44 protein-coding genes and 3 pseudogenes are annotated in these 56,049 nt (G+C 42.6%); 25 read left to right on the forward strand and 22 right to left on the reverse strand.

What is annotated here, in order from left to right; all coding sequences use genetic code 11:
- The first annotated feature begins 144 nt into the window (after window positions 1-144).
- From QZ076_RS12590 to QZ076_RS12600, 3 genes are read left to right on the forward strand one after another with little or no spacing between them, the layout of a single operon-like run.
- Complete coding sequence (locus tag QZ076_RS12590; RefSeq protein ID WP_293713704.1) at window positions 145-723, forward strand: DUF3575 domain-containing protein; 579 nt, start codon at window positions 145-147, stop codon at window positions 721-723.
- 13 nt (window positions 724-736) lie between these two features.
- On the forward strand, window positions 737-1,747 hold the full coding sequence (locus QZ076_RS12595) for a DUF3868 domain-containing protein (RefSeq protein WP_293713661.1): 1,011 nt from the start codon (window positions 737-739) through the stop codon (window positions 1,745-1,747).
- Between the two features lie 32 nt (window positions 1,748-1,779).
- Window positions 1,780-3,348 (forward strand): Mfa1 family fimbria major subunit, encoded by a 1,569-nt coding sequence (locus QZ076_RS12600; protein ID WP_293713662.1) that lies wholly within the window; start codon window positions 1,780-1,782, stop codon window positions 3,346-3,348.
- A gap of 93 nt (window positions 3,349-3,441) precedes the next feature.
- Here the strand turns inward: QZ076_RS12600 and QZ076_RS12605 are convergent, their stop codons facing one another.
- Window positions 3,442-4,368: a magnesium transporter CorA family protein gene (locus QZ076_RS12605; RefSeq protein ID WP_293713663.1), complete on the reverse strand. Its 927-nt coding sequence runs from the start codon at window positions 4,366-4,368 to the stop codon at window positions 3,442-3,444.
- A gap of 195 nt (window positions 4,369-4,563) precedes the next feature.
- On the opposite strand from QZ076_RS12605, the gene dnaB reads away from it, so the two are divergent.
- Entirely contained in the window at window positions 4,564-6,093 is a 1,530-nt protein-coding gene (gene dnaB, locus QZ076_RS12610) for a replicative DNA helicase (protein WP_293713664.1), read from the forward strand.
- Here dnaB and QZ076_RS12615 read toward each other — a convergent pair whose 3' ends face one another.
- From QZ076_RS12615 to QZ076_RS12630, 4 genes are all read right to left on the reverse strand, one after another.
- Entirely contained in the window at window positions 6,094-6,957 is an 864-nt protein-coding gene (locus QZ076_RS12615; RefSeq protein WP_293713665.1) for a helix-turn-helix transcriptional regulator, read from the reverse strand.
- A gap of 214 nt (window positions 6,958-7,171) precedes the next feature.
- The gene (locus QZ076_RS12620; protein ID WP_293713666.1) at window positions 7,172-9,550 is read right to left on the reverse strand and encodes a hypothetical protein; all 2,379 of its coding nucleotides are present in this window, start codon (window positions 9,548-9,550) and stop codon (window positions 7,172-7,174) included.
- A 6-nt stretch (window positions 9,551-9,556) separates the two neighbouring features.
- Window positions 9,557-10,477, reverse strand: a complete 921-nt coding sequence (locus QZ076_RS12625; protein ID WP_293713667.1) for a FimB/Mfa2 family fimbrial subunit — start codon at window positions 10,475-10,477, stop codon at window positions 9,557-9,559.
- Window positions 10,471-11,529 carry a fimbrial protein gene (locus QZ076_RS12630; protein ID WP_293713668.1) on the reverse strand — a complete coding sequence of 353 codons (1,059 nt, stop codon included), beginning with the start codon at window positions 11,527-11,529 and terminating at the stop codon, window positions 10,471-10,473. The genes QZ076_RS12625 and QZ076_RS12630 overlap by 7 nt, the downstream gene beginning before the upstream one ends.
- Before the next feature lie 253 nt (window positions 11,530-11,782).
- On the opposite strand from QZ076_RS12630, the gene QZ076_RS12635 reads away from it, so the two are divergent.
- The 13 genes from QZ076_RS12635 to QZ076_RS12695 all read left to right on the forward strand — a co-directional run bounded on the left by QZ076_RS12635 (window position 11,783) and on the right by QZ076_RS12695 (window position 27,525).
- A complete protein-coding gene (locus QZ076_RS12635) occupies window positions 11,783-12,070 on the forward strand; it encodes an HU family DNA-binding protein (RefSeq protein ID WP_293713669.1) in 288 nt (95 codons plus the stop codon).
- A 536-nt stretch (window positions 12,071-12,606) separates the two neighbouring features.
- Window positions 12,607-14,592: a response regulator gene (locus QZ076_RS12640; protein WP_293713670.1), complete on the forward strand. Its 1,986-nt coding sequence runs from the start codon at window positions 12,607-12,609 to the stop codon at window positions 14,590-14,592.
- A 220-nt stretch (window positions 14,593-14,812) separates the two neighbouring features.
- A complete protein-coding gene (locus tag QZ076_RS12645) occupies window positions 14,813-16,036 on the forward strand; it encodes a hypothetical protein (RefSeq protein ID WP_293713671.1) in 1,224 nt (407 codons plus the stop codon).
- A gap of 118 nt (window positions 16,037-16,154) precedes the next feature.
- Window positions 16,155-17,279 (forward strand): fimbrial protein, encoded by a 1,125-nt coding sequence (locus tag QZ076_RS12650; protein ID WP_293713672.1) that lies wholly within the window; start codon window positions 16,155-16,157, stop codon window positions 17,277-17,279.
- 21 nt (window positions 17,280-17,300) lie between these two features.
- Window positions 17,301-18,431, forward strand: coding sequence for a fimbrial protein (locus QZ076_RS12655; protein WP_293713673.1), 1,131 nt, complete (start codon window positions 17,301-17,303; stop codon window positions 18,429-18,431).
- A complete protein-coding gene (locus tag QZ076_RS12660; RefSeq protein ID WP_293713674.1) occupies window positions 18,412-19,338 on the forward strand; it encodes a FimB/Mfa2 family fimbrial subunit in 927 nt (308 codons plus the stop codon). The genes QZ076_RS12655 and QZ076_RS12660 overlap by 20 nt, the downstream gene beginning before the upstream one ends.
- A gap of 30 nt (window positions 19,339-19,368) precedes the next feature.
- Window positions 19,369-20,490 (forward strand): fimbrial protein, encoded by a 1,122-nt coding sequence (locus tag QZ076_RS12665; protein WP_293713675.1) that lies wholly within the window; start codon window positions 19,369-19,371, stop codon window positions 20,488-20,490.
- 12 nt (window positions 20,491-20,502) lie between these two features.
- Complete coding sequence (locus tag QZ076_RS12670; protein ID WP_293713676.1) at window positions 20,503-21,750, forward strand: fimbrial protein; 1,248 nt, start codon at window positions 20,503-20,505, stop codon at window positions 21,748-21,750.
- Between the two features lie 220 nt (window positions 21,751-21,970).
- Window positions 21,971-22,747: a DUF6261 family protein gene (locus tag QZ076_RS12675; protein ID WP_293713677.1), complete on the forward strand. Its 777-nt coding sequence runs from the start codon at window positions 21,971-21,973 to the stop codon at window positions 22,745-22,747.
- A gap of 366 nt (window positions 22,748-23,113) precedes the next feature.
- Entirely contained in the window at window positions 23,114-24,049 is a 936-nt protein-coding gene (locus QZ076_RS12680; RefSeq protein ID WP_293713678.1) for a hypothetical protein, read from the forward strand.
- 56 nt (window positions 24,050-24,105) lie between these two features.
- Window positions 24,106-26,871 (forward strand): fimbrial protein, encoded by a 2,766-nt coding sequence (locus QZ076_RS12685; protein WP_293713679.1) that lies wholly within the window; start codon window positions 24,106-24,108, stop codon window positions 26,869-26,871.
- 4 nt (window positions 26,872-26,875) lie between these two features.
- Complete coding sequence (locus QZ076_RS12690) at window positions 26,876-27,232, forward strand: HU family DNA-binding protein (RefSeq protein WP_293713680.1); 357 nt, start codon at window positions 26,876-26,878, stop codon at window positions 27,230-27,232.
- Window positions 27,233-27,246: 14 nt separating this feature from the next.
- Window positions 27,247-27,525 (forward strand): hypothetical protein, encoded by a 279-nt coding sequence (locus QZ076_RS12695; protein ID WP_293713681.1) that lies wholly within the window; start codon window positions 27,247-27,249, stop codon window positions 27,523-27,525.
- A 62-nt stretch (window positions 27,526-27,587) separates the two neighbouring features.
- Here QZ076_RS12695 and QZ076_RS12700 read toward each other — a convergent pair whose 3' ends face one another.
- The 5 genes from QZ076_RS12700 to QZ076_RS12720 form a co-directional block, all read right to left on the reverse strand.
- Window positions 27,588-29,096, reverse strand: a complete 1,509-nt coding sequence (locus tag QZ076_RS12700; RefSeq protein WP_293713682.1) for a mechanosensitive ion channel family protein — start codon at window positions 29,094-29,096, stop codon at window positions 27,588-27,590.
- 296 nt (window positions 29,097-29,392) lie between these two features.
- Window positions 29,393-29,911: an N-acetyltransferase gene (locus QZ076_RS12705; RefSeq protein WP_293713683.1), complete on the reverse strand. Its 519-nt coding sequence runs from the start codon at window positions 29,909-29,911 to the stop codon at window positions 29,393-29,395.
- Window positions 29,912-29,914: 3 nt separating this feature from the next.
- Window positions 29,915-30,568 carry a DUF1080 domain-containing protein gene (locus QZ076_RS12710; protein WP_293713684.1) on the reverse strand — a complete coding sequence of 218 codons (654 nt, stop codon included), beginning with the start codon at window positions 30,566-30,568 and terminating at the stop codon, window positions 29,915-29,917.
- 24 nt (window positions 30,569-30,592) lie between these two features.
- Window positions 30,593-32,281 carry an energy-dependent translational throttle protein EttA gene (gene ettA, locus QZ076_RS12715; RefSeq protein ID WP_293713685.1) on the reverse strand — a complete coding sequence of 563 codons (1,689 nt, stop codon included), beginning with the start codon at window positions 32,279-32,281 and terminating at the stop codon, window positions 30,593-30,595.
- Between the two features lie 260 nt (window positions 32,282-32,541).
- Entirely contained in the window at window positions 32,542-33,453 is a 912-nt protein-coding gene (locus QZ076_RS12720; protein WP_293713686.1) for a helix-turn-helix domain-containing protein, read from the reverse strand.
- Window positions 33,454-33,552: 99 nt separating this feature from the next.
- Between QZ076_RS12720 and QZ076_RS12725 the strand changes: the two genes are divergently transcribed.
- Together QZ076_RS12725 and QZ076_RS12730 are read left to right on the forward strand one after the other, a co-directional pair.
- Entirely contained in the window at window positions 33,553-33,702 is a 150-nt protein-coding gene (locus QZ076_RS12725; protein WP_293713687.1) for a hypothetical protein, read from the forward strand.
- Window positions 33,703-33,819: 117 nt separating this feature from the next.
- Window positions 33,820-34,032: pseudogene (locus tag QZ076_RS12730) on the forward strand (antibiotic biosynthesis monooxygenase); the annotation flags it as partial.
- 285 nt (window positions 34,033-34,317) lie between these two features.
- Here the strand turns inward: QZ076_RS12730 and QZ076_RS12740 are convergent.
- The 5 genes from QZ076_RS12740 to QZ076_RS12760 form a co-directional block, all read right to left on the reverse strand.
- Window positions 34,318-36,936, reverse strand: a complete 2,619-nt coding sequence (locus tag QZ076_RS12740; RefSeq protein WP_293713688.1) for a carboxypeptidase-like regulatory domain-containing protein — start codon at window positions 36,934-36,936, stop codon at window positions 34,318-34,320.
- A gap of 15 nt (window positions 36,937-36,951) precedes the next feature.
- Entirely contained in the window at window positions 36,952-37,917 is a 966-nt protein-coding gene (locus QZ076_RS12745) for a FecR domain-containing protein (protein ID WP_293713689.1), read from the reverse strand.
- A 74-nt stretch (window positions 37,918-37,991) separates the two neighbouring features.
- Entirely contained in the window at window positions 37,992-38,546 is a 555-nt protein-coding gene (locus QZ076_RS12750) for an RNA polymerase sigma-70 factor (protein ID WP_293713690.1), read from the reverse strand.
- A 130-nt stretch (window positions 38,547-38,676) separates the two neighbouring features.
- Window positions 38,677-39,240, reverse strand: coding sequence for a sugar O-acetyltransferase (locus QZ076_RS12755; protein WP_293713691.1), 564 nt, complete (start codon window positions 39,238-39,240; stop codon window positions 38,677-38,679).
- A 136-nt stretch (window positions 39,241-39,376) separates the two neighbouring features.
- Entirely contained in the window at window positions 39,377-41,791 is a 2,415-nt protein-coding gene (locus tag QZ076_RS12760; protein ID WP_293713692.1) for a TonB-dependent receptor, read from the reverse strand.
- 150 nt (window positions 41,792-41,941) lie between these two features.
- Between QZ076_RS12760 and QZ076_RS12765 the strand changes: the two genes are divergently transcribed.
- Complete coding sequence (locus tag QZ076_RS12765; RefSeq protein WP_293713693.1) at window positions 41,942-45,991, forward strand: hybrid sensor histidine kinase/response regulator transcription factor; 4,050 nt, start codon at window positions 41,942-41,944, stop codon at window positions 45,989-45,991.
- Window positions 45,992-46,009: 18 nt separating this feature from the next.
- On the opposite strand, the pseudogene QZ076_RS12770 reads toward QZ076_RS12765, so the two are convergent.
- Both QZ076_RS12770 and QZ076_RS12775 read right to left on the reverse strand, forming a co-directional pair.
- Window positions 46,010-46,186: pseudogene (locus QZ076_RS12770) on the reverse strand (flavodoxin family protein); the annotation flags it as partial.
- A gap of 77 nt (window positions 46,187-46,263) precedes the next feature.
- Window positions 46,264-46,770, reverse strand: a complete 507-nt coding sequence (locus QZ076_RS12775; RefSeq protein ID WP_293713694.1) for a hypothetical protein — start codon at window positions 46,768-46,770, stop codon at window positions 46,264-46,266.
- Between the two features lie 155 nt (window positions 46,771-46,925).
- Here QZ076_RS12775 and QZ076_RS12780 point away from each other — a divergent pair.
- Window positions 46,926-47,658: pseudogene (locus QZ076_RS12780) on the forward strand (MBL fold metallo-hydrolase).
- Window positions 47,659-47,668: 10 nt separating this feature from the next.
- Here the strand turns inward: QZ076_RS12780 and QZ076_RS12785 are convergent.
- From QZ076_RS12785 to QZ076_RS12800, 4 genes are all read right to left on the reverse strand, one after another.
- Window positions 47,669-48,619, reverse strand: coding sequence for a 2-dehydropantoate 2-reductase N-terminal domain-containing protein (locus tag QZ076_RS12785; RefSeq protein ID WP_293713695.1), 951 nt, complete (start codon window positions 48,617-48,619; stop codon window positions 47,669-47,671).
- 23 nt (window positions 48,620-48,642) lie between these two features.
- A complete protein-coding gene (locus QZ076_RS12790) occupies window positions 48,643-49,437 on the reverse strand; it encodes a helix-turn-helix domain-containing protein (protein WP_293713696.1) in 795 nt (264 codons plus the stop codon).
- 353 nt (window positions 49,438-49,790) lie between these two features.
- Complete coding sequence (locus QZ076_RS12795; protein ID WP_293713697.1) at window positions 49,791-50,231, reverse strand: DUF6078 family protein; 441 nt, start codon at window positions 50,229-50,231, stop codon at window positions 49,791-49,793.
- 91 nt (window positions 50,232-50,322) lie between these two features.
- Window positions 50,323-50,883, reverse strand: a complete 561-nt coding sequence (locus tag QZ076_RS12800) for a YdeI/OmpD-associated family protein (RefSeq protein ID WP_293713698.1) — start codon at window positions 50,881-50,883, stop codon at window positions 50,323-50,325.
- A gap of 199 nt (window positions 50,884-51,082) precedes the next feature.
- On the opposite strand from QZ076_RS12800, the gene QZ076_RS12805 reads away from it, so the two are divergent.
- From QZ076_RS12805 to QZ076_RS12820, 4 genes are read left to right on the forward strand one after another with little or no spacing between them, the layout of a single operon-like run.
- On the forward strand, window positions 51,083-52,438 hold the full coding sequence (locus QZ076_RS12805; protein WP_293713699.1) for a dipeptidase: 1,356 nt from the start codon (window positions 51,083-51,085) through the stop codon (window positions 52,436-52,438).
- Window positions 52,435-53,745, forward strand: coding sequence for a DEAD/DEAH box helicase (locus QZ076_RS12810; protein WP_293713700.1), 1,311 nt, complete (start codon window positions 52,435-52,437; stop codon window positions 53,743-53,745). The genes QZ076_RS12805 and QZ076_RS12810 overlap by 4 nt, the downstream gene beginning before the upstream one ends.
- Window positions 53,742-54,998: an amidohydrolase gene (locus QZ076_RS12815; protein ID WP_293713701.1), complete on the forward strand. Its 1,257-nt coding sequence runs from the start codon at window positions 53,742-53,744 to the stop codon at window positions 54,996-54,998. Before QZ076_RS12810 ends, QZ076_RS12815 begins: the two co-directional genes overlap by 4 nt.
- A 39-nt stretch (window positions 54,999-55,037) precedes the next feature.
- The gene (locus QZ076_RS12820; RefSeq protein ID WP_293713702.1) at window positions 55,038-55,859 is read left to right on the forward strand and encodes a purine nucleoside phosphorylase I, inosine and guanosine-specific; all 822 of its coding nucleotides are present in this window, start codon (window positions 55,038-55,040) and stop codon (window positions 55,857-55,859) included.
- 7 nt (window positions 55,860-55,866) lie between these two features.
- On the opposite strand, the gene QZ076_RS12825 is transcribed toward QZ076_RS12820, so the two are convergent.
- The coding region (locus QZ076_RS12825) for a hypothetical protein (protein ID WP_293713703.1) at window positions 55,867-56,049 on the reverse strand (183 nt) is incomplete at its 5' end.

A 56,049-nucleotide genomic window follows, 5' to 3' on the forward strand; every position in this document is an offset into this window, starting at 1 on the left:
AATGACTAGAAAAAACGATCGTTTATTTTAGTCAATATTTTATTGTTAAAATGCAAATGAAATAATCTAATATAGTGTTAATATTTTATTATAACATCTGGTATGCGATATAAAAGTAATTATACGGTTGTTTTTCATGTTATTATGCTAATCTGTCATGAGGTGTTTATTTGGCTTTGTAGTCTTAAAAGTATCATTATTGCGATATTGATTATCAGTTCATTATGTAAATTGAATTGTCAAAATATAGCTGTGAAAACAAATGTACTTTATGATTTGACATCTTCTTTGAACATTGGTGGAGAAATAAAATGCAAAGGTGCCTATTCTATCAGTTCGATTATCAGTTATAACCCGTGGACTTTTGCTGATAATAAAAAGATGAAACATCTGCTTATACAGCCGGAATTCAGAAAATGGTTTGATGAAGTTTTTCAGGGTAATTTTGTGGGTATACAGGCTCATTATGCGCGTTTTAATTGGGGAGGAATATTGTCCGATTATCGTTTTCAGGGAAGTCTGGTCGGTGCCGGAATTTCTTACGGATATCAATGGATGATTAGTCCACTATGGAACCTGGAAGCTAGTATTGCTTTGGGTTATGCTTATCTGAGTTATGATAAATATGGGCAGGAAAAAGGAACACCCCGTATAGAAAAGGCACATACCAATTATGTAGGACCGACACAAATAGGTATATCTCTAATTTATTTTATACAATAAAAAAACAATAAATATGAAAAACAATCCGCTCGTGTTGTTGGGCTTATTTTTTATTTGCAACTCCTTATATGCAAAGGATATTGATGTGGAGATAAAATCGCAGTCATGTTTTGTGAAAGGTGATTCGTTGATGGTATCGGTAAAATGTATTATCAATACTCATGATTTCACATCAGACGAATCGTTTACCATTATTCCTGTGATAAAAGAGAACAGGCAAGAAAAAGAACTTGCTCCTGTCTTGCTGAACGGTAAAAAAAGACATCGCATCTATGAACGGAACCGTGTATTGAATAAACGAAAAGGTATTGAAGGGGAGAAATATTTTCTTGTCAGGGAGCTGTCGGGGGAATACCCTTGTGAAGTGATTTATAACACTTCTATTGTTTCCGAAAATTGGATGCGTATGCCGGAACTGTTTTTGAAAGTAAACAAGCTGGCTTCTTCCGGGGAAATTGTTCAGGAAACGGTCGGTCTGAAAGAATCGGGAAGGTCACCGGAGGTAAAGAAAGTTACTGCCACCAATGATGTTACACTTTCGCCGAAGGTTTCGGATGTATCCGGTTTAAAAGCTTCATACATTTCTCCGGAAAGTGATGCGACCGATGTCCGGAATCAGAAAGAATTGAATTTTAACGTGGAAGAGGCCAGGGTGGTAGCTGAAATGAATCCCCAGATGCTTTCTTTACGCGAATTGTATATGGTGGCATTGAGCTATAAAAATGAACCGGGGAAATTTTATCGGATAATAGAAACGAGTGTAAATATTTACCCGGCTCATCCGGTAGCCAATCTGAATGCGGCTGCAGCTGCTATCGAGCAGGGCAACTGGCAGGTAGCTGGGGAGTATCTGCGGATGGCACCCCATGAAACCCTGGCTTATAAAAATTGTAAAGGGGTGTATGAGTTGATGACCGGGAATCTGTATGAAGGTATTCGTCTGCTGAAAGCGGCAAAAGCGGAAGGATCGGAAGAGGCCAGTATGAATTTAGCCGCATTTTTTGAGAATAATAAACGTCATTGAATGTATAATTATTTACTAAGTGCTTTTATCATATGAAAAACAACTTTTTTGTAAAATCAGCATGGCTGTTATGCCTGGTATTGGGCTTGTCGGGATGTATTAACGATGCAGATGTATTGCCGGAAGATAATTCCGGCTTTGTAGACGAGGGAGAAGGAAATGTCCGGTTTACTTTTGTCGTTCCTAACAGTTCTTCATCCAAAGCCGGCGGGGCGGAAACTTCGGGTATTTATGAAACCGGTAACGCCAATGAGTATAATGTAAAATCGCTTGCCGTCTATCTGTTTAATTCGGATACGAAGGCATTATATAGAAAGATCTCGCTGGAGAATATAACCCGTACGGCGGGACCACAGGTTTCGGAAAATGCTTCTTCCGGAAACCAGAGCGAGCATATCGTAAAGTATACAGCCAACAGGGTACTGATAGACCCGGGGACATATGATATTTTAACTATAGCCAACGGGGATGTGACAGGCTCTTTCAATACCGAGAATGAGTTTATCAATCTGGTGGACAAATCCACTTATAAAGATGGTTTTGGGGTTTTAACTGAGGATGGTACCTTATTGATGACAGGGCGTGCCGACAATAGTGGCTTGTATGAAGGGACTACGGATTCGAATTTAAAAGTAACCGTTCGTGAAATCTTACCGAACGAAGATCCTGTAATTGTAACGATTAACCTGGAGCGGGCTATGGCTAAGGTATTGGTCGGACAGTCGAAAGAGAAATACGATCTGACGACCGGCGATGGTGGTAAATATGTTTCCATCAGCCTGTCCGGATTCCAGTATATCAACTTAAGCCGTTGGTTTTACACCTTCCGTCATACAGCAGTCCTGACCGCAAACCGAGCTCCTTCTTCCTATACCATTACAAACGGAAATTTCGGAGAGATAAATCCCACTAACGGCTATGTGATCGATCCCTATTTCTTCTCGAAAACGATAGACGGAGCTAATGGTTTCGATAATGCGGATGGATATTATGCTTACCCATTGAAGACGGTTGCTGAAAACTGGCAGTCTGTACCGGTTAATTCGTATCACGGTTTTTACTGTCTAGAAAACTGTATGTTTAAAACGAACCAGTTGAATGCTTATTCTACCGGAGTGAGGTTTAAAGCTAGTTTTACACCTACCACTCTTTGGGGAGAGAATAAGGTAGAGACTGATGCGAGACCTGATGTGATTTATTATGCGAACTATAAATTTTATACCAGTATCCAGGCTATGAAAGATGCAGGATTCAAATTGAATGGTATTACGGATAATTCGACCGACGAAGAATTAGCAAAAGTTTTTGTAAAACGTTACCGGAAAGATCAGGAACTGTCTACCTATTATTGCTATTATAATTACTGGATCAGACATCTGGATAATAATAAAGAAAATGAGATGGGAGTTATGGAGTTCGCGATCGTACGCAACAATATTTATCGTTTACTGGTGACCAATATCTCAGGACTCGGCACGGGAACTCCGGAGATCGATCCGGAAAAACCGGATGAGTATGAAGCTTATCTGAAAATGGATTTTAATGTGTTACCCTGGATTGTCCGGAATCAGGGAGGAGACGGAGGCGCAACCCTTAAATAAGTATATTGTTGTTTAGGAGACAGTGATTGTTTCTATAAAGACAGACCAAATAGCCACGGTTTACCCCGTGGCTATTTTTATAATGAAGATATATCAAAACCACTTGATTCTCCTGAAAATAAAGAAAGCCAGTGCCGACAAGATGATGGAAAAGAGTACGATGACGACAAATCCGTGTGGTAGCTCTTCTACATAATTGATCACATTCATACCGTAGAAACTGGCGATCAGGGTCGGAACCATCAGAATGATCGATATGGATGTCATCCGCTTCATGATGGTATTCACATTATTGGAGATGATGGAAGCAAAGGCATCCATCGTACCGGTGAGGATATCGCTATAAATGTTTACAGTGAGATGTGCCTGTTTCAACTCGGTTTCCACATCTTCCACCAGTTCGGCATCCATGTACATCGGTTCCTGGAAGATACTTTGCAACTTTGAAAGCATCACTTCGTTTCCACGGATGGACGTATTAAAATAAACCATACTTTTCTCCAGCTTCATCAATCGCAGCAAGTCTTCGTTACGGATACTTTTCTCCAACGCTTTTTCAGCACGCGCCACTTCGTTGTTGATTTGTTTCAGATATTTCAGGAACCAGACAGCAGACGAATGGATCAATCGCAGGATCAGGTCGTATTTATGACGTACGACGAGCTCTTTACGTCGGCTGTAACGAATGAAATCAGGCAATAACTCCGTCTTGTGATAACAGACGGAAATAATGATCTCGTTATTCGTGATGATGCCGATCGGGACAGTTGTAAAAGGAATACCGCTTTCGGTACTCTGTACCGGGATACGCAGAATCGTCAGCAACCAGTTCCCTTCATACTCGATACGCGGACGTTCGTCGGTATCCTCGATATCGCTCAGGAATGATTGGGGTACGTGAAATTGGTTTAAAAGGTATTGGATATCTTCGGGGGTAGGGCATTCTACATTTACCCAGCAGTCGGGAAGCCATTTGTCTTTTTCCACAAAGCCGGCTTCACAATAAAGAAACGATCTCATTATTGCCTCCTTTCGTTGTTGATACGAACAGAGGTAATAAGAAACCTCCGTCCGCTAATTTTTACTTGTTAATGTTTCTCGCGGAATACTGTCGTCCATAATTAGTTAATTACTTTTTACGGCTGCAAAGGTAGAAAAAAGGAATGAATACCAAATAAAAATCGTATTTTTGGCATTCGAAAATTACTAAAGAGAATGGCAGAAGGAACTAAAAATACCGGAAGAGGAAACTCCGGAAGGGGGAAACAAAAACCTGTTGTAGTGTCTGATATGGGACGTCTGCAGCCACAGGCTCGTGAGTTGGAAGAGGCCGTTTTAGGTGCCTTGATGCTTGAAAAAGATGCTTATTCGATCATCAGTGAGATCTTGAAGCCGGAATGTTTTTACGAAAAGTCGCACGAGATGATCTATGCGTCTATTGTAGATCTGGCAGCCAGCCAACGTCCGGTCGATATGCTGACCGTGACGGAGCAGTTGAGGAAACGCGGCGAACTGGATCAGGTGGGCGGACCGTTTTATATCTCGCAGCTCACCAGTAAGGTCGCCAGTAGTGCGCATATCGAATATCATGCCCGTATCATTGCCCAGAAATACCTGGCGAGAGAGTTGATCTCTTTCACTGCGATGATCCAGGGAAAGGCTTTTGACGAAACGATCGATGTGGAAGACCTGATGCAGGAAGCGGAAGGTAAACTGTTTGAGATATCCCAGAGAAACGTAAAGAAAGACGTGACCCAGATCAATCCGGTTATCAAGGATGCGATGGATTTGTTGCAGAAAGCAGCGAACCAGAAGGAAGGTCTGAGCGGTACGCGTACCGGTTTCGATGCGCTGGATAAGATCACTTCGGGATGGCAGAATTCCGACTTGATCATTATTGCTGCCCGTCCTGCGATGGGTAAGACGGCGTTCGTACTTTCCATGGCGAAAAATATGGCGGTGAACCATAATGTGCCGGTTGCTTTGTTCTCGCTTGAAATGAGTAACGTCCAGTTGGTAAACCGTCTGATCGTAAACGTATGTGAGATCCCGGGCGAGAAGATCAAGAGCGGACGTTTGGAAAGTTATGAGTGGGAACAGTTGGACTTCAAGATCAAGGAGTTGTATGATGCACCTATCTATGTGGATGATACGCCGAGTCTTTCGGTGTTTGAGTTGCGTACCAAGGCACGCCGTCTGGTGCGTGAGCATGGGGTACGATGTATTATCATCGACTACCTTCAGTTGATGAATGCGAGCGGTATGAGTTTCGGTAGCCGTGAACAGGAGGTAAGTACCATCTCCCGTTCGTTGAAGGGGTTGGCGAAGGAGTTGAACATACCGATCATCGCACTATCTCAGTTGAACCGTGGTGTGGAAAGCCGTCAGGGAGCCGAAGGAAAGCGTCCGCAGTTGGCCGACCTTCGTGAATCGGGAGCTATCGAGCAGGATGCGGATATGGTTTGCTTTATCCACCGTCCGGAATATTACAAGATCACCGAAGATGAACGTGGTAACTCGCTGGTCGGTCTGGCAGAGATCATCATTGCCAAGCATCGTAACGGTGCGACAGGTGATGTGCGTCTGCGGTTTAAAGGTGATTATGCGAAGTTTATGAATATAGATGAGGATGTTGCCGTGCGCGAATTCTCATCGAATATGAATAGTGAGGATCCGTTACCTCCGATACCACCTGCCGTTGCAGATTTCCTGAACCAGGGCAGCAGCAGCGAAGTTCCCTTCTGATCAGTCGAGGATAAGATCATGTGCGGCCTGTTCCCGGATTTGCGAAGGGGATAGGCCGCATTGTTGTTTGGTGAATTTGGTTAAATGGGCTTGCGAAGAAAAATTCCAGTCGAGTGAGATCGTTAGGAAAGATTTGCTCGTGCTCCGGATATCTTCGAGGACACCTTCTGTCTTGCGTCGCAACATCCATTGGTAAGCTGGTTCATTGAAATATTTTTTAAATTTCCGGTTGAATGCCGAGAGGCTGATATGTGCCAGGTCGGCAAATTCTTTAACGCTCGTAATCGATCGGTAGTTGGATAGGACGAAGTGGTTGAAATCTGTATCCCGGCTTAGGATAGGATGAAAAAAGGCGGCCAGCTGCTCTTTGGTATAATAGGCCCTGAATAGTATGAAAAGTTCCTGTAGTTTAAGTTCCTGCAGATGTTTACAACCGATACCGGCTTCTATGTAACTGTTAAGCAAATCCAGAAAAAGCTGTATCTCTTTTCGGGATTTCAATGTGTTATAACTGTAAGCCATTTCTTTTTTATATTCAGACAGAGATTCGAGATGAACACGGTTGCATAATTTGATATCGTTGCTGAACCAGCAGGTGAGTATATGGCTGACTTTTTTTATCTCGATAGAATAGTGGCTGCCTGCAGGTATCAATGCGATGTCATGCTTTTGCAGGAGCCGGTTGTGTACGGTTTCATTACTAAAGATCATCTCTCCCTCCAGTATGAAGAGGAGGATGGATCGTGTATTGTCTAGTTCGGAACATTTTTCTCCAGGCTGCGGACGGAAAACCTGGAAAGAACGTTGTGTCGGCAACCGGAAATTGTTGCAGGAAACGTGTTCATGCTTATAAAGAAGCTCCATAATCGATTTTTTGTTTTGTGTAATTATCAGAATAGGACAAAAATATGTATTGTCTTCTGGATTTCAGGTCCTATAATCGTCTATTAATGTGATTTTTAGACGTATTATTCGCCAACAAAACGAGGTTTTTATTTATTTTGTGTCCTTATTCGTATATTGCGATATCGTTGTTTCGGAATAGGATACATGTATTCGTTCGGTTGGCGATAAAAGATTATTCGTTGTTTCCTAAGACGACTTCTTCGATCATCCAGGCCCACAGGTTGGCCATGATTCGGGAATAGTCGTTCGTAAGGTTACCGGCATTGTTGTCGATTCGTGAATTTGTTCTCACTGCGTTTCCCGAACCTATTTCAAATATTTGTGAGTCTCCCATATAAACGATCCGCTTTTTCTTATCTACTCCCAGTATCATCCGTCCGTCTCCTTCCGGATAGGGGGTATAGGAAGGGAGCGAGCCGGAGCCGTCGTCTTTGACCACATTCTTGAAACGGATAAGTGGGGTGATAGTGGGAGAATGGACTTCCATACGTCCCCAGATAACATCATTTATCCAGTAGCCGCAGTTTGTGATTCCTGTAGCCAATGATTCCGTGAAAGGGCCTGTCCGGAAAAAATAATCATTGTCGGCAGTAGGATCGAATGAAGTAATCAAGGCGGAACGTGAAGGACCGGTATCGCCGATCGATTCATTGTTTGCTCCGTTGTACCAATAAGGGGTTATATCTTCCCGCAATAGTTTTAGCAATTGGTAATTAGTCGTTGGAGCCAATTCGGGTTTTCCGTTGCCGTAACTGTCGTTGATGCCAGGAGCTTTCCAGTCGGTACCTATGACAAGAACTCTGTTTTTCCGTGCTCCGAGCCAGTCCAGAATGCGGCGGGCGGAAGCTGAGTCCGGACGACTGTCGTAACCCAGAATCAAAATATCTTGTTGTGCCAACTTGCTGTATGGCAGATTGGTCTCGTTGATGGAGATAGGGATCTGGGAATAGACTATACCTCCGAGTTGGACTGTTTTTCCGATGCCGAAATGATTGTCGAGTATTGCCTTCATCGGTCTGGACGAGGCATAATCGATACCTCCAATACCGTTGGTACTCAATATATGGATGATTTCGTCTTTACTGTTGTTAGCCGACTGGGTGATCGTGATCATTATTTTCCAACGGTTTATATGTATCATAACATATTCTGAATAGTCGGAGTAAGTATCGTTCGGCTGTTTGGCACGGCATTGAATCACTCTCCGGATATTGTTATCGCTATCTGTTTCCTGGGCCAGGGAGACTTCGAAACGGGTACTCGACAGGGATTCGGACAATCCGTTACCGTCTATAGGGGTACCTTCAGCATCCACCCATTGCAGGAGATCACCTGTCAGGTCAGTGTCTATATAAATGATCCCTTTGGAGTTCATCCGGTATTGTAATTTAAGATGACGGGTTGAAACGCCATAATGATGCTCTCCGTCGAAATACATGTCGGTCGTATGCTCGTCCCATGATTCGACGGTGGCAATAATACCGGAAGATGCGTTTACGGCTGCTTCTTCAGGCGTACTCCAACCGGCAGCTGAAACTTTCTGTATAAGAAATATATACCGGTGGTTCCGCAGGATCTGTCCGAGCGGATGTCCGGATGGTTTGAAATCGATCCGGTAATACACTGTTTTGGCGGGATGGACGCCATCGTCATAGATACCTCCGGCTACAAGGCAGGTGGCATCGCTGATCTGCTTCCCTGTAGCCGGAGCCGGGGCTTCAGGAAGATATATCTGTTCGATCGAAGTATTGCTGCCTGCTATATTTTGCTGTGGCATGGGGAACCCGGCTGGATAGAAGACCGACTGGTCGGGCAGGGAAGGGGCATCGACTTTCGGCCCTCCTTCGCTGTTGACAGTCGTGTTGTCGGGGATAAGCTGCATTTTATCGTACGGACGGAATACCTGAATGCTCTGCAAACGGAAATGCCCTGTCGCATCGTTATTATAGACATCCGCCCTCGCTACGGAGCGCAGCATCCTGATCTGTATATCGGCATTGACCTGCGCAGCATCCAGTTTCGGAAGCGAGTATTCGCCGTACATCGGCAGGTAGCCGGTGATTTGTTCCGGGCTGCCGTTACCGTTGTCCAGTTCGTGTATAAGCTTCTTTTTGATCCGGGTTTCCGTATCGCCTGCTTCGGGGTATTTCTCTGTTACGGCTTGGCTGGCATTGGCGATCAGTATGAGTTTGACCGGGTCATTAGAAGATTTGAGCATGGCGGTGAAGGTCGTCGTATTGTTGTTGGGACGATTAATATTTATCCCTTCTACGCTGTACAGGAACTGGTATTCCAGATCCGCCGATTGGCGGGAGAGTACCAGTACGCGTACTTCCTCGATCTGTTCTTCCAGTTCTGCGCTCCGGGTTTCCGGCTTTTGGATAGCAGGCGTGCTGATGGTCAGCCGGACTGCCATTCGGTCTTCTGCGTACTTGCTATCCTTTTCGCCGACAAATGTCTCGTCGGTGCAGGAAACGGTCGTCAGGCTGAATGCCAATAGAAGTAGCATCCAGACTGTTACCCGGTTAAAAGCTTGATATCTTTTATTCATAATTAATTACCATTCGACCCATTGTTCTGTCTTCTCCCAGGGGCTTGTCTTGACATGGACGCTGATCTCCTGGCGCAAGTCGATCAGCAGATTGGTTGTCAGGCCGGCCGGAAGAACAATGGGATTTCCGTTTAAATCAGAATTTATACTAGCAATAAGTATGTCTTCTCCGTATTCTACATCCGATCTTCTGTAAAGATTGACAGTCGCGTAATCCTCCCGGTTGCTGTCCGTATGGATCAGGTTGAAGGAGGAGGGAGAGACAAAATCGTTGTTTGCGAGCGTGATGCCGTTTTGCTTGATTTCTATTGCATTCGGGACTGGTGTCCCTTTAAAATTATATCCGTTGTTGTTCAGATGGATTGTGAAGTAATAATCTATCGCTCTGTGAAAGGCAGGAAGGCCCCGGACGGTTAAATACATCCGGGCATTTTTCCTGGCAATGATTATTTCTTCATTTCTGGTCGGAGATTTCAAGGATTTGCCGATCTGCGCAATGCCGAAAAAGAGGTCGTCCAATGTCTGATACTGGTTTTCGCCTTCTTTGGCGGATGCGGAGACGGTCGAGTTGTCGAGGGTGTCGGAAGGTCCGGGCTCGGTGACATGCTGGTTCCCGTCCAGGTTTCCCCAGACGGACAGCCAGTAGTCATCGATATTTTCGAGCGTGATGGGTATCGGTATTCTTTGCCGGATCTGGTTCGAGTCGGCTCTGACCGTGTACCGGTATTGCTCGTCCGCATCAAAGACGAACAGATCAGCATGGCTGACTTCCCCGGAGGCGGTGATATCTTCTCCGGTGAGCGCATCCACCACTTTTATAGTCACGAAATACTCTTCTTCACACTCCTGTAAACCTTCGCGAATACAGCTTATCTGCCCCAAAATCAACAACAACAGAACGATAGTCCTGATTGTCGATCTTACCATTCCACATCCTGTACCAGCGGACCTTCCCAACCTTCGGTAGTGACAGTTACTTCGACTGCTGCCGGATCACCCGGACCGTCGGGATCGGTCGTTCCGCTTCCTAATTTCTTTAACGTTACATTCAATATATAACGGGTGTTCCGTTTGATGAGTGTTCCGTCGGCGGAACCGGAAGCAATGCTGTTGATGCGGAACGGAAAATGGGTGACGATTCCTTTGTATGTTCCACTGACAGTCAGCAAGGTTTCTGCTCCTGTTTCCTCGTTCGGGAATACATAGAAGAAGTTATCGAAGGATTTGGCAGTTCCGTTCGGCTGATCGGTCGTAATGGCGTCCAACAGATAGTTGTCGGGTGTGGGGACAGTACTTTCCGTACCACCGAATCCGCCGTAGAACGGTATCTCAGACAGGACTGTCTTCGGTCCGATAGTAGCTTTCGACTTCGCTTTCTGGATGCTGACATGGGTCAGGACAAAGGGTTCGGTGTGTCCGGCTTCCGGGGTAATGGTGACCGAACCCAGTTCAATCTTGGCAACCACACGTTTGATGCTTACGGTTACCGGAACAGGGCTTCCGCTGGTCAAGGTCAATTCCGGTGACTCACCGCTCATGACAAGGCCTGTCGTTGCACGGTTCGCCGGGTTTTGCACTCCGAGGTCGAAAGTGGCTATTTCAAAGTCGGTATAGTTGCTGACGGCTGGAAATCCCGCGGGGAGGTTGGCGACAACTACCACACGTTTCGTACCGGCAGTATTCAGCCCGTCGACCTGTGTCGATCCTGCTATACCGTTACTGACAGCACCGTCCACCTCTTTTTCCAATACGCCGCTGTTATAACTGAAAACGTAGACTTTATAGTTTACAATCTTCCGTTCGTCGGTTTCGGTATCCGAAGTACTCCCCGTCGCTTTCGATGACAGGTTTTCACCTTTCAGTGTGATGGTGATAGATGCTTTCTCTCCGTTACCTCCTTCATTCATTTCGTCGTTGCTACAGGCATTCAATAAAGCCAGTGCAAGCATTCCAGTGATTAATTTACTCGTTGTTCTCATTTTTTATAAATTGAAATAAATATTCTTAGATGGTTTTGACTGTGCAAATCTACGATATTGTAATAGTCCTGTTCTTATATAAAAGTGGCATTCGTTTATATATTCCGATCGAATAACATAAATTCCCTAAATTTTTCCTTTCACAGAAAAAATAGAACATATTTAGAAAAAAAAAATTGAGATTGTGTAGGTCAATTGAAAGTCCGAACTTTGTGGCGAAAATGTATTGTGGGGATTTTGATAAGAAATAGGGATGAATAGAAATTTGATTACCAGAAAGCTGGCGGAGAAAATGAATATGAGTTTAGTCGATAGTCGTGTTTGTATGGATACAGTTTTGTCGATTGTGATCGAAGGGCTGATTACAGACGAAAAAGTGACCCTTCATGGCTTTGGAAGGATATTTTTGTTACCACAAGCGCCCCGGGCGGTGCGAAATCCGAAAACAGGAGAGGCCGTTATGTTCAAATCACGCGACACCATACGCTTAAAGCCTAGCAAGAAACTGATTAACAAAATAAATGAAAGGAAAAGAAAATAACCAGTTGCTGGTGAGGCGGGACAGAAAAAAGCACCATAGTTCATACAGAACTATCTTTATTTCCGCATCAAAGGTAGGAAATTATTTGATATGGTTATGCCTGAGCCTTTATTTTATAAAGGAATTCTACGTTTTTCTTTTTTCTCTTCTTTTTTATTTCTGAGGGTGAAATAGTGCACGGTACCAATCGGGGGGTCGGTGCACTTGTTATTATGTGTAAACTCCTTCTATACTTTCGTTGTTTTTTGATGTTATCTCTATTGTCATCGGAAGTTTTGATATGTTTTTCAATTCAAAAAATGCGTCTATCTAATTGAGCCATAGTTCTGTATGGACTATGCCTTTAGCTCCTGTAAATTTTGAAATTCTGTAAACGTATGATTGTATGGGAAATAAGTATTTCAAAGTATTGGTGTAACAACCAGTTTTTTGTTTAAAACCGGAGAAAAACGTCTTGAAATGCTATCCTATTTCTACTAAAAGGACAGGAAATGCAGGATGCACTCTGTAAAACGAGAAATTAAATAACTGATACAATGAAAAAGATATATCTACTTCAAAAATTTTTGCCCTCAGGTGTTATCCTGATAGGGAATGCAGGCTCTCTAATAGCCGCAAATGAAAATGGTACTACGTTGCTGAGTGGAACGAATTTCATCCTTTATATTCTTCTGATCTTATTATTGATCATGCTTGGCTTCTCGATCCTCTTGTATCGCATACTTAAACAGAAAATCGAAGACAGGCAGGAACAGAAACCGGTCCCTGTTTTACTATCTTCACCAGAGCCATCTCCTGTATCCGTATCAGCCTCATATCCTGACCTTCGCACAGAAAACGAAGAATTAAAACAAACTATCAATATCCTGACCGTCCGGAACCGGGAAATGCAGCAACTTATGGTAAACAAGATCAAAGAAACGGACAACTGGACTCTCGAGCAGGAAACCAAATATCAGGAAGCTATCCGTAAAGCCTCCGAACTCGAAAAGATCCATAACTCGTTCTTTGTTGAAGCAGTACACGAAATGCGTACACCTCTGTCTCTGATCTTAGGTTATTTGGGACAGTTGGTGCAAAACCGTGACTTCGACAGGCTTGTGTCTACCCAGATTCTTTCCGCTTACCGCAATACTTTGGCCTTACAGGATATGATGTTTCAGTTGCAGGATATTCGCCATGGCGACGATGTGGCGAATCACATGCGTCTTGCCCGCTACGATCTGGTCGAGATCACCAAGCAGATGTGTGACCTGTTCGTCGATTGGATTGCCATGAATAATATTGACTTCAAGATCAATACGCAAACCCCTGTCTTATGGATGTGGATAGATCGCAGGAAAATGGAGTATGCTTTACGAATTCTGTTATCCAACTCGTTGAAGAATACATTTATGTATGGTAAAATAACGGTTGACATTTCTGTTGTTAAAAAAGAGGGGAAAGCTTATGGGGCTTTGTGCATACAGGATGATGGTTTGAGTGAACAAGATAATACCCGTATCGGATTGAAGCAGATCAAAGATATGGCCGAGTCGGTACATGCCCGGTTCATACAGGAGAGCCTTCCCGGCCAGGGAGGGACTCGCTGTACAATCCTGGGGCCGTTGGGTAAACGTGAGTTGATGGAGCTTCCGGTCGAGTTCGTCGAACCGGATGCCGACCTGGTCAAACTGAACGAAATCCAGAAGGAAGAAATCTCTAGCTTCGTACAACTGGTTCCCCAGAAGAAAGAGACAGGTAAGAAGCTGCTGGTAATCGACGATAGTGACCAGATACGTTGGTTCCTCCGCCATGCCTTAAATAAGGAGTATCGCATTGTGGAAGCTCGCGACGGTGGTGAAGGTGTTGCAGTTGCAAAGAAAGAGCGACCGGATGCTATCTTATGTGATGTCATGATGCCTGTAAAGGACGGCTTCACTGCCTGTCGCGAGATCAAATCAAATCCTGCAACCTGTCAGACTGTGGTCATTATGTTGACTGCCAAAGTGGAAAATGAAGATGTGATAGCCGGTATCGAAGCCGGTGCAGACGATTATATCACCAAGCCTTTCGACCTGGAAGTACTGCGCAGCAAACTAATCAGCCAGATCAAACGCCGTGAACAAATGAAGGAATTTTATACCCAACCGTTGGAATCTTCTGAAGGCGGTGCTGTAGTAATGCCAGCCCCACTCAATGAAATAGAAGTTGCCGGTAATGCTTTTATGGATAAGATCATGAAGACCATTGAAGAGCATCTGGATGATCCCTGTTTCGATGCAAAATATCTGGCGGATGAAATGAGCATGAGTGTTCCGACGCTTTATCGCAAGGTGAAAGCTTTCTCCAATTGCAGTATTCTGGAACTAACGCGAAGCGTCCGAATCAAACGGGCTGCCGAATTGATTTCACAACAGCGGTATTCGATTATCGAGGTTTGTGAAATGGTCGGATTCAACGATATGGCGACATTCCGTAAACGATTTACTGAGCAATATGGTGTAAATCCTTCTCAGTATGGACAATCGGTAAAGGCCTAAAACATGGTATTCTTTAAAATAAATGTAAATAAACAGAGGATTTTTTATCATTTAAAAATTACCGCTCATGAGTGATAAATATACCGCTAAGCCTCAAAAACAAAGCTTTCTACATTTGCACTGTCAACAAGAAACAACACAATAATTTAAATCTTTAAGACAGTCAAATTTTAAGTATAGGGTAGTAAGGATGATTTATCACATTTAAAACATATAAGTTATGAAATTACAGAATTTACTTTATGCAACTATGGTTACTTGCGCATTCAGTGCTTGTTCAAACGACGACGGTCCGAATATTCCGGATCCGGCACTGGAGTTGGATGCTACGTTGACGGTTGGGTTTAGTGCAATCGGAGCAAATAAAGCTCCTTCAACTTTCAGTACACCTGTTACGCGATCGAATGCTACAGATTCAGAAGTAGATAGGGTTGGTATAGCTGTTTTTAACGCAGGAGCAATGTCACCAGCTATGGCAGATGGTGCTTTGATTAATTACAAAGAACAATCGGTAACAGACTCTGAAGTTGACTCAACGGCTTGTGTAGACGTTAAATCAGGTCGGGTAGAAATTTTAGTGATTGTAAACCCTCCTGCAGGTGCTTTTACAGATATAAATACACTTGATGCTTTTAAAGCAGCAGCCACAAAAAACGTAGAATTGGAATCTGCCAAACCAATAATGGCTAGTTCTGTCATTCCTGTTGATGTAAAGAAAGGTAGAAATGTTATTGCATCTGCAACTGACATCAGTAAATTTAAAGATGTAAGTAATTCAATAACTGGAGAGGGTAATATTAAAGTATTCCGCAATATTGCAAACATTCAGTTAAAATCTATCAAACTAAAACCTCGTGAAGATTTTAAAACAGATGCAAAGCTGAAAGTAAAGAAAGCGTATATTATGCATTATCGTGAAGGCGTACAATTTTTCGGTGCAGCTACTCCATGGTGTAAAGTGGTAGATACCGATGCTCGAATTGTTTCTAATAAAACAGGATCTGATACAGAAGATAAGTATACTCACGTATTCGAAAAGGAAGTCACGGCAAATGCCCCTGCAACTAATATGACTGAGGGAAATTTCTTTGTATATGATAATAGTGCTGATTCACCATTTGCCGAAAATGCTTTAACCAATGCTACTGCATTAGTTATTCAAGGTGACTACTCCTACACAGCAGGGAATGGAGAAGCACGTACTGTTAAAGATGCTTATTGGACTGTATATCTTAATAATACAAAAGCCCAGGCAGGACATCCGGATTATTCAGCTGTAACCGTTCATTGTGGAGTTCTTCGTAACGTTCAGTATATAGTTAACGCAACCATCACCGGTCCTGGTAGCATAGATCCGGAAACACCATCGGAAGCAGCCAGTCTGACTGCAAATATCGAGGTTGTTGAGTGGGGTACGGTAACTCTTGACGAGAATATCGACTAACAATCACTTATCATAAATAACATCCGTTTTGGATCATACCTATTAATCCGGGGTCAATTCCTCGGATTGATTTACTTTTAAAATATTCCGGTTTGACGATATATAAAACTATTAATATATGAACAGTAGGGTTTTATTTTACAATGTATTCCTGTTTCTCACCTTGCTATCCTGTTCCCATGACGGAGGCCGGGAGATAGATGATATCGGGGAAGCTACGCTCTCATTACGTATCACGATCCCGCAGATAGGGACAAAAGCCGGTGACTCTGCGATAGGAAGACTTTATGTGGCTATTTTCGGAACTTCAGGAGAGAATGCGGACAAATTGATTGTCGCCCGCGAAGTCACACAAACAGACACTATTGAAGACATTACCCCGCTGAAAGCCGGGACTATCCGTATGCTTCTTGTCGCCAATGCGCCAGAAGGTACTTTCAATGCTTTAACCTCGCTGGACCAGTTTCTGGCCCTTACCCAAAAACTTGAAAATGAAGATACAGCCCCGACAATGAGTTCGGGAGTACATTCCTATGTTTTGAAACCCGGTAAGAACACGATCGGGTTGCAAAAGGAGGGAGCTCACCTGATCACGGCCTCTCCGGTGACCATCTATCGCACGGTAGCCCGTATTTATCTGAACAAACTATTCCTGCGTCCGTTGGAGGAATACGCCGACCAGGCAAGTTTCAAACTCGAATCCGTTTTTATGGCCAACGTAAAGAATTATTCCCATTATATCAGTGAAAACGACTGGGGAGCCGTAGAAGTAACCGATCATTCTTTTTCTGATTTTTTCCTGACAGGAGAAAATGCCGATCTGGAAAGTATCTATAAAGAAAAAGCACCGAAATTATCTGCCGACCTGCGTACAGTTTATAACTATGATTTCCGCAATGTGACGGAAGAGACTGGCCTTATTGCGAACTGTGCAAGCAATACCTATACCGTTTACGAAAATATGCAGGAAACGACCTGGCATACCCTTCTGGTCATTCGTGGAACCTATCGTTATAAAGATAAAAACGGAATGATGCAAGAAATAAAAAATATTTATTATCCGATCGTAGTAAACCGGCAACACGATGATATCACGAATGTTACGGAGCATTTGTATGTACGGCGTAATGTCATCTATTCGATCGATGCTATTATCAAAGGACCATATTCCGATACGACTCTCACAAGTATGGTGGAAGTGCAAGCCTGGGGTGAGATCGTTGAAAATCCGTCGATTGATTAATTCAGATAAAACAATTCCGATATGAAACGAAATAAATTATATATCCTGCTGTTGTCCGGTGTGTTGATGATCTCCTGTACAAAGGAGGAGGGACCTGCACCGGTTCCGGACGATGATGTTTTTGCCACTGTTTCCGTGGGGGTGGATGGCATTACCGCAACGAAAAGTGGTGACGGGGAACAATCCCAAGAGTCGCAACCTGGTACTGAGGATGAAAATGCGATTAAAAACCTGACCGTGGTTTTTTTCGATATGGCAAGAAATGAAGTGATAGGACATGCATTCAAGGAAATAGGTATTGGAGGCAATAAACAGATTCGTGTCGCTTTGAAAACTGGTACTTATAAAATGCTGGTAATGGCTAATACCGAAGATAAAAATTCATTCGTTCCGGCTGATTATTACAACTTGTCTACAATACTGTCTGAACAAGGGAATACGAAAGGATTTGTTATGAGCAATATTGCCCGAGATATAGAAATCACCTCCAAAGAGAATCCCATAGAAGAAAAAGTCAAACGAGTAGTCGGCCGTGTGGAACTGAGCAAACTGGATGTTGCTTGGAAAGATGAGGACCTGAAAAATATAGAGGGTCTGGAATTCCGGTTAAGCCAGGTATTTTTGGCCAATGTCCGTCCGAACTCTTATTTGTTCGACATGACAGAGTGGAAATTTGATACCCCGACGGAAAAACATCCCATTGAGATTAAGGAAGGTTATTCATGTGGAATAGACGACTATTTTGAAGGTGGTGATATTGCAGAAGGAAATATGAAGGATGACAATCTGAATAAAGGGTTTTCTCCGGCTACTGTTATAAAGGTCGGCGAAGAAAATCATACTGACCTCGCCCGCTTTTACGCAATGACTAATTCTGATACGAAAGAGAGTGTTATCCTTTATATCAAAGGCGATTTGTACGACAGCGAAAACGATAAACCTGTCCTTACGAACCGTTACTACCGCATCAAACTCGCCAAAGGTGTTCAGCGCAACACCGTTTACAAGATTTCCGCGACCATCGAGGGAAAAGGTTCGCCTGAACCCGGAGACAACAAGGATAATGTCGACATGTCGGTTACTATTAAAGTGAATACATGGGACGATGTGACACTTGATACAATAACTATAAATGAAGAAATCGAAATATAATATGAAACAGATCAATCACCCCCGTCGATGGCTGTTGGCTGCTGTCTGTGGCACAGCTCTGATATTGACCGGTTGTATTCAGGAAAATCTGGCAGCCTGTTATAAGCTGACCCTGAAAGCCGAAAACGCAAAAGGCGATGATATCACGGGAATCGCCCTGGCCGACGCTTCCCTCTATGTTTTCGATGAAGACTATACCTTTCTGGAAACTGTTCGTTTGACGGAAGGACAGATACGCAACCGCGAAGAAATCAGACTTATCTATCCCGAAGATCGTAACCTACATGTGGTAGCCTGGGGAAATCTTTCGGGAAAAAACCAAACTGTTACGGAAAGCGAGCTGATTGAAGAATTGAAGGTCATGCTCAAAAATCGTAACGGTTTGGCTCAGAAACCCGACGATCTTTTCTACGGCAACCGTCTGGTGCAGACAAAAGCCGACGGCGGTTATTATAAAAATGATACGATCGTGGTTCGTCCCAAATTGTCGCAAGTCAATATTGTTACGGAAAATATCAAATATGCATTGGAAAAAAATTTCCCTTCAGTGGCGAACGAAGACATTAAATGCGATTATTTCATAAACCGAACTTTGAGTGGTTTCGATTATCAGGGACAGTTGATCGGGGATAGTGTCTATTATTCACCCGACGCCGGTTGGGATGAAAACAAGGAATATTTCGCCCCTAACTACCGGATATGCTTTGGTGAGAACCTGAGTGTGGAGCTGACGGCAGAAGATTGTACGCTGGCTACCGCTACCCACGACGATAACGGCGATCCGCTAAAAGCTCCCGAAGCCGGTGTACTCTATGTCGTGCTCCGTTTCGGGGAAAACGGAGCCTTGCTTTCTGTCCGTCAAACGGTTCGTCCCTGGGGAACGGTGGACGACCATATCGAATTTTAAATCAATCAACAATTAAACCGACTTAGAAAGATGATCATACATAAAGTTATTTTATCCATATCTGTTGTGACGTTGTTGGCGTCCTGTTCGAAAGACGAAGGGCCGTCGACGCCTCCGGTCACAGAAGCCACTCTTTCCGTCGGACTGCAATTGCGCAGTGAGACGGAGAGCAAGGCCACGAATGACGATCCGAACGCCTTGCCCGGTGAAAGCGATATACATAGTCTGAGTGCCTACGTGTTCAGTAGCGACGGTTCTGAATTAATCGGTTATGGGCATGTGGAGAATCCCAACTCCGATATGCTGACCGTCACCAATATAGAAACCCGACCGGAGCGTATTATGCTTGTCGTATTGGCAAACCTTCCTGAAAGCATCGCCGGTTCGATCGGTAATTATGCCGGGTTGCAGTCGAGCCTGGCCGACCTCGCATCACAGTCGCAGGAGTCGTTGACTTTTAGCACGCAAGTGATCCGTACTGAACAGCCACTTGTAAAGGGAGAAGACAACCTGATCGGCTTTACGGCAGGAGATAACATCGACAATATTTCCACCCCGCTGTTGCTTACCCGCATCGCCGCCCGTGTGGAAATGAATACTATCGAGACCCGTTTTGCCAACTCTCCCTTGGAAGGGAAAACAGTACGTATCGATCATATCGCACTCGCGAATGTTAAAAGCAAATCCTATTACTTCAGCGAAGCTGATTGGGGCAAGGTGGAAGCCCCTGTCGGACAAGCCAGCCTGATATACGGAGCAGGAGTTTCGGAAGCAGCCTCCCTTTTTGCCCCCGCTTCCTATCCGTCTGATTTTCTCGGAAGCGATTTTAACCTGACAGTGAATGACAAGACTCCCCGCCTAACACCTGTTTTTGAAACTTATGCGTTTGAAAACAGTTCGTCCGATGCTGCCCCGACCTTACTGGTCGTGAAGGCGACCCTGTTGGAAACGAACCAGACCCGTCTCTTCACTTCGCCGATCAACCGCAACGGCGTGCTGAACGGCTACGATCATAATTATGTGAAACGGAATTATATCTACCGCCTTCATGTCACTTTTACGGAAACCAGCTTCGATAACGATGCCTCGCTCGATGTCCGTGTGGAAGTGGCCGGTTGGGGATATGTACATCAGACTGAAGAAATAAAATAAAAGAAGAAAAATATGAAACCAATCAATATCATCCCTTTTCTGCTGGCCATGTGCTTGCTGGCCTCCTGTTCTTCAGGTGACGACGAACCCGAAGTGATCGTGCCGCAGGATGCGACACTTACTTTATCGGTCGCCCCCGGTTCGGTACTGACAAAAAGCTCGTTACGTGATACAAATACGAAGAAAAATGAATCAGCCGAAACCCAGAAAGGCGAAGCCACGATCCATAATATCTGTGCCGCCCTGTTCAAGGAGGACGGCGGTTTGCTAACTTCGTCTTATGTGGATTATGGTTCGGAGGGAAGCGAAACACCCGACACCATCCGGATCAGTGCCAAGAGCATTACAAAATATACGTATGTGATCTTAGTCAATGTCGGAAATAGAAGTTTTTCAACACTTGAAAAATTAAAAGAGGAAACTTTTGCATTGAAAGATATAAGGGTCGATAACCAACCTATGTGCAGCCAGTTCATAGAAATCACCCTTAATGCGGGAGCTAACTATATCGGTTCTAAAGAGGTTTTCAAAGATGCTCCGGTAGATGCAAAATTTCATAGTACTTCACCTGTCAGTGTCTACCGTACCGCCAGTCGTATCGACTTTGAGAAGATCGGTGTAATCTGGAGTGATGAAAATGCTGCCGACCTGCAAAAGGCCAATGCCCGCTTTCGTCTGAAACGGGTATATACCACCCAGGTTAAAAGCCATACCTATTTGTCAGACCGCAGTTTCAGCGAACATTCGGTCGAACTGAAAGACGGAGCTGCCGGGCTCACCTATTTGCATGGTAAAAAGGAGGCGGATTCTGACGATTCTTATACTCCCGGAAATTATTTGGAAAGTCTGAATTTGTTTGATCCGGCAGAGGGGGGAGAGGCGGTTATTATATCTCCGGGAGGTTCTATGACATCGGAGGAAATAAATGGTAAGAAAGCTTGGCGATGCTACGTAACGGAAAATACGGAAGATGGAAATAAACTACCGACTACGCTGATTCTGAAAGGAGATATTCTACCTGAAACGGATGACGAACCAATTCTGAAAGATCGTTATTTCTTTATCCGGTTGAAAGATATGAAAGATACCCAGGGAAAGGAACTTGCCGGTGTGATCCGTAATTACGTGATCCGCATCAGCGCGACCATCTCAGGAAAAGGCTCCGGCGACGAAGAATATCGTGAAAATGCCTTTGCAACGGTAACGGTTACTCCCGACGATTGGTCTGTTGAAGAAGAACAGCACGAAGGTGTAAATTGATAAAAGCCCTTGTAGCGTTGCAAGACTTCCACGCAGTCCTGTTGGAGGCCTTGTTGCACTACAAAGGCTTCAATCATGACTGTGGGGACGTTTTGCAGCAGTGCGAAGCCCCGAACAGAACTGTACGGACAGTTTGCAGCACTGCAAAAACCTCAAACAATGTTGCATGAGCGTTTTGCAGTATTACAGGGTGAAAAAGATCATTTAAATCATAAATCACATGGAAATTAGCACAATCAGTGTCGGCCGCATGAATAATGGGGCACACTATCTCTACAATCTCGATTTCTATAACCGCATCGATGCCGATACGGCAGTAAAAGAGAAACTAACGGCAGTTTTGGCCGCCTATAAACAGGCCATTGACAATGAAGATGCAGTCTTGAAAGTTTCGCAGAAAAGCCTGAATTCAGACAAGATAAGTGAATTTGATAAACAGCGTGACTCTCTTTTTATGGCGATAAAGGCTGTTGTGAAAGCGCAATTATCTGTTGCTGACCAAGAGGTCCATGCTGCTGCTGTCAGGATCGACCAGTTGATCAAAGACTATAAACTCAATGTCAGGGAACAATTGGATAAAGAAACCGGTCTATTGATAAATATCATATATGACCTGGAAAACAAATATGCCGATGAAGTTCATAAGCTCGGGTTGGATATGTTTCTTACCCAGTTGAAATCATCGAATCTCAATGTTCGTACTTACACCGACAGTCGTAATAAAGAATTACTCGATAAGCCGGATTATAAATTGGCCGGGGCACGCAAGGCGACCGATGCTATCTACCAGGAAGTGGTCCGGCAGATCAATGCACATGTCGTATTGGAAGGGGATACTCTTTATAAGAACCTTATCATGTTGCAAAACCAGGAGATAGTACATTATAAGCAGCAGGTTTTAAAACAATCCGTTCCTCCGTCGACCGATATCCCGCTCATACCGACTGATCCGGATACTCCGGGAGGTGGTGATGATGATCGTCCGGTAATAGAATAATATCGTGTAGCTTTTTGAGAAAAAAGGGGGATACCGTCATTAGTTGGTCGTTTCCCCTTTGCTTTGCAATAAATGCCTATCCAATGTAGGTATTCATTAAAAAATACTTTTCTCACTTTGCATGGTCTTTTTTTCATTTCCGGAAACACTTTTTTCATCCGGATTTTTCTGTTCTTTTTTTATTTGAAACAACTGTTTTTTGTAGGGTATATTTATCTTTTTAATAGGGTGTTTGTATTAAAATAAACGCTTTAAAAAATACCTCGCTCACATGTAATATTTGCCTATCGTCCACTATTCGGACTTGCCGTACATTTGCATTGTAATCGAAAGGGTAAAATTTTAATTCGCTAAATATTCATTCCTATGAACGCAAAAAATATCATTCTGGCAATTTTAATGGTTATGTCATTCACCGCTTGTTCTTCTGAAATAGAAGGTATCGACAACATCACAACAAACGTAAGCAACGGTAAAATTTCCATATCTGTATGTATGATGACAGAGGGGATCGGCACAAAAAGTGGAGTTGGAGATGAACTGACTATTAATAATTATGTGATCGCAGTCTTTGAAAAAGGGACAAATGCCCGCATCGGTTATGTAGCCAAAGAAGGTAATCCAGAAGGAAATGTAATAGTCCCGGGCGTTAAGGAGGGTATAGTAAATGTGGTCGTTGTAGCTAATGTTGATGATATAAATGAATTTAATAATCTTTATATATACAAAGAATTTACTTCCAAGACTGTTGGACATCTGAGCAATCTGACCAAAGTTTGCATAATAGAGGATAAGGTGATCAATGAATATAATAAAACGTTAGATGTTTTATTAGAACAACTGACGGCACGTGTAAACGTTGTATTGAATGAACCGATTGTTGATGTGAACGGGAAAGATCTGGTTACTGTCGAAATTAAAGCATACAGTTATAAGGCCAACATCGTTGAAAGTACAGAAATCACTGGTCATCCTAAAACGATCGATGCAAAAGAAATATCTTTGGAATCAAATGGACGGACTTCTTTCTTCTATTACACTTACGCAGTAAATAATCCTATACTTATCATAAATGCAGAATTAACAATTTCTATAAATGGAAATAAGCAAACTATCGAAAAAGAGATCACGGTTGATTTCACTTCTGTAGAAGATGGAAAACTGAAAGCTTTATGGGCAGGGAGATCTTACAATCAGACTATCAATGCGAATATAACAGTTAATCAGAGACAAGGTGTTTCATTTGAATATGAAATAGTAAAGATTAAAGATAACGAAGAACAGAATATTAAGTTCAAATGATTCATATTTTTTCATAATGATAATGTAGCAATTCATGGAAATAAAAAATAAAATTTATGATACACTCAAATAAAAATTTAATCTGTTTACTGATCAGTTTATTAGCATGTGTAGCCTGTACGGATGAAACGTTGATCGGGCCGAAAGTAGAAGAAGGTGTGCTGGTAACGGCTACTATCTCTTTTCAGTCGACAGATCCGACAAAGATAGAAACCCGTGCTACGGATATAAGTGAGGAGAACCGGGTTGGTTCGCTGGCCGTCTTTATTTTTAAGATGAATGGTGAGAAGGTTGGTGAGACGCATATTTGTTCTGCGGAAGAATTACAGAATAAAACAGTAAAAATCACAACAACGTCCGGTTCACGTTATATCTATGCGATTGCTAATTATCAAAATTCACTTTTTAACTTGAAAACGGATGACTTGGAAAAAATATCTACAATCAAGGAGTTAAAAAGGCTGAGTACTCAATTATTGCAGGAAAGCATATCGGTTCTCGATGGAGAGTTTTTGATGAGTGGCTGGGTTGTTTCCAATGGAAAGGAATATGATTATAACCGTGATCAATCTTGTTCAATCAGCACAAATGGAACTGTCGACGGAAAGATTCTTCTTAAGCATGTGATGTCATCCATTATGTTCAAAGTTGCTTGTGTAAATACAGCTGCGACTTTCGTGCCAACGAGCTGGCAACTAAAACAAATACCTAAGAACACGAACATTTTTGAGCAAGAGAATGATTATAACGAAACTGATGCTGTTTATTTTAAATCTAAAGCCAATGCTGATTTCAGTAAAGAAGGTGATTATAACATTTTCTCTTTCCTTATGATGGAAAACCGGAAGAAGATGAAGAATACTGACATAATTGTCGATGAATATGATAAAAGAGAAATGACGAACGGAAAACCGGAACATTTTGAAGTTGCCAACGATAACTCTGCTTACCTTGTTTTAGAAGGTACATATGAAGGAGAAACTACAGAAACAGTTAATAATGTAGATGGCAGTAAATATGTAAAGGCACAGGTAACCTATTATATTCATTTGGGACTTTGGAAAGTTGGAGATAAAACGGATTTTACGAATTTCGACATTTTTAGGAACAACCGCTACACTTATACTGTCAATATCTCAGGTGTGGATAAATTGATTGTAGAGGTCGAAAAATCAGGAGCGGATAATGAGAACTGGGGAGGTGATGGCGATATGTTCCTTTCATCTCAAAGAGTACGAACTTTCGATGCCCATTATGAAACGACTGTAATATCTTTTTCAAAACGACAAATATTGGATTTAATTGCGGAGTATGGAATAACAGCCGATGGGGGAGATGAAGCCTTGCAGATTTTCAAACAAAATTTTTTAATACAGGCAGCAACTCCCAGAAACAAATTTGTGTCAGATGAGACAGATCTGGATTGGGTTGAATATAGAAGAAATCCGAAAGATGTCACGACCTTTGCTAAATATAGAGACAGCAATGATCCTACATGTGGAAATCCGTTTAACGCAGACGAGTTTAAAACCGACCTGTTTAATGCAGCTTCAGATCCTGATTATGAGGATTCTGATTCTATACGCTATACTTGTTTTATCGATGAATATTATTACGGAGGTCCGGGGGGAGGCTATGACCCGTTTGTGGGTTTACCTCTGAAAGATTTTATTAATACGCAGCCACGTACAATTCAAATTTGTACATATTTTAGGAAAAATGATCTGTCCTCCAGTACGCTCAGTATGGCTGCATATACATTTTCCCAACGACCGATTTGCACGATATTCGATTTGGACTATTTAGAGAAGAGTGGAAATGGTTGGGGGACGGAATGGAGTCAGGAAGGAGAGGGTTTACCTGTCAAAAATCTCACGTATAAGAATGGTGCATTTCAGGGACGTACTAATATGGTAGGATTTCTGAATTTAGATAATCCAAATTCAAAAGGAAAGTGGTCTTGGAATTCATATATCAATTATCAAAATAATGAACTAAATAAAAAATATGCCGAATATGCTTGCCTGTCACGAAACCGGGATTTAGATGGTAATGGTGTTATTGATGATAATGAATTACGATGGTATCTTCCTTCTGTGAAACAATACTTGGGATTTGTTGTGGGAGAAGATGCTTTACCGAAAGAAGCACGATTATATAATCAGGAGAATGGTGGTAGTAATTCTGATTATTCTTATGTCAGTAGTTCGGCATATATTACTGGTTATTATGTTTTGCTGGCCTATGAGGGGGCGGCTGTTGGATATCATAAAGAAAAAAACGATTATCCATACCGTTGCATACGTAATTTGAGAAATGTAAGTAATGATGCGGTAAATTTTGTAGTAACCTCTAATAACCATTATGGTGAGAATACAGCTTATTTTTATTCGTTTGAACGACTAAATTCAAAGGCTAAACGTTCTAATGTGAGTGGCGCACTAACCTTTGGTCACAATGCTTTTGACGAAGAAAACCGTTTGCCTGAAATTTTTTATGTTGGCGATTGGATAAGTAATGAGGATGGTAGTGTTAATGCTGGTTTGGCAAGTTCAAGTAATCCTTGTGCTGAAAAAAAAGGTACAGATTGGCGCCTTCCGAATCAAAAAGAATTGGCAGTTATTATTTATAATAGGGTTGACGATAGAGAAGGTATGGAAATCAGTAAAAGTTATTTTAGTTGTACAAAATCAGTTACAGGTGATCTGTATTATGGCTATGATCATTCAAAGTTTAGTCTGGTAGAATGGGGAAGCACTACAACTACCGTTTCTGATACTCCATCAAATATAGGCTATCGTTGTATACAGGATAAAAAATAATCATATGAACCGAACAATTTTAATCAAGAAAATAGCCGAAAGGCTCTCCATAAAAGAGAAAGAAGCCCAGGCTTTTGTGACAGTCTGGGAAGAAGAGTTGGGCAAGTCTCTGATGGAGGAGGACTCGATAACTCTGATGGGATTCGGAACTTTCTCTTTATGGAAACAAGCGGGACGACCGGGACGTAATCCGAGAAAGAATATGCCCTTTATGATAAAGCCCCGTAACAGCGTTAAATTCAAACCGGGCAAAGATTTGTTGGAATATTTGAATAATAGAAAAGATAGTTTGGTACATGACAGAAGAAAAAAGAAGCAGAAAAGCAACAATGATAACACATCGTTAGATAGTCTTAAATAATTTATTTTCATATTATGAAACAAGTATTCGACATAGAATTAATCTTACTCAACGAAGTAGATAACAAGAGGTATGTCTATCTATATCTGGAAGGCGAGACCTGGTGTGCTTACGAACGTTCTGCTTATTATCTTGCAGTTATGAATTTTCCTGTAAGCCTGGACATAGAGGTTGTTCATGATGGTTACGAAGTCGTTTTGATGAAGGCTTCTTTCAACATCGCCCAAATGCGCCTTCCTCTATGTCGTTCCGCCGTCCTCCGCACCGTTGCCGACGACCGTCTCCTTTTCTAGCTCGACAAACCCATCGACGGCTTCGTCAAATGGAAAAGGTTACAGATAGGCACTAAACCTGCTTAATTCGTTTTCGTATCTTTTTCTTTAGGGATCGTAGATGCGTTGCCGTTGCGGAATGCCGTGTAATGGGGCGACATGATCTCTACACCTGCCTTATCGAAATAATCCTGGATATTCTGGTGAAGGGCTGAATAGATGGTCGTCATATTGTTCGCTTCCTGGATATAGGCGTTGACCTGATAGACGGGGTAGAAGTCACTCAAAGCCGTTTCAAGGACGAAGGGGGCTGGCTCAGGCATGACGCCGGGTGTTGCTTTGGCGGCATCTATCAGGAGTTGATGTACTTTGCGCCAGGGGGCATCGTAACCGATCGTTACCTCCGAGTGGATGATCAGCCCGTAGGTCCGTGCCGAAGACGTGTAGTTGACTGTCTGTGACGACATGATGAACGAGTTCGGTATCGTTACGATCTCGTTCTTTATCGTACGGAGACGGGTGACGAAGGCGGTCTTTTCTATCACATTGCCAACCGTATCGTTCAGTTTAATCCGGTCGCCCTGCTTGAAAGCGCGCATATAAGTAATCACGAAACCAGCGATAATATTCCCGATCACCGTACTGGAACCGAGCGAGACGATCAGCCCGACAAAAACGGATACTCCCTGAAACACTCCCGAATTGGCACCGGGTAAATAGGGATAAATCATGGCGATCATAAACGCATACAACAGAAAACGGACGATATGATAGGTCGGCATCGCCCAATCCGCATAAAAGCCGTTAATGTTCAATCTTCCGGCATCTATTTCTGTTGCCAAGTAACGGATTCCCCTGATGACGTATTTAATGACCAGGCAGATCACGATAATCGTGAAAAGGTTAGGGATATAATCGAGGATTCCCTCCAGGATACTTTTTACCGGATTCCAGATGTAATAAGCGATCTTGTAGGCAAGTTCTTTGGTCTGCGGGAAGATCGAGAAAAGGATCGGAATCGTCAGTACCAGCAGGATAAACAGCAGGAGGTAGCGGAGGATATTTGCCAGGAAGATCAACAGAGTGACCTGTTTCTGCGTATCCAGAATTTCATAGTTCTGGATGGCAATTGGTTTCAGTTTGGTGTCTTTCAGTTGTTGGATGCGTGCTTTTGCTTTCCGGTAGAGCCAGGAGGAGAGGCGGAACAGCAAGTATTGTCCCAACAGTACCAGCATGAAATAGAGAATATGTTTTCCGGTTTCCCACCAGTTTTTGTGGAGGTTGCCTGCTTTTAGTTTGGCTACCGTCTCCTGGTGCAATGAATCCAGTTTCTGTATCTGGCCCGCTTTCAGTTTGAAGGCTGCATGATATTTCTGCAGTTCGGACGAGGCAATAGAGTCGGGGGAGGAGGCAGAAATTGTATTCCCGGTGGTGCTTGATCTGTTGTTGGAAGCTCGAGTTGAGTCGCCATGATCCGTCGTTATTTCGTCAGCCGAAAAAATATCCTTGATAACCTTTTGCAATTGTGCCTGCCCCGTTATATGCATAACCAATAGTAGCAGAAGAAGATATAATGATCTGTACAGTTTCATGTTGGCGTTCGTTTTTATAGTTGACTTAGATACAACAATGAAGAAGCTAAATTGTTACGTTAGATGTTCATCCTATATTTGTGATTGTTTCCGGTGAAGCCGGCGCAGATCATGTTTTTTCATAAATATCCGGTGGGTGTAGTAATTGGGGGGCTTGCCTCGCAGTCAAAAAGTCAAAATATCTCCTTATAGAATCGGATATTTGATTTCAGTCTCCAATAGGGATACAAATAAATTGAGGGTGCCAAATACTTTTTTGACACCCTCGTTATTTTTTCAGACTGATTCGGAATCGTTTATTCAACCCGCACTTCCCCTGTAATACCTTTCAGGCTGCCGGGGATTAACTCATATCCCATGACATATTCTGGCGGAATGCTTTTGTGTGTCAGTCCGAAATCAGCGATCGACTTAAAGCCGAGCCGATGATAATAATTCGGATCGCCGCACAAGAATGCCGCCTTATATCCCATCTCTTTACCGCGTTTCAGGCCTTCACGCATAAGTGCGCCGCCGATACCCTTGTTGCGGTATTCCAGCGCGATCGAAAGCGGGGCAACCAGCAGGACGTCGAACCTGCTACCGTCTGGTTGAGTGATATACGTATTGGTCAGCATGATATGACCGACCAGCTTGTCACCCTCTTCGGCTACGAGTGCCAGTTCGGGAATGTATAATTTACTGTTATTCCTTAAATTGACGGCAAAGTCCTGTTCGTCACCGTCACTGACGTTCGCCGTTTTGAAGGCTGTCCGGATCAGTTCGTAGATTACCGGGTAATCTTGCTCCGTCTCTGGTCTGATGATGTATTCCATAAATTACCAGGGAGTGAGCGTTACGTTACGGAATTCCACTTCTTTCCCTTCGCTCTGCAAGCCGATGTAACCGTCTTTCTGTTTGTTCCATCCGGTGTTCTGATAAACACCGTTGATGTAGACGTTAATCTTACCGTCTTTCACGTAGATGTTGGCTTCGTTCCACTCTCCGGCAGGCTTTTCACTGCTTGGAGCGTTCTTTTTCACTACCGGAAAACCGGGACGAGGTTCGCCGGGTTTGCCTTGATATTGTGCCAGGTCGGAACCGCCCAACAGGACGAAATCGCCGGCGCTGCCTAGCATCAGGTTACATTCGATGCCGTTCGGGAACGGATTCTTCGGTTCGGCGATCAACAGGAAAATACCGCTGTTCGCACCCTGGTCACCATTCGGCCAACGCCATTCCACATGCAACTTATAGTTGTCGTATTTCTCTTTCGTGTACATGTAACCGAAAGGCTGTCCTTTGATCTTGATCACGCCGTCGCCTACGGAATAAACTTGTTCGGCCGGAACAGAATTCTTGTCGACGACAAAATTCCAGTTGGAAAGGTCTTTCCCGTTGAACAACTTAATCGTTTTCTGTGCGTTTACATCGCTTCCGAAACATAGGAAAGCAGTAGCGATAGCCGCCATGCAGAGCATTCTTTTTTTCATGGTTCTAAATGAATTATATGGTAATTAATCAACAATAAGTTTACGGTAACGTACGCGTTTAGGCTCTGTATCGCCGCCCTGTTTGCGCTTGTATTCTTCATATTCGGAATATGTTCCTTCGTAGAAGACCACATTCGAATCGCCTTCGAACGACAGGATATGCGTACAGATGCGGTCGAGGAACCAACGGTCGTGGGAAACGACAACGGCACATCCGGCGAAGTTTTCCAAACCTTCTTCCAGTGCACGCAGCGTGTTCACGTCGATATCGTTTGTCGGTTCGTCAAGCAGCAGCACGTTGGCCTCAGCTTTCAGCGTGATGGCCAGGTGCAGGCGGTTACGCTCTCCACCGGACAGGACACCGCAAAGTTTTTCCTGGTCGGCACCTGCAAAGTTGAACCGTGACAGATAAGCGCGCGAGTTGATCTCTTTTCCACCTACACGGATAAATTCCTGTCCTCCGGAAACAACCTGGAAAACGGTCTTTTTCGGATCGATATCTTTATGTGTCTGGTCGGCATAACCAACTTTCACTGTTTCACCTACTTCGAATGTACCTTTGTCGATGCTTTCCATGCCCATGATCATCTTGAACAGCGTAGTCTTACCGGCACCGTTCGGACCGATTACACCGACGATACCGTTTGGCGGAAGCATGAAGTTGAGATCGTCGAACAACAGTTTCTCACCGAAAGCCTTCGCTACATGTTGTGCCTCGATCACCTTGTTACCCAGACGCGGACCGTTCGGGATAAAGATTTCCAGCTTGGCTTCGCGTTCTTTCTGGTCCTCATTCAACAATGCTTCGTATGAGTTCAGACGGGCCTTACCCTTGGCCTGACGGGCTTTGGGAGCCATGTTGATCCATTCCAACTCACGTTCCAACGTCTTGCGGCGTTTGCTGACCTGCTTTTCTTCCATAGCCATCTTCTTAGTCTTCTGATCCAGCCAGGAAGAGTAATTGCCTTTCCAGGGAATACCTTCGCCACGGTCGAGTTCCAGGATCCAGCCTGCCACATGGTCGAGGAAGTAACGGTCGTGCGTGATACAGATCACCGTACCGGCATATTGCTGCAGGTGTTGTTCCAGCCAGTCGATCGACTCGGCATCCAGGTGGTTGGTCGGCTCATCGAGCAGCAACACATCCGGCTGCTGAAGCAACAGGCGGCAAAGGGCGACACGGCGGCGTTCACCTCCGGACAGCGTATCGACTATCTGGTCTTCGGGTGGGCAACGTAGGGCATCCATCGCACGTTCCAGGCGGCTGTCGAGGTTCCAGGCATCGGTTGCGTCGATCTTGTCCTGCAATTCAGCCTGACGGGCGATCAATGCATCCATTTTGTCGGGATCATCCAGCACTTCCGGATCACCGAATTTTTCGTTTACTTCTTCGTATTCTTTTAATGTGTCTACAATCTCCTGTACACCTTCCTGTACGATTTCTTTCACAGTTTTGCCTGCTTCCAGTTTCGGGTCCTGTTCCAGGTAACCAACCGAATAGCCGGGCGAAAATACCACTTCTCCCTGGTATTCTTTTTCGATGCCTGCAATGATTTTCAGCAAGGTAGACTTACCGGAACCGTTCAAACCGATAATACCGATCTTGGCTCCATAGAAGAAAGACAGATAAATATTCTTCAATACTTGTTTCTGGGGCGGGAAAATCTTACTCACGCCAACCATCGAGAAAATAATTTTCTTGTCGTCTGCCATATTAATTAAAGTGTGTTTACTAATTTTTTTTCCAGGACAAACTTACGGAAATATCTTCAGATTCGAAAATAGCTTCATATATCTCTTTATATTTTCTTCTTTCACTGAATTTTCTGTTTTAAAATAAGATGTTAAATAATAAAACAACTTTCAAATCTAAATTCTATATGTAGACTGATCCATATATATTTTGCTTTATTGTCTTCAGGTAGAGTTGAGTATTGTCTTTTTGAAGCTATATAACAGTGTTTGATGTCTTTTCAGTTCTGCATCCGATATTCATTGGGAGTTATTCCAACTACCCGTTTGAACATACGGCTGAGATGTTGTGGATACTGAAAGCCGAGGTCGTAAGCTATTTCGCTCATCGTTTTGTCGGATGAGAGTAGTTTTTCCTTTGCCACTCCTATTACTCGGTCCTGTATATACTCAGAGGCAGTGCGTCCTGTTTGTTTACGTATCATATCGCCAAAATAGTTGGGGGAAAGGAATACCTTGTCGGCGAAATATTTCACGGATGGCAATCCCTCTTTTTGCGGTGCGTCTCCTTCAAAATAATCATTCAGTAACTGTTCGAAGCGGACGATGATGTCGCTATTCACTTCACCCCGTGTTTGAAACTGACGTTCATAGTAGCGCATGCAGTAGTCAAGCAACAATCCTATATTGGCACAGATCAGCCGGCGACTGTGTTTATCGATGGCATGTTTCAGTTCGTTTGAAATCTTTTGTAAGCAGTCCATGACAGTTTGCCGCTCTTCTTCGGAAAGATGGAGTGCCTCGTTGGTCTCGTAAGAGAAGAAAGAGTAGTTTCTGATTTCCTGACCGAGGGCGGTACCATGTATCAGGTCAGGATGAAAGAGAATACCATGTGCATGAGGCTGTATGTTCGGTAGCATTTCCATGTCAGTGACCTGTCCCGGAGCAAAGCAGACGATAGTCCCATCCTGGTAGTCATAGTACTGACGCCCATATTTGATATTACCGCATTTGACATCTTTCAGGTATAGTGCATACACCCCATATCGGAACCAGGCTCTTTCAGGCCATTGTGTGGACTGGGTCAGATCGATGACACTCACCAAAGGATGCTGGGTTTCAAGTCCGAATATCTTGTTGTAACGATCTACGCTGTCTAGTTCGATAATTTCATCTTTATTGATCTCTTCCATATCACTTTATGTTTTAATACATTACAAATGTAGTTCTTTTCTTCATACGATTTCTACCGTTGTTTCAGAATCCGTGATTAAGGTATAATTATCTGTAAAATGTATACAATCCCGGTGTTTCAGATACTCTATTTTTGTAAAAACTGGTCACAAAGCAACGATCTGATTAAGATCGGTCGTATCGACGGTGATGGTATCGGGGTTTTGAATGTGGCGGGTGATATAGTGGTGAAATTTGAAAGACAATAAAACTAGCGAAGTTTGACTTAGGATAAGAAATAAAAAATAAAGCAAATGAAGAAGTTACTAATCGTTTTGTTGCTGACCGCTGTGATTATCCCGGTGATCGCACAAGAAGCTGAAAATATGGTACGTTTGTCGAAAATTACAGTCGATCCGGAACGGTTGGCTGAATATAATGCCTATCTGAAGGAAGAGATAGAAGCCTCCATGCGGTTGGAACCGGGTGTACTGCTACTTTATGCAATGGCTGAAAAGAATCATCCGAATAAGGTGACTATACTTGAAATCTATGCGGATGAAACTGCTTATAAAAGCCACATCGAAACTCTTCATTTCCAGAAATACAAACAAGGAACGCTCGATATGGTAAAACATCTGGAACTGATCGACACTACTCCGTTGATTCCCGCGTTAAAGATGAAATCTCTTTCAACTGCCGTGAATACGGTTCGACAGGCCGATGATTACGGCATTAGTCGCACTATTACATATATTGAACATGGTAAATTCGAACTGCGCGAGAAGCCGGAACCGGAAATAAAAGATTCGCGTGATGCTATCTCAACAACTGTACGGATCCCAATGCTGGTTGGGCTTTAGGATGTCGTATAGATGGTGGTTTTAAAAATACAATTTGTAACTCAGATTCGGAATTATTCCTGTGCTATTTTCTTTCTTTATCTTGTTTGTTTTCTCGTTATATTCATAGAAATGCATTCCGGTACGTATTCCGACATTGAGCATTTTCAAAGAGAATTCGTGGGATAGTTTTCGTTTGTTTATTCGATAATTTACAGAGATATCACCGTTCAGGATCGGGCTGAACTTTTTACTGAAAGCGTTGGATTCATTCAGAATAATATCATGTTCTTCATTTGTTTTATCTTCATCGATAGGGGTATAACGGTCGCCACCATGAAAAAACAGACGGGTGTTGACACTAAACATATTTTGTTTCCTCTTTCCGACCATCCATTCTTTTCCGGCAAGGGCATTTAGTAAAAAGCCTCTGTCCATTCTTGTGTTTCGCCAGATGTTGTCTCCACCTTTATATTTAGATTTGAAGACGGAACCTGTCAGCATGTAATAAACCCCGTTTGTCATATATTGTTCCAGGGTTATATCGATACCATAGTTTTTACCTGCACCTTTGTTGATTAATATTCTGTTTAAATAAAAATCTTCATGGTTGATCAGGGAGAAAGAGGAATTTTCTTCAACCGGCATGTCGTATAAATACTGGTAATAAGACTCTATTTTTAGATGAAGGTTAGAACTGATATTCCAATCATAACTGAATCCTATATGATGTGCTCTGGAGAAATCGAGATATTTATTACTTGTTTTCTTACCGTCGATATCCTGTTCGATAAAATAGTAATCCAACTTTTCTCTGCGGCTATGCAGACCATAAGCGACAGAGAATGAGTATCTGTTTACAGGCTTCCATTTCAGGGCAACCCGGGGTTCAAGAGACCAGTTGTCATTAAGGGCAAAATATTGGGAGGTAATACCTAAACTGGCTGTCACATTCCGGCTAATGGCAAGAACCGAACTGCTGAAAGCCGACAGAACTATGCTTTCTCCATCCCCTTTCGATATTTGTTCCATCGGCTTATTCAAACTGAAATTAGGACTGACTTTATAATCGAGGTTGTAGTTTAGTCCTGTAATGGTAATCCCGGATCTGTTGGTATGAGACGGACTGATTTTTTTGTTTATAAAGGAATTGAATACGATATCCCATTTTCTGTTCCGGATATCTCCGACAGGTACTGATTTGTCTTCCAGCGTTTGTTGGTCTGCCGATATATGATCTTCTGAGTAAGTGGCAGACAGGGAGGAACGTAGGTAAGTATTTTCATCGATGAAATATTTATGAGTTATTCCCCCGACTAATTTGGTCATATTGTTTTTTGCCGATTGCCTGTCCACTTGTGTTTCCCATTTGGAACGTTCTTCTGCATCGGCTTTATTTTTATCGATTAGCCCTAATCCCCAAATAGAGAATGTTCCGGCCTTTTTAGTAGGAAGATGGAATTTAAACGAAAGATCCTGATATTTCAGATTGCTTTCACCTCCGCTGGCAAGACTGGTTGTAGAGAACCGGTAGTTAAACAGATAGGAACTTCCTCGTTTTTTGCTGATCGGTCCTTCCGATGCTAAATCGATCCCCATTAATCCTAGTTGAAATGCGTATTCGTATTTCTGATTGTTCCCGTTACGTATATGAAAATCGAAAACTCCCGATAATGCGTTACTGTATTCGGCAGGAAAGGCTCCGTTATAAAAATCAGAATTACCTATCATCTGGGTACTTAATGCAGATAAGATACCACCGCCTAATCCGGCCAGATCCGCAAAGTGGGTAGGGTTGGGGATCTCGATTCCTTCCAGTCGCCATTGTGTATATTGTGGTGAGTTTCCGCGGATGGCTATTGCATTCGTTCCAAGACCTCCAGCCACACCGGCAAAGGCGGAACTCAGACGTGCAGGATCATCAAATCCGTTGGCAAACCGACTCGCTTCTTCCATACTGATCATCCGTCCTCCGGTAATGGCCATTGGGTTTACGGGTTCTGCCTTTTTTACTTCCGGATGTACAACGATTTCGTTCAGCTGCTGCATGTTTTCGTTCAACGAGATATCCAGATATATTTCTTTGGAGGAAGTGACAAGTATTTCATTGACGATATTGGTGTGGTAACCCATATAGGATGTCTGTATATTATAGCGTCCGACAGGTACATCCTTTATACAGAATTCTCCAAGACTATCAGTGACAGTTCCTAAAGATGGATTTCTTAAAATACTTATTGTTGCATACTCGATCGGAGTGTTGCTTTTGGAGTCGGTAACGATTCCTCGTATTGTCTGCGTGGGCCTTTCTATTGAATTGTCAGGAGCATATTCCTTGTTGATAGGGGATATGATAATGTGATAGCCATTTATCTTATAGGTGTGTTGCCTGTCGTTCAATATCTCTTTCAGTGCTTTATCGATATTGACATTCTTCAAAGAAAGAGAAATTTTCTTATTCAGGTCCAAAGTTAATTGTTCGTAAGCAATGCTATAATCCGTTTGCTGTTCTATTTCGGAGAATGCCTCTTTGATCGATATGCTTTTGTTTTGTATGGAGATTTTTTTCTCTTTCTCTTGGGCGATAGCTCCAAAAGAGAAGAAAATGAAAAATAGTAAAATGATAATCCTATAGAATTGTATTGATTTGATTCGATCCATTACGCTGCATTTGTATTATTTGTTTAATACGATATGGGTTCCTTGTTGTTGATAGGTAAAGCCGATAACATCTTTCAATACATGAAGGATTTCATCCAGTGTTTCGCCTTTCAGGAATTTAACTGTATATAACCGGGATGCCGGAATATTGCTCCTATCATCAATTGTGATGTTAAAATGTCTCTCCAATGTTTGCTTAATATCCTGAAATGATGAATTGATAAATAATATCTGTCCTGTAAGCCAGGCATCGGTTTCTGCCGGTGATATGTTTTCAATATTCATTTCAGAGGTCTTGATGTTATATGTCAGTTGTTCATTCGGCTTAAGGATTTGTTTTTCCTGGGATTGGGTACTCACTTCCACTTTCCCGTTTGTAAGTGTTGTTGTTATGTTTTCATCATCCGAGTAGGCTTTGACATTGAATTTCGTTCCAAGAACTTTCACGGATAGTTGTTTGGTTTTTACGATGAATGGTTTTGCCTGATCCTTTTTTACGGAAAAATATGCTTCACCTTCAAGGTATATCAGTCTCTGGTTAGCCGTAAAAGATTTTGGATATTTTATATTCGATCCTGAATTGATCCATATTTCAGAACTGTCAGGTAAGAATATATGTCTGGTATCTCCGTATGCGACAGTGATCTCGATAAGTTTATTCTGGGTATAATACAAGTATCCTCCGGCGATAAGCAAGAGGGGAATAAGTACTGCTGCAATCTGCAAAGTTTTCTTGTAGAATGGAGTATGGATCGTTTGCCTTCCTGAATATCCGATCTTTTGATTTACCCGTTTCAAGGCGGAATAGGTATTTACATTGATTTCGGTGTCCAATTCGTTCCAATATTCGAATGAGGCTTCTTCTTTTTCTTTTGTATCTTTGTCTGCAATAATCCATCTTTGGACCCTTTCTTCGGTTTCCTCAGGAAAGCGTCCGGATAAATATTGTTTGATGATTTTTGACAGGTTGCTATTATCCATTTTTCTGCATTTTATATATATACAGGTAAAGAGAGAAAAACTCAGTAAGAAAAAGGATATTTATTGAAAAAAGATCAGAATAGGGAGAATATGAAAGTGTATATGGCCTTTCGTATCTCTTTCAGAGCAAGACTTAGCTGGCTTTCCACATTCCTTTTTGTCGTGTTTAACCGTTCTGCAATTTCGATGTTGCTTAATCCTTCATTCCGGCTAAGGATATAAATTTGTTTTCGTTGTTCCGGCATTTTTTCGACAAGATCATCTATCAATAGGCCGAGTTCCTTGGCTATAAGGTCTTCTTCCGAAGTAGAGCTACATTCCTGAAACTGAAATTTGTTCGTGTAAGCTAAATGTACGTATTTATGGTTCAGGTAATTGATCGCAGCATTACGGGCGATCGTATGTAAGTAGGCTTCGAAAGATTTGGAAGTATCGATAGACTGACGGTTGATCCAGAGATTTACGAATAGATCTTCCGTCAGTTCTTCTGCATCGGATTCTGATTTAATATATCCGTATATGAATGCCTTCGTTTTATTGTAATAGGTTATAAAGACAGTCTCAAAGGCCTTATGGTCGCTATTCCATAAGGCTTCAATCGTTTTTATGTCAATACAACTACCGCCCATTAATCAACATTTCTGTATGGAGGGCAAAAGAAGTAATTATCTACCGGATAGGAAATACCTTTTTGAAATCTTAATGTAAATAGCTATTTATAAACAAAATGAATTCATTCTGAATTTCTTATTCCGTACATTATTCTATATCTCGGATGAATTTTGCCGGAACACCGCCAACTACCGTGTTTGCAGGTACATCTTTTGTTACGACTGCTCCTGCTGCAACGATGGCATTGTCACCAATGGTTACGCCTTGTAAAATAGTGGCATTCGAACCGATCCAGACATTTTTGCCGAGTATAATGGGAGCAGGATAGGTCGTTTTACGGTCTTCCGGTACAAGGCCGTGGTTGAGGGTAGCGAACACGACGTTGTGTCCGATTTGACAATCATCACCGATCGTAACACCGCCGTGATCCTGAAAGTGACAGCAGGCGTTGATAAAAACATTTTTACCAATCTGGATATTCTTCCCGAAATCAGTATAGAACGGAGGAAATACACGTAGTGTCTGATCGACTTCGCATCCGAACAATCGCGAAAGCAATGTCCGAACCTCATCGGAGGTATGATAGGAACTGTTCAGTTCGAAGGTTATACGCCGTGCCTCGTTGCTCATCTCGTCCATGAAACGATGAATCTCTGGCGTATTGAGGGGCTCCCGTGTCCGGATAACCTGTAAAAAGTCGTTGAGTATCATAAGCTTAATTTTTAGATGTATATTTTCACGAAGCAAAATTACAAGGAATATACATCTTGTTACATACCCAAATCAAGGTAAACATTACCCTTTTTACGGTTTTATACGGACATTTGGCACACCCTTAAGATCTCTTTTAATGATTGGTTCCTTCAAACAGATCCCGGTTATCCCGTGAGTTTTGTGAACCCTTCTTGAAATTATTGAATGTATAACTGATAGACAAAGTTATAACCGGATAATCCGGTCGTATGCGTGTAATGGATTGCAGGTCTGCTGTTGTAATATCGCTTCTGTAACGGGCAGAGTTGAATATATCCCGGAAAGAAAGTGTCGATTGCAGATTTGGACTGAACAGTTGCTGACGGATTGCCAGATTGACAAACCAGAAAGCGTCCGACCGTCCCTGCGTCGTAACCGACGGACCTACGAAGTTACCGTCCAACTGGATGCGAGTGTTCTTAAATACACGAAACATATTATTTAATGTAATATCATAATTCGTACTGGTCTCTTTCTTTCCACCCGATTGAATATCGTTCACTACCTTATAGTAATAAACGTTTCCGTTTACATTCAGGTTCCACCATTTGTTAATTGTTAGTTGTCCGTTTAATTCGATACCCAGAGCATGGTCGTTTCCGACATTAGCCATAGAGTCGAGGGTTACTCCTGCTTGATACGGGACACGTAAGCGTTCGATCTTATCTTTTCGCGACCTGTAAAACAGGCTGGATTGCAATACCTGTTCTCCAAAGTTCTTTTTGTAATTTAGTTCAAAGGAATGTATATATTCAGGACGGATGTCGGGATTTCCAATCTCGGCTGTGTAATAATCGCGATAAGTGATATATGGCTCCATGTAAAAGAGTTCCGGACGGTTGGTACGGTACGAATAGGCAAATGTCAGTTTCTGTTCATGGGGAAGTGTATATCCGATATGTACGGAAGGAAAAACTTCGAAACGGTTCACTTTCCGATTTGCACCTTCGATGGAGCTGCGTAATATCTGGTGCGTATGTTCGCCCCGGACACCGACCTGTGCATCGAATGCCTTATAACTATCGCTGCCTATCAGATAAACCGAATGGATGCCACGTTGAAAATAGAATGTGTTGTAAATATCTTCGCGCCAATAGAACTCCTTTTTCTCCGGGTTCCAGAACTGCATACTGTAATCGCCGTCTTCCAGGTAAGAATGATACTGATAGCCGCTCTCCAAATGACCGGTCTTGCTGTAAGGATATTTATAGTCGACATTACCGCGTACCGTCCAACGTATTTCATCTTCCCAGGCACGATGCCCCTGTTGTCGTTGGTTACTTTTATCAAACAGGTCGCTCTGGAAATACTCCATAGGATTTCCTTCATATCCTAACATGAAACTGCCGGAAAGTGCATGTCCATCGTCATTGAACTTATGGGAAAATCCGGCTTTTCCGATATTAACAGTCGAATGCAGGTCGAATTCATCGCGGCTGTTGAAGTTGTGCGGGGTGGATTCGCCGGTAGCATCCTTGCGGGTTTCTGTGTAGTCCAGGTTTCCGTAGCGGGTGAATTTGTCGTAGACGACCTGCAACTCTGCGTTGAGGGATGTTTTTGGAGAGAAAGAATAATCGATACCTCCACGCAATCCGTAATGGTAGTTCTTTCCTTTTCTGGGACCATGAGATATGGATGTTGTTGTTACATTATCGACAAGAGTTGTTTTTTGCTGATCGAAGTGGCTTTCCCGGATCGGTTGGTTCCAATGCCCGGCAAAATGCCATTGCAATTTATTCAATTGCTGGGAGATAAGGAAATCGACTCCATTGGAAAGGGCTGTACTGCCATACATATTTGCCATGCCGTTAATACCTTGGCGTTTATGCTTTTTAGTGACGATGTTGATCATGCCGACTTCACCATCCGTATCATAACGTGCCGATGGAGTAGTGATGATTTCCACATTTTCTATCTGTCCGGCCGGTATCTGTTGCAATGCCTGTGTACCAGAATAAAAGCTCGGCTTTCCATCGATATATACTTTAAAGCCGCTACTCCCTCTGAATGTTACGTCACCATTGACATCGACCCGTATGGAAGGAGTATTTTCAAGAATATCGACAGCCGTACCGCCGCTTCCCATCAGGTTATTGGAGGCATCGATGATCTTTTTATCCAGTTTATAGATGATCTGCCTTTTCGTACCTTCCACTACGACTTCGGATAATCCGACTTCCAGTGGTTGCAATTCGATAATACCGAGATCCAATACGGGCTGAGAGGGGCGAAGCGCAATTGTTTCACGGGTATAGACGTCATATCCGATCAACCGGACCAATAATGAATATTCCTCGTCATTAATATCCGCTAGCCGGAAAGACCCATCTGTTCCGGATAACGTACTGGAAACAGCTGCCGTTTCCCCTTTCTTTAATACTATGACATCCGCAAATTCGATCGGATAACCTGTGCTTTTATCCCGGATCATCCCTTTTATCCGGGGAGAAACAGCCATAACGGAATTGAGGCTAAACACTAAAAGAATAAGAATTAAATTACCTTTCATGATGATATATTTATGATTGATGTCGCAAAACTAATCAAGTACTTTCTATACGGAGAAGAGAAATAAAAGATCTGATCGGCGTGTCATGGAGAGAGATACATTTGTCACTGTCAGACATAGCGGAGACAGGAAATAAGACTATATTTGTCTATGATTTCATTCTTCGATATAGCTATTGGAAAGAGAACTTTCTATTGTTTTCTTTTCTTATTGGCCCTTTTGCTGATTGCTCCGTCAGTCCAGGGTTTTAACCTGCGGAAAATAAATAATGCGGAAAACCTTTCCAGCAGTAATATCTTTTCATTCTATCAGGACGAAAAAGGATTTATGTGGATCGGTACGAGTCGTGGGGTGGATATCTATGATGGAAAGCGTATTATAAAGTACAGCCCCGGGGACGGCGAGAAATACTTTGCCGGTAGCCGGATTGAGAAGATAGAGCAGACCGGTGGGAAGGTCTGGCTTCAGACTTATCACGGACTATATAAGATAGACTTGAAAACATCTGTCACCCAATCGTTCGATATGTTTAACCGGATAGCTTTCCTCGATAAAGACAGCCGGGGAAATATCTTCCTGGTACAGGGTAACAATAGCATTTATTATACGCTTAAGGATCAGGAACAATTTGAGCAAAAGTTCATTCCCGATCTGGCAGCAGACGATATAGCCGATTTCTTTATCGATGACTCCGATCGATTGTGGATCTTCCGGAAAAACGGCGACAACATTTGTTTTTCTATTCAGATAGACGAGCAAGGTAATGCGAACCTTTTTCCTTTGCCCGGTTATAAGCATCCCGCCAGTATCGTCTATTGTGCGAACGAAGATAACATCTCGTATTTCGTGGATAACACATATACGTTGTATGAATTCGATACATCCAGTCGTAAAGCTTTTCCCGTATATCATTTAAAGGATTATCTTGCCGGAAAAGACAACATCACATCCCTTCTGAAATTCCATGACGACTATTTCATCGGCTTTAAGACGAAGGGACTATCCTTACTTAGGAAAGGTGAATATGGTTATCATTTCGATACATTGGAGATTACCGGCGGAATCAGCTGCCTGCGTAAGGATAATTATCAGGATATGATTTGGGTAGGAACTTCAGGACACGGTGTTTTTACTTGTTCGGAAGACCTGTATTCCATCCGGTCTGTCCACCTGAATGATCTTCCGTTAAAATTGCGCCAACCAGTAAATGCTTTGTTCGTAGACAAAGAAAATACGTTATGGCTGGGTAGCCGGGGAGACGGTATTCTTCGTGTCTTTGATTTTCAACCGGACAAAAAGGTAGAAGATCACCGTATGGAATTGATCACTACTTCAAACAGTGGACTGCTGGATAATACGATCCTTTCTTTTTCAGCCAGTCATAAGGGTAACCTCTGGATCGGAAGTGAACACGGACTGGGCTATTTTAACCGGATAGAAAAACGTATCATTCCTGTCCCTGTGTTATGTGGGAATAGAAATGTAGAATTCATATCCGATATATATGAACGGGACTCCCTATTGTGGATATCTACGCTTGGCATGGGGATCATACAGGCTACACTTGAATGGCGGAACAGCTATCCTGTAGTAACGGTTGTAAAACAATTCACTGTCCGTGAAGATGACGAGTTTACCAATCGTTTTCAATATATCTATCAGGAAAACGATTCTATTTTATGGTGTATGAATAGGGGAGAAGGCTTCTTCCGGCTGAATATCGCTACGTCTACCTGGGACAATATCCGTTTTGAAGGAAATACGATCAATGAAACCAATGTTATACAGAAAGATTATCACGGAAACTATCTGGTCGGAACTAATTTCGGGTTGGTAAAGTATAGCCTGGACGATTATAAATTATTGAATGAGATCAATAAATACCCAACCAACAGTATTTATAGTATTCTTCCTGACACCATTGCCGGTTATTGGTTAAGTACCAACCGGGGGCTGATCTTGTATAATACAGACCAGGATTTGTTCCGCACTTACGATCATCACGACGGTCTTTCGATACTTGAATTTAATGAAGGTTCCTCTTTCAAAAACGAAAATGACGGGACGCTTTTCTTCGGAGGAACCAATGGCTTTGTTACTATCCGTCGTAATTATTATGATGAAGGACAACACTATATGCCGCCAGTCTATTTCAGGACGATCACTATACGCGATAGGCAGTACCCTGTTGAGGAATTCCTGTCGCAGAAGGGAAAAAAGACTATCCTGAAATTATCGCATGACGAGAATTTTTTTACGCTTTCTTTCTCTGCGACCGACTATCTGAACGGTAATGGTTATTCCTATTATTATAAGTTGGATAGCGGTGAAAAGGAATGGACTTCCAACGGAAGTTCCGATATAATCACTTTCGCTGACCTTCATCCGGGGAATTATACATTGTATATAAAGTACTATAATAAAGTACTGGGAAAAGAAAGTTATATCTATAAACTTAATATCGAAGTTTTACCTCCGTGGTATGCTTCACCCTGGGCCCGATGTATTTATTTTTTACTATTATTGGTTGTGACAGGGCTTGTCACCCGGATATGGATTGTTTACAATAGAAAGAAAAAAACGGATCGTCTGCAGAAGATGGAACAGAAGCATAAAGAGGAAATATACGAGTCCAAGCTCCAGTTCTTCACGAATATATCCCATGAGTTCTGTACGCCGTTAACGCTTATCTATGGTCCTTGCAACCGTTTGATGGAGCAGAAGAGCTTGAGTGAGCCTGCCCGGAAATACACTTCCATCATTAAGCAGAATGCCGAGAGGCTAAATTCGCTGATACAGGATCTGATCGAATTCAACCGGATCGAGTCGGGTTATAAGAAACCTGTAATAATACCTGTCGATATAACCGCTTTAGCCAATAAACTGGCAGAGTCATTCACCGATATGGCGGAGTCGCATGCTGTAAGATTTGAAAAAGAGATATCACTTTTTATTCAATGGAACTCCGACAAGGATTTTATTGTCACTATCCTTTTTAATCTTTTATCCAATGCATTCAAATACGCGGAAAACGAGAAGAAAGTAATTGTCAGGATCGGAACCGACTCCGATAATTTGTATATCACTGTTTCCAATACCGGAAAGGGAATAGCTGCAAAAGATATTCCAACTCTGTTTGACAGATACTGCATTCTGCAGAACATTGAACAAAACGATAATACCTCATTCTGGTCGCGTAACGGGTTAGGTCTGGCAATCTCTTACAATATGGTGCATCTGCTCGGCGGAACGATTGAAGTAGAGAGTATCCCGGATGAATGGACACATTTCAGGATCAAACTGCCTTACCTCGAAGCTTCTCTTGCCGGATCGAACGAAGAGACGGCTGTGTCGTTGCCCGATTACAATCCGGAACGTACACCTGTCTGTCAAATCCCTGAAATTCCTATTGACACATCGAAACCGACACTGCTTGTCGTGGATGATGAAATAGAAATTCGCTGGCTTATCTTCGATATATTCAGGGACGATTATAATGTATTGACAGCTGCCGGTCCCATTGAAGCCTCTGAAATATTGAAAGATATACACCCCGACCTTATCATTTGTGACGTGATTATGCCGGGAACAGATGGTCTGACCTTCTCACGGCAGGTAAAAGAGGATGAAACAACTGCTCATATCCCTTTTATCCTGTTATCGGCTCGACAAGATGTTGAAGGGCAGACTGCAGGGTTGAATGCCGGAGCAGAACTTTATATAACCAAGCCGTTTAATGTGGATTTTCTGAAATCTTCCGTACAACGCCTGTTGGAGAGAAAAGAAAGTCTCCGTGAATATTTCTCGTCTCCATTGAGTTCATACACGTTAGAGAACGGAAAGCTATCTCATAAAGAGCATAAGAAATTCATCAATGATATATTGAAGATCATTAATAAAAATCTAAGGAACAAAGACCTGTCTGCCCAATTGATCGCTGAGAAAATGAACATAGGCCTTCGTTCCTTTTACCGTAAACTGGAAGAGATTGAAGAGATCACTCTTGCCGAACTGATCAATAACTGTCGGTTACTGAAAGCTGCCGATTTGCTTATAAAAACAAAACTGACCATCGATGAAATAGTCTTTCAGTCCGGCTTCACCAACCGCTCCACCTTTTATCGGGCATTCTCAAAGAAATATAATTGTACTCCGACGGAGTATAGAAAAAAACAGTCGGCGGCGATAAATCCTCAATAGCTATCAATGTTTTTTATATTATCTGATAAAGTTCGTTATTTGACGCTCTTCAGTTTCCGGCGAAGGCTGTGCCCCGGCCTTTATGTTTTTCAGTAACCAGGCCATATTCTTACCGAGTGTCCGCATGGTCTGTAAACCTTCGGCATCCTGTGCAGCCTCGCCGGGCATGCGACCGTGTATGAATAAGTAATACTTTCATATATATAATCTTTATTGGACAAAAGTAGCAGTTTTGAGACAATGCCCTGTTCTTTAGGATACAGAATTGACCTTTATTTCTTTTTGCGGGTAGCAAAAACTTTAGCTAAAGTTATCCATTCCCCGTCTTCGTTGATAGCGGTACTTCGCCAGGTGAAAGAATTGTCTGTAATATCAGAAAATATCCATTTCATACCTTGCGAAGTTATCTCCGTCAGGACAATTTCATCTCCTTCTTTCCGGGCTTCCAGCCGGGCACATTCTTCCGGGCATCCGTAGAAGATTTCCCAAATACATTTTTCCGGATTAAATAATCTGAGAGTAGTCCCGTAAGCTGCGTCCGGTTGGATATCGATCAATCTTTCTGTTCGTGACGGAACAATAAAGACATCTTGTACTGCCATTCCGTCGAGTACCCATGAAAAGATCCATTCTCCTTTTACGCGTCTGGGAGTAGGTGTGTTGAGGTGGTCGTTCCAGTCAAGATCCCATTCACCTATCACTTTACCAAAGAAATTGTACTCTTCCGGTATTCTTTCACTCTTTCCTTTGCTGACTAGTGCTGCTTCAAATTCGTTCATGATTTCTTATTTAATTTGATTCAAGGTTTAATATTTAACAAAGATAAGCGAAAATCAACAAACAAGAACAGTGATAAAGGTAAAAATATCAGTAATCCATATACCAGACTTCTGATAAAAGGGATGTACTTTTGTTTTATATAAAAGGATTAGATATGAAAATAAAAAATAGATGGTATATGGTAGCAGGACTTATAATAGGTATAGTGATCGTTTTAGGAGTGGCAGTGGTCGCTTTTATCAATCAACCGGCTTTCGGACGTCTGCCGCAAGGGGAACGACTGGAAAAAATAGAACATTCTCCCCATTATAAAAACGGAGAGTTTCAGAATATATATCCGACGACGTTAATGACTTCCGGTAAAGGACGTTTGCGTAGCATGTGGGATTTCCTGATCTCCTCCAGGCCTGACGGGCTGAATCCGGATGTTCCGGTTCCGGCTATCAAATCTGATCTGAAAAACTTGGCGGACAATTCGAATGTAATGGTCTGGTTCGGCCATTCTTCCTATCTGCTTCAATTATCCGGTAAACGAATTTTAGTCGATCCGGTGTTTTGTATGGCTTCTCCGGTTTCCTTTGTCAATAAGCCTTTTAAAGGAACGGATATATATAAACCGGAAGATATGCCGGATATCGATTATCTGGTTATTAGCCATGACCATTGGGATCATTTGGATTATCAGACGGTAATCCGGCTGAAAGATCGTATCCGTAAAGTGATCTGCCCTTTGGGTGTGGGCGAACATTTATTCCAAATACGCATTAGCCAGACACCGTTGGGATGAACCGTTGAAAAACGAAATTGAGATGGCAAAAGAAAACTCTTTGGAGCTGATCGTTCCGGTGATCGGACAGGTCGTCGATATCTCTGGTACACATTACTGATAAATCAACTTTAATACTCAGGCTTTTGTAAACTTTTTAAATATGGCATTTGAACATTATGCTTTTCGCCATCTACGATGACATCTTCAAGCATTCTTTTTATTTCATCGGGGGCATGCTGCGTATGTCCGTCAAACATGATGCATAAAGTTTCGTTACTGTAAATTTTCATTAAAACGGGCACGAGAAAGAACAAAGGAAGATAATAGGGGCGGTTTGCCTTTTCAACCTTTGGATCGAATCCTTTTCTGTAACAGATTTCAAAGCCTTCGCGGATTGATTTGATGGTATTCTTGAGTAGCTGTGAGTTACCGGCGAAGTTTTTGCCTCCTCCGGCCTTTATAATCCCGGCAGATAAACTAGCGGCAATAGCGTAATGGGTTATAAGCCAGGTTTTAATATGTTTGGAGACAAGCGGTTTTAGATTCGCATTCTCCAATGCTTTTGACATTTTTACTATACGGGGTGTCATTTCTCCGTTAACTTCTCCAAGAAGTGTGGCAGAATTCTTCATTCCTGAAATTGCACAATGAATGCAATGTTCATCTCTACCACCACCCACTTTAAAAGGAAAGCCGAAGAAATACTGTTCGGGAGAAAGGAACCTGGCTATTGTCTCAAAGTCATTCCATATGTTTTGGAAAAAAAGAATATGTGCCTTTCCTGCTGATTCGGCCAATACCGGCAAGATATCTTTCAAATAAATACAATTGGTCGCTACGATAATATATTCAAAATCATTATAGGGAGAGAGATTGTCAATGACTTTCGGGTGGAATCTAACTTGCTCTGTTTGTTTTTGTTTTCCTCTGAAGTCGGAACAAAAGATATCGATACCGTCTTTTTCTATTCTCGACTTTTTCCCCTGCCGTACCAAAACGGTCATGTCATGTCCTGCTTTAGCTAATTGCCAACCGTAAGTACAACCTATTACGCCAGGTCCATAGATTAGAATTTTCATGATTACTCTATTTTGTATTATTATTATTTTATGTCCATCATAGCCGACCTGAATAAAGAATGATATTCGGAATAAGGGTCACAAACCGAAAGAAAATCTTTAGGCGTATAACCGGAAAATTCTTTAAACTCTCTGATCAGATGCGATTTATCGTAATAAGCACAATTCTCGACTAATTGTGTTAATGAGATCTGTGGAACGGTCTGTAAAATGTACGCTGCTTTTTGATAACGTTTAATCCGTATAAAATCTTTAGGATTTATGCCGATATGTTCAGTGAAAACACGCTTGAACTGTTTGTATCCGAGACAAGCTGTTTGTGCAAGTAAGGATACATTGTATTGTCCGAGATTGATAGAGTCGATAACCGTTAGCAAACGCTTATAATTGTATTGTTCTGTTTGATAGATACGTCTTAGTAGAAAATTTTCGATCAGTTGAACGCTTCTTTTATTATGCGAGGTCTCTTTTAATCTTTTTTCCAGTTCCTCGACCTGAGGATCATTCAACGTATCGAGAGGTATAATTTGATTGTTCAATTCAACTATTGGCATTTTGAAAATGGCCATAGCGCCTGTTGGCTGGAAAACGATCGAAATGAAATCTATGTTTCCAGAATAAACAAAGTTGGAAAAATTTGTTTGTTGTCCGGATAAACAGGAATCGATTTGCCCTCCACGTTGAAAGGTAAGTATTATGCATCCGTTAGGAATATAACGTTGTGTGCCCTGCATTACATCTTCCAGTGTTAAGAACCAATATTGCTTCACATAGGGAGTAAGCAATAAGGAGGGGTATATAACTTGAAACTTATCCATCTCGGATGCAAATCTATCGATATTGTTTCGTTTTCGAGGTGTAAAAAAAGGACATTTATTCTCTACCTGTAGAAAGAAGAAATGCTTTCCGGAATGTTTATCAATTTCGTATGCTTAATGCAAGTCGTAAATATATAAATGTAATCAGAGGAAAAAGCAATAATGCTTGAAATGGGACTACTGCTTGATTGTTAGTTTATTACAGTTTCCTCGTAGTCTATTGCTTTGGAAACTGTAGTTCCCTCCGCAGGGAACTGTAATTCCCATAGGGGGGAACTGTAGTTTCCTGCATAGGAAATCAGCGTTTCCTCCTATGGAAACTGAAATATCTTTATGAAGAAACAGAAAAGGGGTTACTTTCCCCAATCATACGACTCTACATATCCATCGAAATATTCGTCCAGAATAACTCCCAGCTTTTTGGCAAGAATTACAATATACTGTTGTTCGGCGGGTGACAAAGGCGATCCACCTTTACGTTTCAGATAATAGTTTTTTCGGCCTAGAAAAGCTATCATCCGTAGACGGAAGGTATCTGCTACGTTTAGGGTCAAAGCGTTCACTGTGCGCATGAATCCTATTGCATTCTGTATTTTGGTATTGGGACGGTAGAGTTTACACGTCCCTTTCATCTTCTTTAGCGTGTTTGGATTCATTATCCGCAGGAAAGTTATATTTTCCGGAGCATGTTTTAAAGCGATCTGGCGTAGACAGGTTGTTGCTTTCGGGCAGTTCTCTGCTGCACACATACCAAAATCATATGGTACTTTTGAGTAATCGAACGATTCTTTCATGATTGTAAAATTCAAGGTTTATTAAATTCGATAAAGGTACGATATATATTGGGTAAATACCAAATATCAATGCCTGAAAAGAATATTCTTTTTACATTAACTTTTTATTCTGTTCGAGTAACCCGATTATTTTCTCTAATCTTTTCAGCCGGGTGTCTTCTCTTTTCGCTTCAAAGTAGAAGCCGACAAAATTATTTTGGGTCGACTTTACTGTCGTTAGGTAATTAGCATAAGCCAGATTGTAGTCTTTTATCAGGGATTCAAACTCAGACTTTTGAGCATCGGTAACATTTCTGTCCCGTACCTTTTCCCATTCTCCGCTTCTTTTGGCTTCTTCTATGGCCTGCATTCCGAACCCGGTCATTCTTCCTTCTTTGATAAGCTTTTCTACAATCTTTTTATTCTTTTCCGACCATTTGCTTCCTTTCCTTCTTTTGGAAAAATACTTTTTGTAGCTGTGCTCGTCGATAGAATTAATCAGCCCGTCGATCCAACCGAAACACAATGCTTCTTCCAACGCCTCTTCTGCGGATAATGTTTTTAATGTTTTTGTTTTCCCGAATAGTAACCAGACACCCTCGCTTGTCTGGCCGTAATTCTTTAACCATTCCTGAAAGTCTTCTCTTGTCGCGAAAATTAATTCAGCACCCATCTTATTTATTATATTCGTGAGTAATAGTATTCTGTGGTCACAAATATATGTAAAGACAGTCATATAGTCGTCATACAGGAATGGAAAGTTAACATTCTGATATATTTTATAGGACAATAAAAGGTAGATTTAAGTAATTTATTCGTAAACTTGTAACCCTAAATAAAAACGTTAAATTTAAAATTAAATCTCCAGTTTTATGACAGTAAAATCGTATATAGAATCCAATAAAGATCGTTTCCTGGAAGAGCTGTTCAGCTTGATCCGTATTCCGTCAATTAGTGCAAAACACGAACATAAACCGGATATGAAAGCCTGTGCCGAACGGTGGACAGAGTTATTGTTGTCTTCCGGTGCGAACAAAGCGGTGGTTATGCCGACAGAAGGAAATCCGGTGGTTTATGGTGAAAAGATCATTTCGCAGGATGCTCCGACCGTGCTTGTCTATGCCCATTACGATGTGATGCCTGCCGAACCGTTGGAGTTGTGGAAAAGCCAGCCGTTCGAACCGGAAATACGCGATGGACGTATCTGGGCACGTGGTGCAGACGATGATAAAGGTCAGTCGATGATGCAGGTAAAAGGTTTTGAAACAGCGTTGAAGCTCGACCTGCTGAAATGTAATGTGAAGTTTATCTTTGAAGGAGAAGAAGAGATCGGTTCGCCCAGTCTGGAAACCTTCTGCCGCGAACATAAAGAATTGTTGAAGGCCGATGTGATTCTGGTTTCCGATACCAGCATGGTCAGTGCCGAAACACCCTCATTGACAACCGGTCTGCGGGGCCTGGCATATTGGGAAATCGAAGTGACGGGGCCTAACCGCGATTTGCATTCCGGACATTTCGGCGGGGCAGTGGCTAACCCGATCAATGTCTTATGTAAACTGATGGCAGATATAATCGATGCCGACGGGCGTATCACGATTCCCGGATTCTATGATGATGTAGAAGAAGTTTCTCCGGCAGAACGGGAGATGATCGCACAGATCCCGTTCGATGAAGCAAAATATAAAGCAGCCATCGGTGTGGATGCCCTGTTCGGTGAGAAAGGATATTCGACGCTGGAAAGGAACAGTTGCCGTCCGTCATTCGACATCTGCGGTATCTGGGGCGGTTATACGGAAGAAGGAAGCAAGACTGTGCTGCCGTCGAAGGCGTATGCAAAAGTTTCCTGCCGGTTGGTTCCGCATCAGGATCATACGAAAATATCTCAGCTGTTCGAAGATTATATAAACCAAGTGGCTCCTGCTTGTGTTAAGGTAAAAGTCACACCGAAACACGGTGGACAGGGTTATGTTTGTCCGATCGACCTGCCTGCTTATCAGGCAGCGGAGAAAGCCTGTACGGTTGCTTTCGGAAAGAAGCCGCTGGCTGTACGCCGGGGAGGAAGTATTCCTATTATCTCCACTTTTGAACAGGTATTGGGTATAAAGACCGTCCTGATGGGCTTCGGACTCGAACAGAACGCTATTCATTCTCCTAACGAAAGTTGTATGTTGGACTTTTTCTATAAAGGGATTGAATCGGTTGCCGAATTTTATAAAGAATACAAATGACACAAAATGAAATCGTAGCCCGTGCCTTATCGAATACAGGTATCGAGGCGTTGAATGAAATGCAGCAGGCCGTGCTTGATGCCGGTACAACCAAAGATATGGTTTTGCTTAGTCCCACGGGATCAGGTAAAACCCTGGCGTTCCTGCTGCCTTTGCTTACTACATTGACTGACGAAGAGAAAAAGATACAAGCGCTTATCATCGCTCCGTCGCGTGAACTGGCTTTACAGATAGAGACGGTTTTCCGTTCTTTGGGTGCCGGATATAAGGTGAATTGCTGTTACGGCGGTCATCCGATCCGGACGGAAAAGAAGAGCCTGGAACATGCGCCGACCGTATTGATCGGAACTCCGGGACGAATCCTCGACCATCTGGAACGGGGTAATATCGATTTGGATACTGTCCGAACATTGATTCTGGATGAGTTCGACAAATCTCTGGAATTAGGCTTTCAGGATGAGATGAAAGACATTCTGGCACATCTTCCGGGCGTGCGTCGCAGGGTGTTGACTTCGGCAACGGAAGCTGTCGAAATACCTCCTTTTACCGGTATTACGGCACCGGTCCGTTTGTCATTCCTGACTGGTGTAAAGGAAGCGAAAGGGTTGACTTTGCGTATCGTGAAATCTCCGATCAAGGATAAACTAGAGACGTTATACAAACTGTTGGGCGAACTGAAAGGCGAATCGGCTTTGGTGTTCTGTAACCAGCGTGAGTCGGTGGAACGTGTCAGCAATTACCTGACCGAGATGGGTGTGGATAATGAATATTTCCACGGAGGGATGGAGCAGCCGGAACGTGAACGGGCTTTGTCGCTTTTCCGTAATGGCAGTGCTTCTGTTTTTATTTCCACCGATCTGGCCTCCCGTGGACTGGATATTCCGGAAGTGAAGAATGTCATCCATTATCATCTCCCGATCAATGAAGAGGCGTTTATCCACCGAAACGGACGAACGGCTCGTATGAATGCGGAAGGAAATGCCTTTATGATCCTGAACGAAGTGGAGGCTGTCCCTGAATATATCACCCGTGAACCGGATGAGTTTTTCCTGCCGGAGCATGCGAAGAAGCCACTTCGTTCGGAATGGGTGACACTGACGATCAACCGCGGTAAACGGGACAAGCTGAGTAAAAAGGATGTGGTCGGTTTCCTTTTCCAGAAAGGCGGTTTGGAGAAAGACGATCTCGGTGTTGTCGAAGTAAAGGAAAGTTGTGCTTATGCGGCAGTAAAACGTGATAAGAAAGCAGACTTGCTGGCACGTATCCGTGAAGAGAAGATAAAGAATATGAAAGCGAAATTTGTATGAGCATATTGATTAAAGAGGTAGAACTGAATGGAGTTGTTACCGATATTTATATAGAAAACAAATACATCAAACAGATAGGCGCAAACCTTCCTGTAACGGCCGATACTGTTATAGACGGTCGTCGTAAAGCCGTTATTCCCGGTTTTGTGAATACACATGGTCATGCTGCAATGACCTTGTTTCGTGGTTTTGGCGACGATATGCCGCTGATGCCCTGGCTGGAAGAAAAGATATGGCCTAACGAAGCCAAGCTGACAAAAGAGGACGTTTATTGGGGAGCCAAACTAGCTTGTCTGGAAATGATAAAAAGTGGTACGACGACTTTCTTTGATATGTATCACAAGTTTCATGCAACTGCAGAGGCTGTGGAAGAAATGGGCATCAGAGGTGTTATTTCCAGTGCCTGCTTTGACCATTTTCAACCGGAACTGGCAGAGAAAAGTAAAAAGACCGTCCGGAAACTTTATGATGAGATGGACAGATATAGCAAGCGTGTTCAGTTTTCTGTCGGTCCGCATGCCATTTATACTGTTTCCGGTGAATTGTTGCAGTGGGTGCATGCTTTTGCAACAGAACATAATGTCTTGCTTCAGTTGCATCTGGCGGAAACGGAAGGAGAAGTGGAAAACTCTGTAAAACAATTCGGACTGACGCCGGTACGTTATCTGTATAAACTGGGTGTATTATCTCCCAAACTACTTATTTCGCACGGTATTTATATCGATAATGATGAAATCAGGATGCTGGCAGATCATGGAGTTAAAGTAGCTCATAATCCGGCTTCTAATATGAAGCTGGCGTCAGGTATGCACTTCAAGTACAATGAAATGCAGAATGCCGGAATTACAGTCGGATTAGGGACGGACGGTTGTTCTTCCTCTAACAATCTGGATATGGTTGAAGCCATGAAGTTAGCCTCTTTGTTAGGAAAGGCCTGGCGGAAAGATCCGGAAGCTGTTACAGCTGGTGATATCTTTCATTCAGCCACGGAAAGTGGTGCTGTTATTGCAGGTCTTAAAGCTGGTCGGATAATAGAAGGTTATCTTGCCGATTTATCTTTGGTCGATTTGAATATACCGGCATTTACTCCGAACTTCAACTTTATCTCCAACCTGGTGTATGCAGCCAATGGTAATTGTATCGATACGGTTATTTGTAATGGAAAAGTCCTGATGCAAAACAAGAAAGTACCGGGTGAAGATGAGATCATGGAACGTGCAGCTCAAACTGCCTATGATTTAATGAAACGATAAATAATGTGATACGGCAATGTGCCGATAATAGAAATGATTATGAACTATACGAACGAACAATATCAGGAAGCGGTGGCGTTTATAGCTGCACGTATTACCGGGAGTCCGGAAACAGCCATTATTCTGGGTAGTGGATTAGGATCTTTAGCCGACCGGATAGAGGAGGCTATTGTTATTCCTTATGCCGAAATCCCTCATTTTATGCACTCGACTGCTGCAGGACATAAAGGAAACTTTATCTGTGGTAAGTTAGGCGGAAAACAGGTACTTGCCATGCAGGGACGCTTCCATTATTATGAAGGCTATTCCATGCAGCAGGTGACTTTTCCGGTTCGTGTAATGAAGTTACTGGGTATTAAGAATCTGTTGGTGTCGAATGCTGCCGGTGGAATAAACAATACTTTCAAGGTGGGTGACCTGATGATTATTCGTGACCATATTAATATGATGCCGAACCCGTTGATCGGTTCGAATAATGAACTGTTTGGAACTCGTTTTCCGGATATGACACGTGCTTATGACCGCGAGTTTATCTGTGCGATAGAAGAAATCGCAGCTTCACATGCCATACCTTTGAAAAAAGGAGTATATGTCGGATTGACCGGTCCGTCTTTTGAGACTCCTTCCGAATATGCTTTTTATGGTCGCGTAGGAGGGGATGCCATCGGTATGAGTACGGTCCCTGAAGTTATTGTAGCGCGTCACGCCGGATTAAGAGTATTCGGTATGTCGGTTATCACGAATGAAGGATATCATTTTGCAGACGATTTTGTGAATGACGGAGCTGATGTAATTGTTGCAGCAAACAAGGCTGCAGCTGTTATGACAACTTTGTTCAGTGAATTGGTTTCTTGCATCTGATTTTTTTTCAGAGTGGAAGTTGCTGTATTAAAATAAGATAGGATTTTGAACGGGTGAGGAAATGAAATTTAGTATAAAAAAAGTATCTTCCGGTTTTGGAAAATAAAAAAATACCTATATCTTTGCATCCGTTATCGCGAAAGTAGCTCAGTTGGTAGAGCATAACCTTGCCAAGGTTAGGGTCGCGGGT

Origin of the sequence: uncultured Parabacteroides sp. (genome assembly GCF_905196875.1) — a bacterium.
Taxonomy (GTDB): Bacteria; Bacteroidota; Bacteroidia; order Bacteroidales; family Tannerellaceae; genus Parabacteroides.

Bases quoted from the DNA above. Each gene is read 5' to 3' on its own strand.
- QZ076_RS12670 (WP_293713676.1), top strand. From the start codon at position 20,503: ATGAAACCAATCAATATCATCCCTTTTCTGCTGGCCATGTGCTTGCTG.
- QZ076_RS12760 (WP_293713692.1), bottom strand. From the start codon at position 41,791: ATGAAAGGTAATTTAATTCTTATTCTTTTAGTGTTTAGCCTCAATTCC.
- QZ076_RS12750 (WP_293713690.1), bottom strand. From the start codon at position 38,546: ATGGGCGGTAGTTGTATTGACATAAAAACGATTGAAGCCTTATGGAAT.
- QZ076_RS12645 (WP_293713671.1), top strand. From the start codon at position 14,813: ATGAAATTACAGAATTTACTTTATGCAACTATGGTTACTTGCGCATTC.
- QZ076_RS12755 (WP_293713691.1), bottom strand. From the start codon at position 39,240: ATGATACTCAACGACTTTTTACAGGTTATCCGGACACGGGAGCCCCTC.
- QZ076_RS12815 (WP_293713701.1), top strand. From the start codon at position 53,742: ATGAGCATATTGATTAAAGAGGTAGAACTGAATGGAGTTGTTACCGAT.
- QZ076_RS12805 (WP_293713699.1), top strand. From the start codon at position 51,083: ATGACAGTAAAATCGTATATAGAATCCAATAAAGATCGTTTCCTGGAA.
- QZ076_RS12655 (WP_293713673.1), top strand. From the start codon at position 17,301: ATGAAACGAAATAAATTATATATCCTGCTGTTGTCCGGTGTGTTGATG.
- QZ076_RS12710 (WP_293713684.1), bottom strand. From the start codon at position 30,568: ATGAAAAAAAGAATGCTCTGCATGGCGGCTATCGCTACTGCTTTCCTA.
- QZ076_RS12700 (WP_293713682.1), bottom strand. From the start codon at position 29,096: ATGAAACTGTACAGATCATTATATCTTCTTCTGCTACTATTGGTTATG.
- QZ076_RS12615 (WP_293713665.1), bottom strand. From the start codon at position 6,957: ATGGAGCTTCTTTATAAGCATGAACACGTTTCCTGCAACAATTTCCGG.
- ettA (WP_293713685.1), bottom strand. From the start codon at position 32,281: ATGGCAGACGACAAGAAAATTATTTTCTCGATGGTTGGCGTGAGTAAG.
- QZ076_RS12630 (WP_293713668.1), bottom strand. From the start codon at position 11,529: ATGAGAACAACGAGTAAATTAATCACTGGAATGCTTGCACTGGCTTTA.
- QZ076_RS12790 (WP_293713696.1), bottom strand. From the start codon at position 49,437: ATGGATAAGTTTCAAGTTATATACCCCTCCTTATTGCTTACTCCCTAT.
- QZ076_RS12620 (WP_293713666.1), bottom strand. From the start codon at position 9,550: ATGAATAAAAGATATCAAGCTTTTAACCGGGTAACAGTCTGGATGCTA.
- QZ076_RS12590 (WP_293713704.1), top strand. From the start codon at position 145: ATGCTAATCTGTCATGAGGTGTTTATTTGGCTTTGTAGTCTTAAAAGT.
- QZ076_RS12765 (WP_293713693.1), top strand. From the start codon at position 41,942: ATGATTTCATTCTTCGATATAGCTATTGGAAAGAGAACTTTCTATTGT.
- QZ076_RS12725 (WP_293713687.1), top strand. From the start codon at position 33,553: ATGTATACAATCCCGGTGTTTCAGATACTCTATTTTTGTAAAAACTGG.
- QZ076_RS12640 (WP_293713670.1), top strand. From the start codon at position 12,607: ATGAAAAAGATATATCTACTTCAAAAATTTTTGCCCTCAGGTGTTATC.
- QZ076_RS12625 (WP_293713667.1), bottom strand. From the start codon at position 10,477: ATGGTAAGATCGACAATCAGGACTATCGTTCTGTTGTTGTTGATTTTG.
- QZ076_RS12660 (WP_293713674.1), top strand. From the start codon at position 18,412: ATGAAGAAATCGAAATATAATATGAAACAGATCAATCACCCCCGTCGA.
- QZ076_RS12795 (WP_293713697.1), bottom strand. From the start codon at position 50,231: ATGAAAGAATCGTTCGATTACTCAAAAGTACCATATGATTTTGGTATG.
- QZ076_RS12635 (WP_293713669.1), top strand. From the start codon at position 11,783: ATGAATAGAAATTTGATTACCAGAAAGCTGGCGGAGAAAATGAATATG.
- QZ076_RS12680 (WP_293713678.1), top strand. From the start codon at position 23,114: ATGAACGCAAAAAATATCATTCTGGCAATTTTAATGGTTATGTCATTC.
- QZ076_RS12605 (WP_293713663.1), bottom strand. From the start codon at position 4,368: ATGAGATCGTTTCTTTATTGTGAAGCCGGCTTTGTGGAAAAAGACAAA.
- QZ076_RS12595 (WP_293713661.1), top strand. From the start codon at position 737: ATGAAAAACAATCCGCTCGTGTTGTTGGGCTTATTTTTTATTTGCAAC.
- QZ076_RS12810 (WP_293713700.1), top strand. From the start codon at position 52,435: ATGACACAAAATGAAATCGTAGCCCGTGCCTTATCGAATACAGGTATC.
- QZ076_RS12820 (WP_293713702.1), top strand. From the start codon at position 55,038: ATGAACTATACGAACGAACAATATCAGGAAGCGGTGGCGTTTATAGCT.
- QZ076_RS12800 (WP_293713698.1), bottom strand. From the start codon at position 50,883: ATGGGTGCTGAATTAATTTTCGCGACAAGAGAAGACTTTCAGGAATGG.
- QZ076_RS12745 (WP_293713689.1), bottom strand. From the start codon at position 37,917: ATGGATAATAGCAACCTGTCAAAAATCATCAAACAATATTTATCCGGA.
- QZ076_RS12685 (WP_293713679.1), top strand. From the start codon at position 24,106: ATGATACACTCAAATAAAAATTTAATCTGTTTACTGATCAGTTTATTA.
- QZ076_RS12690 (WP_293713680.1), top strand. From the start codon at position 26,876: ATGAACCGAACAATTTTAATCAAGAAAATAGCCGAAAGGCTCTCCATA.
- QZ076_RS12720 (WP_293713686.1), bottom strand. From the start codon at position 33,453: ATGGAAGAGATCAATAAAGATGAAATTATCGAACTAGACAGCGTAGAT.
- QZ076_RS12740 (WP_293713688.1), bottom strand. From the start codon at position 36,936: ATGGATCGAATCAAATCAATACAATTCTATAGGATTATCATTTTACTA.
- QZ076_RS12600 (WP_293713662.1), top strand. From the start codon at position 1,780: ATGAAAAACAACTTTTTTGTAAAATCAGCATGGCTGTTATGCCTGGTA.
- QZ076_RS12705 (WP_293713683.1), bottom strand. From the start codon at position 29,911: ATGGAATACATCATCAGACCAGAGACGGAGCAAGATTACCCGGTAATC.
- QZ076_RS12665 (WP_293713675.1), top strand. From the start codon at position 19,369: ATGATCATACATAAAGTTATTTTATCCATATCTGTTGTGACGTTGTTG.
- QZ076_RS12785 (WP_293713695.1), bottom strand. From the start codon at position 48,619: ATGAAAATTCTAATCTATGGACCTGGCGTAATAGGTTGTACTTACGGT.
- dnaB (WP_293713664.1), top strand. From the start codon at position 4,564: ATGGCAGAAGGAACTAAAAATACCGGAAGAGGAAACTCCGGAAGGGGG.
- QZ076_RS12675 (WP_293713677.1), top strand. From the start codon at position 21,971: ATGGAAATTAGCACAATCAGTGTCGGCCGCATGAATAATGGGGCACAC.
- QZ076_RS12650 (WP_293713672.1), top strand. From the start codon at position 16,155: ATGAACAGTAGGGTTTTATTTTACAATGTATTCCTGTTTCTCACCTTG.
- QZ076_RS12775 (WP_293713694.1), bottom strand. From the start codon at position 46,770: ATGAACGAATTTGAAGCAGCACTAGTCAGCAAAGGAAAGAGTGAAAGA.
- QZ076_RS12695 (WP_293713681.1), top strand. From the start codon at position 27,247: ATGAAACAAGTATTCGACATAGAATTAATCTTACTCAACGAAGTAGAT.